The 44,398-nt window shown below is 36.9% G+C and carries 39 protein-coding genes and 3 pseudogenes; 22 read left to right on the top strand and 20 right to left on the bottom strand.

Annotated features, from left to right (window positions below; genetic code table 11):
- Positions 1 to 154 precede the first annotated feature (154 nt).
- Together ACFINZ_RS07280 and ACFINZ_RS07285 are read left to right on the top strand one after the other, a co-directional pair.
- Positions 155 to 436, top strand: a complete 282-nt coding sequence (locus ACFINZ_RS07280; RefSeq protein ID WP_375701280.1) for a type II toxin-antitoxin system RelE/ParE family toxin — start codon at positions 155 to 157, stop codon at positions 434 to 436.
- 16 nt (positions 437 to 452) lie between these two features.
- The gene (locus ACFINZ_RS07285) at positions 453 to 746 is read left to right on the top strand and encodes a HigA family addiction module antitoxin (protein ID WP_375640137.1); all 294 of its coding nucleotides are present in this window, start codon (positions 453 to 455) and stop codon (positions 744 to 746) included.
- Positions 747 to 896: 150 nt separating this feature from the next.
- Here the strand turns inward: ACFINZ_RS07285 and ACFINZ_RS07290 are convergent, their stop codons facing one another.
- The 4 genes and pseudogenes from ACFINZ_RS07290 to ACFINZ_RS07305 form a co-directional block, all read right to left on the bottom strand.
- A complete protein-coding gene (locus ACFINZ_RS07290; protein WP_375701281.1) occupies positions 897 to 1,460 on the bottom strand; it encodes a hypothetical protein in 564 nt (187 codons plus the stop codon).
- Between the two features lie 208 nt (positions 1,461 to 1,668).
- On the bottom strand, positions 1,669 to 2,298 hold the full coding sequence (locus ACFINZ_RS07295) for a hypothetical protein (RefSeq protein WP_375635026.1): 630 nt from the start codon (positions 2,296 to 2,298) through the stop codon (positions 1,669 to 1,671).
- Positions 2,299 to 2,786: 488 nt separating this feature from the next.
- Positions 2,787 to 2,966, bottom strand: a complete 180-nt coding sequence (locus ACFINZ_RS07300; protein ID WP_375634962.1) for a hypothetical protein — start codon at positions 2,964 to 2,966, stop codon at positions 2,787 to 2,789.
- Positions 2,967 to 3,154: 188 nt separating this feature from the next.
- Positions 3,155 to 3,615 (bottom strand): annotated as a pseudogene (locus ACFINZ_RS07305) (crossover junction endodeoxyribonuclease RuvC); the annotation flags it as partial.
- Between the two features lie 454 nt (positions 3,616 to 4,069).
- Here ACFINZ_RS07305 and ACFINZ_RS07310 point away from each other — a divergent pair.
- From ACFINZ_RS07310 to ACFINZ_RS07355, 10 genes and pseudogenes are all read left to right on the top strand, one after another.
- Positions 4,070 to 4,720, top strand: a complete 651-nt coding sequence (locus tag ACFINZ_RS07310; protein WP_375701282.1) for a helix-turn-helix transcriptional regulator — start codon at positions 4,070 to 4,072, stop codon at positions 4,718 to 4,720.
- Between the two features lie 131 nt (positions 4,721 to 4,851).
- Complete coding sequence (locus tag ACFINZ_RS07315) at positions 4,852 to 5,013, top strand: hypothetical protein (protein WP_375633260.1); 162 nt, start codon at positions 4,852 to 4,854, stop codon at positions 5,011 to 5,013.
- Between the two features lie 85 nt (positions 5,014 to 5,098).
- Positions 5,099 to 5,224: a hypothetical protein gene (locus ACFINZ_RS07320; protein WP_375618719.1), complete on the top strand. Its 126-nt coding sequence runs from the start codon at positions 5,099 to 5,101 to the stop codon at positions 5,222 to 5,224.
- 180 nt (positions 5,225 to 5,404) lie between these two features.
- Positions 5,405 to 6,112, top strand: a complete 708-nt coding sequence (locus tag ACFINZ_RS07325; RefSeq protein WP_404978070.1) for a phage antirepressor KilAC domain-containing protein — start codon at positions 5,405 to 5,407, stop codon at positions 6,110 to 6,112.
- An 841-nt stretch (positions 6,113 to 6,953) separates the two neighbouring features.
- Positions 6,954 to 7,735: pseudogene (locus tag ACFINZ_RS07330) on the top strand (ERF family protein).
- Between the two features lies 1 nt (position 7,736).
- Entirely contained in the window at positions 7,737 to 8,360 is a 624-nt protein-coding gene (locus ACFINZ_RS07335) for a lambda exonuclease family protein (protein ID WP_375701283.1), read from the top strand.
- A 119-nt stretch (positions 8,361 to 8,479) separates the two neighbouring features.
- The gene (locus tag ACFINZ_RS07340; RefSeq protein ID WP_375618906.1) at positions 8,480 to 8,698 is read left to right on the top strand and encodes a hypothetical protein; all 219 of its coding nucleotides are present in this window, start codon (positions 8,480 to 8,482) and stop codon (positions 8,696 to 8,698) included.
- A gap of 6 nt (positions 8,699 to 8,704) precedes the next feature.
- Positions 8,705 to 9,742 (top strand): tyrosine-type recombinase/integrase, encoded by a 1,038-nt coding sequence (locus ACFINZ_RS07345; protein ID WP_375635011.1) that lies wholly within the window; start codon positions 8,705 to 8,707, stop codon positions 9,740 to 9,742.
- An 889-nt stretch (positions 9,743 to 10,631) separates the two neighbouring features.
- Entirely contained in the window at positions 10,632 to 11,846 is a 1,215-nt protein-coding gene (locus ACFINZ_RS07350; protein WP_375634463.1) for an NADP-dependent isocitrate dehydrogenase, read from the top strand.
- A 123-nt stretch (positions 11,847 to 11,969) separates the two neighbouring features.
- Positions 11,970 to 13,397 (top strand): MFS transporter, encoded by a 1,428-nt coding sequence (locus ACFINZ_RS07355; protein WP_375697285.1) that lies wholly within the window; start codon positions 11,970 to 11,972, stop codon positions 13,395 to 13,397.
- Between the two features lie 41 nt (positions 13,398 to 13,438).
- Here the strand turns inward: ACFINZ_RS07355 and ACFINZ_RS07360 are convergent, their stop codons facing one another.
- Positions 13,439 to 14,638 carry an MFS transporter gene (locus ACFINZ_RS07360; RefSeq protein WP_375634461.1) on the bottom strand — a complete coding sequence of 400 codons (1,200 nt, stop codon included), beginning with the start codon at positions 14,636 to 14,638 and terminating at the stop codon, positions 13,439 to 13,441.
- A 1,211-nt stretch (positions 14,639 to 15,849) separates the two neighbouring features.
- Positions 15,850 to 16,968: a tRNA guanosine(34) transglycosylase Tgt gene (tgt, locus tag ACFINZ_RS07365; protein ID WP_375634460.1), complete on the bottom strand. Its 1,119-nt coding sequence runs from the start codon at positions 16,966 to 16,968 to the stop codon at positions 15,850 to 15,852.
- Positions 16,969 to 17,975: 1,007 nt separating this feature from the next.
- Between tgt and ACFINZ_RS07370 the strand changes: the two genes are divergently transcribed.
- Positions 17,976 to 18,098: a hypothetical protein gene (locus tag ACFINZ_RS07370; RefSeq protein WP_375633837.1), complete on the top strand. Its 123-nt coding sequence runs from the start codon at positions 17,976 to 17,978 to the stop codon at positions 18,096 to 18,098.
- 305 nt (positions 18,099 to 18,403) lie between these two features.
- Here ACFINZ_RS07370 and ACFINZ_RS07375 read toward each other — a convergent pair whose 3' ends face one another.
- The 5 genes from ACFINZ_RS07375 to ssb form a co-directional block, all read right to left on the bottom strand.
- Entirely contained in the window at positions 18,404 to 18,916 is a 513-nt protein-coding gene (locus tag ACFINZ_RS07375) for a peptidylprolyl isomerase (RefSeq protein WP_375654999.1), read from the bottom strand.
- A gap of 18 nt (positions 18,917 to 18,934) precedes the next feature.
- Positions 18,935 to 19,528 (bottom strand): peptidylprolyl isomerase, encoded by a 594-nt coding sequence (locus tag ACFINZ_RS07380; protein WP_375701284.1) that lies wholly within the window; start codon positions 19,526 to 19,528, stop codon positions 18,935 to 18,937.
- A gap of 2 nt (positions 19,529 to 19,530) precedes the next feature.
- Positions 19,531 to 20,037 carry a pantetheine-phosphate adenylyltransferase gene (coaD, locus tag ACFINZ_RS07385; protein ID WP_375701285.1) on the bottom strand — a complete coding sequence of 169 codons (507 nt, stop codon included), beginning with the start codon at positions 20,035 to 20,037 and terminating at the stop codon, positions 19,531 to 19,533.
- Positions 20,038 to 20,061: 24 nt separating this feature from the next.
- The gene (gyrA, locus tag ACFINZ_RS07390; protein WP_375701286.1) at positions 20,062 to 22,845 is read right to left on the bottom strand and encodes a DNA gyrase subunit A; all 2,784 of its coding nucleotides are present in this window, start codon (positions 22,843 to 22,845) and stop codon (positions 20,062 to 20,064) included.
- A gap of 227 nt (positions 22,846 to 23,072) precedes the next feature.
- Positions 23,073 to 23,579, bottom strand: coding sequence for a single-stranded DNA-binding protein (gene ssb, locus ACFINZ_RS07395; RefSeq protein WP_375633841.1), 507 nt, complete (start codon positions 23,577 to 23,579; stop codon positions 23,073 to 23,075).
- Positions 23,580 to 23,912: 333 nt separating this feature from the next.
- Here ssb and uvrA point away from each other — a divergent pair, with 333 nt between their 5' ends.
- From uvrA to ACFINZ_RS07415, 4 genes are all read left to right on the top strand, one after another.
- A complete protein-coding gene (uvrA, locus tag ACFINZ_RS07400) occupies positions 23,913 to 26,828 on the top strand; it encodes an excinuclease ABC subunit UvrA (RefSeq protein WP_375636822.1) in 2,916 nt (971 codons plus the stop codon).
- 1,077 nt (positions 26,829 to 27,905) lie between these two features.
- Positions 27,906 to 28,244, top strand: coding sequence for a P-II family nitrogen regulator (locus ACFINZ_RS07405; RefSeq protein ID WP_015856528.1), 339 nt, complete (start codon positions 27,906 to 27,908; stop codon positions 28,242 to 28,244).
- Between the two features lie 59 nt (positions 28,245 to 28,303).
- Positions 28,304 to 29,713, top strand: coding sequence for a type I glutamate--ammonia ligase (gene glnA / locus ACFINZ_RS07410; protein WP_375611514.1), 1,410 nt, complete (start codon positions 28,304 to 28,306; stop codon positions 29,711 to 29,713).
- 156 nt (positions 29,714 to 29,869) lie between these two features.
- Positions 29,870 to 30,415, top strand: a complete 546-nt coding sequence (locus ACFINZ_RS07415; RefSeq protein WP_375621407.1) for a hypothetical protein — start codon at positions 29,870 to 29,872, stop codon at positions 30,413 to 30,415.
- Between the two features lie 34 nt (positions 30,416 to 30,449).
- On the opposite strand, the gene ACFINZ_RS07420 is transcribed toward ACFINZ_RS07415, so the two are convergent.
- Positions 30,450 to 31,232: an ATP12 family chaperone protein gene (locus ACFINZ_RS07420; protein WP_375633843.1), complete on the bottom strand. Its 783-nt coding sequence runs from the start codon at positions 31,230 to 31,232 to the stop codon at positions 30,450 to 30,452.
- Positions 31,233 to 31,879: 647 nt separating this feature from the next.
- Here ACFINZ_RS07420 and ACFINZ_RS07425 point away from each other — a divergent pair.
- The 5 genes from ACFINZ_RS07425 to ACFINZ_RS07445 are packed head-to-tail and all read left to right on the top strand — an operon-like array spanning position 31,880 to position 35,831.
- Entirely contained in the window at positions 31,880 to 32,440 is a 561-nt protein-coding gene (locus ACFINZ_RS07425) for a prephenate dehydratase domain-containing protein (RefSeq protein ID WP_375636821.1), read from the top strand.
- Positions 32,427 to 33,182, top strand: a complete 756-nt coding sequence (locus tag ACFINZ_RS07430) for a DUF6421 family protein (RefSeq protein ID WP_375633845.1) — start codon at positions 32,427 to 32,429, stop codon at positions 33,180 to 33,182. Before ACFINZ_RS07425 ends, ACFINZ_RS07430 begins: the two co-directional genes overlap by 14 nt.
- On the top strand, positions 33,161 to 33,631 hold the full coding sequence (locus tag ACFINZ_RS07435) for a hypothetical protein (protein ID WP_375633846.1): 471 nt from the start codon (positions 33,161 to 33,163) through the stop codon (positions 33,629 to 33,631). The genes ACFINZ_RS07430 and ACFINZ_RS07435 overlap by 22 nt, the downstream gene beginning before the upstream one ends.
- On the top strand, positions 33,628 to 34,572 hold the full coding sequence (locus tag ACFINZ_RS07440; protein WP_375634450.1) for a DMT family transporter: 945 nt from the start codon (positions 33,628 to 33,630) through the stop codon (positions 34,570 to 34,572). Before ACFINZ_RS07435 ends, ACFINZ_RS07440 begins: the two co-directional genes overlap by 4 nt.
- Positions 34,569 to 35,831, top strand: a complete 1,263-nt coding sequence (locus ACFINZ_RS07445; RefSeq protein ID WP_375636820.1) for an acetyl-CoA carboxylase biotin carboxylase subunit family protein — start codon at positions 34,569 to 34,571, stop codon at positions 35,829 to 35,831. Before ACFINZ_RS07440 ends, ACFINZ_RS07445 begins: the two co-directional genes overlap by 4 nt.
- A 271-nt stretch (positions 35,832 to 36,102) precedes the next feature.
- On the opposite strand, the gene ACFINZ_RS07450 is transcribed toward ACFINZ_RS07445, so the two are convergent.
- The 8 genes and pseudogenes from ACFINZ_RS07450 to ACFINZ_RS07485 form a co-directional block, all read right to left on the bottom strand.
- Positions 36,103 to 38,856 carry an autotransporter outer membrane beta-barrel domain-containing protein gene (locus ACFINZ_RS07450; protein WP_375633848.1) on the bottom strand — a complete coding sequence of 918 codons (2,754 nt, stop codon included), beginning with the start codon at positions 38,854 to 38,856 and terminating at the stop codon, positions 36,103 to 36,105.
- Between the two features lie 949 nt (positions 38,857 to 39,805).
- Complete coding sequence (locus tag ACFINZ_RS07455) at positions 39,806 to 40,255, bottom strand: hypothetical protein (protein ID WP_375633849.1); 450 nt, start codon at positions 40,253 to 40,255, stop codon at positions 39,806 to 39,808.
- A 162-nt stretch (positions 40,256 to 40,417) separates the two neighbouring features.
- Positions 40,418 to 40,819, bottom strand: coding sequence for a hypothetical protein (locus ACFINZ_RS07460; protein ID WP_375633850.1), 402 nt, complete (start codon positions 40,817 to 40,819; stop codon positions 40,418 to 40,420).
- Positions 40,820 to 41,181: 362 nt separating this feature from the next.
- Positions 41,182 to 41,579, bottom strand: a pseudogene (locus ACFINZ_RS07465) (hypothetical protein).
- A gap of 19 nt (positions 41,580 to 41,598) precedes the next feature.
- On the bottom strand, positions 41,599 to 42,303 hold the full coding sequence (locus ACFINZ_RS07470; protein WP_375633851.1) for a filamentous hemagglutinin: 705 nt from the start codon (positions 42,301 to 42,303) through the stop codon (positions 41,599 to 41,601).
- Positions 42,304 to 42,355: 52 nt separating this feature from the next.
- A complete protein-coding gene (locus ACFINZ_RS07475; protein ID WP_375633852.1) occupies positions 42,356 to 42,769 on the bottom strand; it encodes a hypothetical protein in 414 nt (137 codons plus the stop codon).
- Between the two features lie 113 nt (positions 42,770 to 42,882).
- A complete protein-coding gene (locus ACFINZ_RS07480; RefSeq protein WP_375633853.1) occupies positions 42,883 to 43,044 on the bottom strand; it encodes a hypothetical protein in 162 nt (53 codons plus the stop codon).
- 1,076 nt (positions 43,045 to 44,120) lie between these two features.
- Positions 44,121 to 44,398: XRE family transcriptional regulator (locus ACFINZ_RS07485; RefSeq protein ID WP_375636818.1), on the bottom strand; the 278-nt coding region annotated here is incomplete at its 5' end.

Below are 44,398 nucleotides of genomic sequence, written 5' to 3' on the forward strand. Positions count from 1 at the left end.
AAAAAATCTTAGCATAATTTGCATATTTATGCAATTATTTCAAAAGGATATTGTTGTTTTTTAACATATAAAATTATGCTTTAAGGCGCCCTTTGATAAATAATCAATTGACATAAATGCATGGTGTATAGTATCAAGTATCAAGAAGGTATATATGGCAATCGTTAGTTTTAAGCATAAAGGATTGAAATTATTCTTTGAACGAGGAGTCTGCAAAGGCATACAACCCGCGCATACTAAAAAATTAGCAAACATTTTAGTAATTTTAGATACAATATCCGCGCCTGAACAAGTTACTCTTAAATCGTATCGTCTACATGCGCTTACGGGCGATTTAAAAGGTTACTGGTCAATGCGTGTCAATGCAAATTGGCGTGTTACCTTTCGTTTCATTGGGACAGACGTTGAACTGGTTGATTATCAAGATTACCATTGAGTTTTGAGGTGTTATTATGATGTACAATCCTCCACACCCTGGCGGCATTTTGAAAGAAGAATTGCTTGATGAATTAGGGTTAACAGTAACAGAAGCTGCAAATCGTCTTGGTGTTGCACGTTTAACTTTATCCCGCGTCTTAAACTGTCATGCAGCGATTAGCATTAATTTAGCTTTACGGTTAGAAAAAGCGGGTTTAAATGATGCGGAATTCTGGCTTAAATTGCAACAAAAGTATGATTTGTGGCAAGCTCGGCATAACAGCCCAATCCCACATATTTCACCTCTAGAGCAAGTAGGGCATCTTTAAAAATACTTAGTCCATCTTTCTTCACACCTAGAGGTCATGTTCTTTAAAATCAAGCAACCCACGATAGTTTTTTATGCTCTTGTTGATTGCATCTATGAACGTTGAGAAGAGACAACGTAATCTGAACAGTTTTATAAAATCGGAATTTTACTATGGCTTTTTAACTGAGCACTGTAGTGTGTAAATAGATATGTTTATTAAATTGCGTGTACGTAACATAAGAAACAATACACAAACTAAAAAAGAATACCAAAGAGCAATATCTGAGTACCAAAGTACAGTATCCAATGGAAAAGAAAGCTTATACTCCACGTACTTAGAAATGAAAGATAAAGAAACCGTTTCTTTATAACTACTTGGGAAAATTAAAACGACAAGTGCTAAACTTATTAGCTTTAAAAGTCTGTGCATATACTGTTGTAAATCACGTGTTAGTTTCACCCAACCTGTTGTATTGCCGCGTTTGTATTTTGGATTGTTCTGCAACTCAAAAGGAATATGAGAATTGCATAAAATTGCAAAAACCGCTGTGACTATTACCAAAGAAACAGATGCAAATGTCAAAATACTTTGAATAAAGTAGGGATTTTTTTTAATTCCTAAAAAACCTCTGCTCCGGTCCCCCCAAGGAACATAACCAACAGCTGTTGCAACAAACTCTTTTTGCATTGGTTGTTTACGCTTTTTTAAGAACAGGTCTTTTAATATTCTCATGTTTTTAGTCCATAATTTTACCAATTGGTCTATTTACCTCAAATCAGACCGTACAGAGCGTTTTGTGTTTTTAATTGTAGTAAAAAAACTTCAAATCTCTTTGTACGGTGCCTTTTTGTCGGTTTAAACACATATCTAATCCCAAAATGATCAGCGCTTTTCACTAGTTTACTAACCTGCAATGTATTTCACTGTTCCCCAAGACCATTTAAATTCCTTCAAGCTTTTGCTTTTCAACCAACGTGAGTGGTTTTGAATTCTCTCTCATTGCCTTTTCTTTCAGCCTTTTTTCACGGGTGTTCAAAACAGCCTTGCGTACACTTTCGGCTTTTGAAAGAAGGGTGTTTTCTACTGTCTGGTAATAAGTTAAAAGCTCTCCACAAGTTGGCATAAATGTTTTTGATATCCCAATTGCTTGACCCGTTACGATATTTTCGACGCCCTTTTTCATAGCATATGACGAAATGCGGTCCAGCATCATGCCATAGGATAAAACGACGGCTTTGGCGTCTGTATTCGCAGGAACTCTCATGCTTGAGAGTAGGAAAGAAGTTTGCTCAATTTGATTAACTGAAGCTTTCACAGAAAGCAACGCTTGTAGATGATTCAAGCATCTAAGGTTTGCGCCTCCTCCTGTTTCGTCAATGTATTCCCAGCTTTCAGCGTCAATGGATGCCCCGGACTGATCATTTCCATAATCTTCTCCAGATGAGAGATGATCTCTGAGTTCGTTGAAGCCCTCTGCAAACTGTTCTGTAAAAGTTTTATGAGTGAATTTTCCATAATGACCACCTAACCGTTTTTCCTGTTCTAATCTTGCTTTTTTCTTTTCTAGCATTCCGATAGGACTTGTGACCCAATTGTACCAAGTCCTTTACCAATCCCGTTTGTTTGCATTTTTATTTGGATTTGCTATCCAGTAATTTGTGAACCGTTCGAACTCTAACAGCGCCTCATCATGGGTTAAGCCTTTATCGATTGCGTATTGCAAATTAGGTTCAAAATCCTCAGGTAAGCGAAAATCATCTTTTGATTTAGTCCGCTTCGCTTTTTGGGGAACGTTCTTTTGCTTGTGATTGGGAGGTTGGTTTTCTACATCCGTTGTGATTTGCTCTGGTTGGCTTCCGCAAGCATAAATCTCTATTGACTCATGAACCTGTTCGTTTGTTTCTAAATTTTCAGAACAAATTTCTTTTTTGCTAATACGATAGTATTAGTTTTTTATTATAACTGTTATTGTTTATGTTATATATGGGCATCATTAAGCATTGCTTTAGCATCGTTAAGCATACCACAAGCATCATTTGTATGTTTATCCCATCTTGCCTACGCTGCTTTCTTTGCTCTCTCTGATAACGTCTTTGACCGTGACGTCTTCGATACCTTCTCTAAACTCTCATTAGAGTTATTGAGTTCTTCTTCAACTTTTAAACTCCATAAACACCCATCATCTAAACGTTTGATATGACCTGTGCTTATTAAAACTTCTAACGCTTTCATAAACATTTTTACTGAACAGCCAGTGTAATCAGCCCGGACCTTCATATTATTAAAAGTGGTTTTCCAGTATAAAGCATTTGCAAGCGTAACTTTATGTAAACTTTGCACTCAAAGGGAGATAAACAAGCAAGATCAAGAATCCATTTATCTGCAAATAGCCTCCGTCCACGGTAATTTATTGGACATGTATACCCCCCTTCTTTCATTAAATATAAAATTGCTAAAGCATCTGCTTCGTTGTCGTCTTTAGGCGTATGTCCTTTTGCACACACCGCCTTAATCATTTTTTCTTTTGAGGCGTTACCTTTTCCTGTTGTTGCCTTCTTAATTGTGCCAACAGGAATGCCTTCATATGGTATCTGATGATGTTCACACCACGCTGTTAAGGTTGCTAGAAAGCCCCCGTAAATATGAGAAGCGTCTGTACCTACATGCCGGCGTACCTCTTCAAAATACACTGCGTCAATTTCATCAACGGACCTTTTTAGTTCAGTAAGCCACCGTTTAAAGCGTAAATAACGCATACCACCGCCTTCAAAACGGCGTGATTGAAAATCTTCTGTATCGCTTGTTATGTGACCATCAGCACCACGATCGCCCAGCCTGTCTTGGTCCCTAGATCAAGACATAAAATAGTTGGTGCGTTAGTGATCATAATCCCCCCTTAAGGCACTACGTATTTATGCGTGCGCATGGTGACGCGTAATCTATTAATTTTGTCTCTTTATTTAATGCCTGTTTAAGAATGTGAATGATGCTGTTGATGTTCATTACTATCTGTAGAAGCAGCAATAAAAGCAGATTGTAAGATAATTTAGAATCACATGATTGCGTCCTATAAAAAAACGAGAAAAAGTCTTCTGCCTTAATCGGTGCTCCAATTCTTTTAGCTTCATTCAAAAGAATTTGGATATGTTTTGTTGGAATTCTTCCACCAGTTCCACCTTTTGATATAGGACGGAACCAGGCATACACGCGTGTTCTATGAACCCCAAGCAGCTGAGATACTACCCTACGAACCCCACCTAACAGATTTATTATTTCCGAAGATTGTTTCATAGTACATTATGTAGCGATTATAAAAACAATGTTAAGAAAGAAAATTAATAATGAAACCACATGTTGCTAAATTAGAAAATGACGATTGTATACAACGTACCTACAATAAAGATATGACAATAAGTATCTCACAATGGTTGCAAAATGCCTTATCTGAAGCTGGATTAAGCCAATCAGAGCTTTCAAGACAGCTAACCGCTTCTTTAGGTCGCTCGATAGATCGTGCTGCCGTCAATAAAATGCTAAAAGAAACAAGAGATATTTCTGCTCGAGAATTATTAGAAATATCAAAGCTTACCGGTGCTTCTATTCCTCCTAATCACTTAGTTCCTTTGATTGGATCTGTAGGAGTCGGAGGAGAAATAATCGCAATAGATTCTGGTTGTCTAGAAGAAGTAGAAGCCCCGCCATCTGCTCCTAAAGGAACTGTTGCTGTTCGCGTGGTAGGTGATTCTATGTTTCCAGCCATTGAAGAAGGAAGCCTTCTTTTTTATTCCTATCATTTGCCACCAGAGGATCTTATTAACAACCGCGCTATCATAAAAACTAAATGTGGAAAAGTTTACATCAAAGTATTACGTCTCAGGAAAGAAAAAGGGAAATGGGTTTTATCCAGTATAAATGGAAAATATGCTGATATCGTAGATGTAGAATTAGAATGGTGTGCACCTATCGACTGGATTAAACCAGCCAGAATATGAATTAATATTTTTATACTTCTCTTCAAGAAAGCCTTTAGTTTATTACTTTTAAAAAAATTTTTAAAATCGCTACATTGGTATCCATAAACCACGCACAAACAATCGCCAAGAGGTGTTAGGGAGGGGAAATTATGGATAAGCAAATTCTTATAAATTCTGATAAAATTTTATTAGTTGTCTATAATGATGATCAAAACATTGGTCGGTCAGGACCACTTGATGAAAGCCAAGTTCTAAAAATTATTGACGAGGCAAATAATGAAATCCAAATCTTTCGCATCAATCCTTCTTAAAAGAGCTGCGAAGATATATCTGAAGATATCGCAGAATTTTATCTTAGAGAACGTGAAGAACAGTGTTTTAACGGAAACATACCTCATGACGTTATTTTACACATCACAGCATACGTTTTTTTTAGACGATATAAAACAGCATGAATATGACGATGCAATGTATGATTCTTACGAACAACAACACCGTTTGCATCCTTGTGATGTGCTTTAAATTCTGAAGGGCGCATTTAAAAGCGCCCCCCTTTCATTCATCAATCCCATCAACATGAGGTTCGTAATGGAAAAGCCTATTGCTATCCAGCACAATACAATCAAACACGAAACCGTTCAAACGGTCAACGCACGTGAGTTACATGAATTTTTGGAAATAGGGAAAGATTTCTCTACTTGAATTAAGGATCGTATTCATCAATATGAATTTGAAGAGGAAAGTGATTTTATAAAAACACAAGATTTGCGGTCCACAAAATTGGGGAGCGCAAAATCTAGAGCTGTTACAGCCATAGACTATCACCTCACATTAGACATGGCAAAAGAGCTTGCCATGGTAGAGCGTAATAAAAAAGGTAAACAAGCCCGTCAATATTTTATTGAATGTGAACGGCGTGCAAAGAAACCTTTAGACCTTGCAAACGCTTTAGAAGACCCTCTCTTTGTGAAAAAAACTGCTTTTAGAAAGTGTCACACAATTAGAGATTTTAAAAGTGAAGTGAGTATCCTTAAACCCAAAGCAGCTGCTCTTGAAAGTTTGCAACGTCACAACGGACTCTTCGGTCTTACAGAAGCCGCTAAAATACTCGAGATACAACCAAAACAATTCATTTTCTTCTTACAGCAAAAAGGGTGGTTTTACAGACGAGCAGCAGGTGGAAATTTGCTACCGTATCAAGACAAAATCCAAAAGCAACTTATGGATTGTCCGACCATCACACTTCAAACCGCAAATGGAATAGAAAAAGTTGTACCAGCAGCAGAAGGCATTGGTTTGCTGTTTCAAGAGCTTATAAAGACAAAGCATGCATTAAGAGCAAAAATCATGGAAAAGAAATACGAAATGACTGATGAAACAATAGAGTTTGCTGGAAAAACTCTTCACTGAATTAAAGCCTTAAGAGATTTTGATGCTGTTAAAGCAGGAGACCTAGGCGGCTTTATACAAAAAGAAGACAACCTCAGTCATGATGGTAATTGCTGGGTAGGTGATGATGCAAAAGTTTATGGTTATGCCAAGGTTTTTGGTGATGCTTATATTGATAACATTTCTGGTATTTATGAAAATGCATGTGTTTTTGGTAGTGAATCTGTTACCAGAGAAACTAATATTTTTGGCAATGCGCAGATTTTTGGACATATTCGTGTTTTTGTCAATGCACAAATCTACGAAAATGCACAGGTTTCTAGTGTTGCATTTATTAGTAGAAAAGCTAAAATTTATGACAGTCCATTGATTTCCATCAGAGCAAAAGTTGGAGGAAATGCCAAAATCTATGGTTATGCATTTATTCAGGGAACGCAGAGATCATCAATGATGAAATCATCACAAAGGGCGAGAGGCAATAAACCATGGAAAAAAATACGAATTTACTGATGAAATAGACATTCTCTATCGTCGCCCAGTTCGTTGCATGCGTGCACTGAGAGACTTTGGAAACGCTTGTGTTGAATCCAATGCACATATTTTCGATAATACGCAAGTTTACGGAATAGCCGAAATTCACGGCAATGCAATATTTGTGAAAAAGCTCATATTGGTGGTGATGCTGTTGTATGTGGTAACACATGTATTTCAAGCAACACATATATTAGTTATAATAGAAAAGCCGAGAACATATCCCTAGGAAAAGACAGAGCGTATAAGCCCTTTCTAACAGCCAAACCAGCCTTTTAAAACATGCGTGATTCACGCCACACGTGAATTGCGCGTAATGGAGGAAATCAAAATGAGTGAACAAAACACTAACCTAATAGAAATTGAAGAAACACATCATTTAGCCGTCGAACAAACTGCTATGGAATGTATTTTAAATAAAGCCTTAGAAAGTGACGTCAGTATTGACCGCTTAAAGCGTCTTCTTGATTTAAGAGAAAAAGAAATAGAACGACAAGAGCGCCAAAACTTTGTCCGTGATCTTTCGGCTATGCAAACAAAATATCAAAATATTGAAAAAACTCTACAATCACCCATACAAACAGCAAATACGCTATGCTTGATCAGTACATTGATGCTGTAAAGGACGGGTTTGCAAAATACAACTATATTAAACATTAAACAGAAAAAAACGTTACCATAGAAATAATTCTGTCTCATCCTTCAGGAAATCAAATCTCAACAGAAGGAACATTTCCAATTGACAGTACAGGCTCTAAAAATAACATACAATCAGTTAGTTCTACACTTACCTACGCACGGAGATACCTGTTAGGCATGCTTCTTAATGTAGCAAGTAAAGAAGACGATACAGATGGTCAACCGCAAATCAAAGAAGGCGATACAAATAATCAAAAAGTTTCCTCTAAACAGATAAAGCAAATCGAAGAATTAATTAAAGAAACAGGGACAAATGAAAGTAGTCTTCTTTATTTTGCAGAAGCAGAAAAACTAACAGATATGTCTTGTAAAAAAGCAGAATTGGTTTTGGGGCATTTGGAAAGAAGAAAAAATATTCAAAAAGAAAAAGCTCTACAATCGCTCCCATCACAAGAGCAACAAACAGCGGTGTGAGATGGAACAAAGAACAGCAGAATGGTTCCAAGCGCGCTTGGGTAAAGTCACCGCATCAAATATTTACAGCGTACTCAGTAAGACAGCAAAAGGATTGCCTACGAGCAAATATGAAGACTACAAAATTAAACTCATAACAGAGCGCTTAACAGGCGAAACAAGCCCTTATTATGAAACTGAAGATATGAGATGGGGTATTGAACATGAAGAAGATGCCTTGAGAGAATATGGCTTCATTTATGATGCCAATATAACAAAGTGCGGCTTTATCCAACACCCCACAATAGAAATGGCGGGGGCTAGCCCCGATGGTCTCATTGGAGAAGACGGTTTAATCGAAGTCAAATGCCCGAGATCAGTAACACATATGCGCTTTTGTATAGGTGACGAAATCAAACCAGAATATCACGCACAAATGCAATTCCAAATGGCTTGTACAGGACGAAAATGGTGTGATTTCGTAAGCTATGACCCACGTTTTACGGGGGAATTCTTTCACTTACGCATGAAAGTCAAGCGTGTTCTCCGTGATGATCAACAAATTGAACAGATCAATCAAGCTGTTGAAACCTTTTTAGCAGAGATAGAACGAGAGATACAACAACTCTCAACAAAAGCTGCTTAACCTTATGGGGGTGTTTTGTTCCCCGCATATCTACGAGCACCCCCACCCTTCCTAACACTTTCAAGTAATGCGTGATTCACGCCACACGTGAATTGCATCTCAATGTAAGGAGAAAAGATATGGCACCTCGTAAAGCTATCATAACGCAAGCAGACATTGCACGAGCTTTAAGAGAAGCAAAAAAGCAAAAATGCGAACTCATAGAAATCAAACCTACCGGTGAACTGCTTATCTATCTTAAAGCAGATATTCCAATACCAAATTCAGTTAGCCACCCAGACAAACTTTTAGATTTGTCAAAGAATGAATATTACGAAACCGCACTCTCTAAGATGTAAAATACCATGCCTAAACCACGTCCTCCTCATCTTGTCAAAGAAGTCACACGTCATGGTAAAATTATATGGTATGTACGTATTGGTCATGGACCACGTATTAGAATACGCGGCACCTATGGAACGCAAGAGTTTGTTGATAACTACAAAAGCGCACTTGCCGAGTTACAAGGGCTTATACTTCCTAAATCAAAAACTGGTAAGCTAGTCGAAGGTTCATTCGCATGGCTCCTTAAACAGTATTTTAACAGCTCCAATTGGCATAGCCTTTCTAAAGTCACCCAAAAACAAAAAGAACTCATTCTTATGAAGGTATGTGATACCATAGGAAACATTCCATACCAAGCAATTGAAAAGAAACATATCATAGCCGGTGTTGAACGGCGTAAAGAAACACCAGCAATGGCTAGAAATTTTCTGAAAGCCCTTAATGGACTTTTTAATTGGGCGATTGATCAAGGTCTTTTGGAAAATAATCCAGCTTTAGGAATAAAAAGACCCCCCCTCAAAAACAAAGAGGGATTTCCTGTTTGGACAGAAGAAGATGTCGAAAAATATTATCAAATATGGCATCATGGTACCCATGAACGTGTCTGGATTGATGTTCTTTTATATACGGGCTTGCGTCGTGGTGATGCGGTACGCATTGGCTGGAAAGATGTCAAAGACAATATTATTCATCTCAAAACAGAGAAAAGTAAATTCCAAACAGATGTTTTTCTTCCCATTTTACCGGAATTAGCTAAAACGCTTGAAACTGGTCCTATTGGAGAAGAAACATTTATCTGTAGTAAAGTGAATCAAAAATTCACCAAAGAAAGCTTTGGGAATGGATTTAGAGACGCTTGTAATGCGGCTGGAATTAAAAAATCGGCGCATGGATTAAGAAAATTAGCCGCAACACGTGCAGCTAATTCTGGAGCAACAGTATCACAATTGAAAGCAATTTTTGGCTGGACAGAAGATCAGATGGCATCCCTTTATACAAAGAGTGCAGATCGTAAAAGACTAGCTCTTGAAGCTATAAAAAAGCTCCAAAAAAGTTAGGGGCAGAGACAAAAAAACGTAATAGAATCAAAATTCATTAATTCCCTTATATTCTATATAATTCTTTGATTTTATTTACTCTATACCCGCCCCTTGGGCGTACCATAATTCTTTTTTCTATGTGTAATACATTCATTTTATTCGTATTCTTAAAAATGAGGAATGCATAAATAAAAACGAGGGAATAAGATTTTTAAAGGGATCTCTTCGTAAAAAAGATACAAGAATCATTAGATAATTGATTTCTTTGTTGCATTTCGAAGATAGTGTTTTACTGCGCAAAGTTAATAACAATAAAAATCGATAAAATATAAAAATTAGAAGGTTCTAGCTCGTGATCCGGTGAGTTTATAAGCCATATTCTTGCGTATACCGTTAATTTTTAAATTAAAACCAGCCACATCATTTATACGTTTCTTCCAACCTTCAAAACTAAAATTCACTCCAAAACACATCTTATATGAAGCATTTTTAATTACGGTGCCTTTTCACATTAAACTTTTCTATAAACAAACAGACCGTAATCTTAGAATTGAAATGCGATATAAAAATAGATTCTTATTCACCTAACACAACAAATCAAGAAACTATAATTTAGAATACAATCAACTTATTAAATGGAAACTCTGATAATAAAAATGCATAATCCTTGACCCCCAGTGATCTAACTACCTTATCTATTAAACAGATTCTTCATCAATCATAGAATAATTATAGATTTGCAAACACATCACTTCTTTTCAAAAATTAAACCCTCCAACAAAATTTACACTCTATTGATCATAGATTCTAAAAGATCATATTTGAGTGCTTTTTTCCCTTATTTTTACTTTTCATTATAAACTTGAAAGTGCTATAAAGTAGTATCGCTTAAAAAAAAGGACTTCTAATGGCAAAGATCAAAGTAGAAAACCCCGTTGTTGAACTTGATGGGGATGAGATGACCCGTATCATCTGGAAATATATCAAAGATAAATTAATCCATCCCTATCTCAACATTGATCTCAAATATTATGATCTTTCCGTCGAAAATCGTGATGCAACCAATGATCAGGTCACTATCGATTCTGCCAATGCTATCAAAAAATATGGGGTTGGTATAAAATGTGCAACCATCACACCTGATGAGGCACGCGTTAAAGAATTTAACCTAAAAAAAATGTGGAAATCACCTAATGGCACAATCCGCAATATTTTAGGAGGAGTCATTTTTCGCGAACCCATTATCTGTAAAAATGTCCCTCGCCTTGTTCCTAACTGGACAAAGCCAATTATTATTGGACGTCACGCTTTTGGTGATCAGTACAAGGCAACAGATTTTAAATTTCCAGGAAAAGGGAAATTAAGTATTAAATTTGTAGGTGATGACAATCAAGTTATTGAACATGATGTTTTTGATGCCCCAAGCGCAGGGGTTGCTATGGCTATGTATAACCTTGATGAGTCAATTCGTGATTTTGCTCAAGCATCCTTTAATTATGGACTACAAAGGAATGTTCCAGTTTATCTTTCAACAAAAAATACCATTCTAAAAACTTACGATGGTCGTTTTAAAGATATCTTTCAAGAAATATTTGATACGGAATTTAAAACTGAATTTGAAAATCGTAAATTATATTACGAACACCGCCTCATTGATGATATGGTTGCTTCTGCAATTAAATGGTCAGGAGGCTATGTATGGGCATGTAAAAACTATGATGGTGATGTTCAATCTGATATTGTTGCCCAAGGCTTTGGTTCTCTCGGTCTCATGACTTCTGTTCTTATGACACCAGATGGTAAAATTGTTGAAGCAGAGGCAGCACACGGCACCGTAACACGCCATTACCGTCAGCATCAAAGAGGCGAAGAAACATCAACAAATTCTATTGCATCTATTTTCGCATGGACGCGTGGACTGGCACACCGTGCTAAACTAGATAACAATGAGAAATTAAAAAGCTTTTCCGCGACATTGGAAGAAGTTTGTATTAAAACCGTCGAAGAGGGTTTTATGACTAAAGATCTCGCACTTTTGATTGGGCCTAAACAGAAATGGCTTTCTACAACAGGTTTCCTCGAAAAAATTGATGAGAATCTCAAAAAAGCAATGGGCAATTAAGTTATTACTTAAATTAAAATTCAAAGCTCTAAACAGAGCTTTGAATTTCTCTTGGCAAATTCAAAGAAGTACCTTATAAGTAAAAATAGGGTAAATTTTTATTAAATTAAATAGCAAAAAACAGTGAAAAAACAAAGCTGGTCTGCGCTTTTATTAGGTAAAAATGGTCTTTGCTTTTTAACGTTTACAGGTGGTGTTGTATTACACGCCACCAACGTTTATATTGTTATTACTATTTTACCCTCCCTTATGAATCATATTGGCAGTGAGATATATTATTCTTGGGTAGCGACTGTCTTTATTACAGCTTCACTCCTTGGTACTTCACTTGCAACAAAAATATTAGGAAAATTAGGTCCTCGCAACGCTTATGTTATCTCTGGACTTATCTTTACCCTAGGCACTTTCCTCTGCAGCATTTCTTCGTCTATGTCATTATTTTTAATAGGACGCTTTATTCAAGGATTGGGAAGTGGTTCTTTGTTATCTCTATCCTATTCCATAGTACGTATTATTTTCAGCCCCTCTTTATGGTCACACGCATTAAGTGTTATCTCTGGAATGTGGGGAATATCAACCTTGTTAGGACCAGCTATCGGTGGCATTTCTGTACATTATGGCGTATGGAGAGCATCATTTTGGGTTATCGGCATATTAGCGATAATCTTCTTGCTCATAGCTCTTAGAGTTTTACCTAAAAAGAATGAAAACTATGTTCCAACATCCCCCCTCCCTCTTCTCCAACTTTTCATACTCACCTTATTGATTTTTATCATTTCTGTTGGAGGAGCTATGGACACAACAATGGCAAAAATTTGCGGATTAGTTATCGGACTTAGTCTTCTCTTTGTTCTAGCAAAAATCGAATCATATAGCTTTCATCCTATGTTGCCGCGCAAATCCTTTTCTTTCTCTTCTGAAATTTTTCCCGTTTACGCATTAATACTCGTGATGACAACAGTCGTGTACAGTATAGAACTTTATTTACCACTTTTTCTTCAAGAGCTTCATGGACAAGCTCCCCTTATAGCCGGTTATATAGCAGCACTTATGAGCCTAGGGTGGACATGTGGAGCCCTCTCAAGTGCTGCTGTCTCCACAAAAAAAATTCGCAACATCATTATATACTCGCCCCTATTTAAACTGTTAGGCATAGCGATTCTTTTATGGCTCATCCCAACAGAAGTTTCCACACTCGAATATATTTTTATTATTTGCTTAGCACTATTTTCTATTGGAATCAGTGCGGGCATAGCATGGCCACATTTGCTCACACGGATCTTGCAATGTACAAATGATGAAGATGCTCTACGTGCCAGTGAATCCCTTACCTCCGTACAACTATTTTCAGCTGCATTGAGTGCAACTCTAGCCGGAGTGATAACCAATCTTGCCGGTCTCTTTAATCCTGGAGGAACAATAGGAATGATCTTAGCAGCAAAAACTCTTCTTATAGTGCTCATTGGTTTTTTATTGTGTTTTGCTATTCCATTAGCGCTGCGCATTTCTTACTGCATATTAAAAAATCCAACAGGACATTCCAATAATTAAATAAACATAAAAATACCTTCTTCATTAAAAAAATGAAAGTATTAAGCATGCTTTTCCATATACCATGAGACGCAAAAAATCACTAATCCACACAAAGTTAGAACACTTCCTAAAATAGCTGTATATTCATAACTATAGCCCAATTTTAAAACTAATGCTCCAGATTCTGCACCAAGAGCATTAGCAATATTAAAAGCAGACTGCATTAATGCTCCTGCCAAAATCTGTCCCTGTAGTGCAACATCCATAATTTTTGTTTGTATAGAAGGCATAGCAGCAAAAGAAGTTCCAACAAAAAAGCATCCTATTGCCGCTGTTAACGGAGCATAAGATAAAAAGAAAAAAAGAAAAAAAACAAATACGCTCCAAAGCATAGAAAAAAATATCATCGGCGAAATACCAATTTTAACGGCCAATTTAGGCCCCAAGAGATTTCCTACCACCATACCCAATCCAACTAACGGCATGATAAATGGTACCAACTCAAGTGAAACACCAGAAATATGCATTAACGTTGGCTTGATATAAGTGAAAACAGAAAATAATCCTGACGCTCCCACCGAAACCATCAACAAAAGAAGCCACACCTGCTTTTGCTTTAATGCACCCATTTCGTGCAAAGGATTCGTTTTTGGAAAACTTAAATCACAAGGTAAAAAATTCCAAATAAGCAAACAACATAATAAAGCAATCATACCCACAAGGACAAAAGCAATCTGCCAACCAATAAGTTGACCAATCCAAGTAGCACTGGGTGCTCCCAAAACGGTTGCAATTGTTAAGCCAAGCATAACATATCCAACAGCTTTAGAACGTTCTTTCATTTCTACCATTGAAGAGGCAACCATAGCCGCAAGTCCAAAATAGATTCCATGGGGAAGTCCACTGAGAAAGCGTAATACTACTAATATGCTAAAATCAGAAACAAAGGCACTAGCAATATTTGCTAAAGCATAAAAAAGCATCAATCCTATCAAAACAGTTTTGCGTGATACCTGAGCTGTTGCCACAGCTAAAAGAGGTGCTCCAATCACAACTCCTAATGCATAAGCAGAAATATATTGACCAGCGGTAGGAATATCAACATATGAACTTCGTGCTATCTCTGGCAGTAGCCCCATTGCAACAAACTCTGCAGTACCAATAGCAAAACTCCCCACGGCAAGAGCTAAAATTATTAAACGCCGTATTCTCGAATCAATTTCCAATGCAAGAACCTTTTGTTTATAAGAATCCCTCATATCATCACTTCTGGATAGGAGTTTTAACTGTAGATATCTGTAATACACACAAACAAAAATTCAAAACATTGTTATACGCATGCCCAATAGTCCCCAATGAAGTTTTAGAAATATTTTGATATATAAAGCATTTTATGAAGCTTTAGGTAAGATTCTTTAATGGAAAATCTTTGAAACCCTCAAGGTTATAAACGTATTCACCTATTTTTATCAGATCTGCCAAATAATAAACTTTGTCTCCTATTTTCAGCAGTTCCAATTTTACAGTGAAACCTTTTTTTGCAACTATATACTATACCCTATAAATAATTCTAAAATTTGTCGAATAATGCACTTCAAACAAGTGAACCACATCTCATTATTATCTTGATATAAGGATTAAACTTCTCCAAAACTTATTGTTTCTTTGTTTTTGCTACCTGAATGCAGATCCTCCAAATCGATAAGCTATAATTTCAACTTTACGCCATTCTTATAAATTATTATAGATTCTTTTAAAAATTCTCATGATAATAGTACTTGGTTTCTAGATTTATTAAATATCCTCTTTTAGGCATCTTTACCCCTCCCTCCTCTAACAGAGGAATCGCATCAGATATCTAACTCATTATCTTTAAATTAAAATATTCACGTAAATATATTGTACTTATTTTCAGATAAATTCTATAAACAGAGCATAAAACAAATATAATAATTTTTATCTCAATATATTCATCGATATTTTATAAATGTGCTAATTATCGTGATTAATATTTAATTTTTTATGACATAAAATATATAATTATAATATTTAAAATGTTGTAATCTTATTTTAGTTTTCTTTTAATTTTCTAAAAATTTATCTATTCGATTGTATATAACCTATTCTTTACCTTTAGTAATAAAAAACACAAATTATCTCATAAAAATAAAATTTTCATACTTCTTTAAGAGTTCGCTAACGCCTCATTAACATTGTTGCTTTAAACAGTCATCAGAAACAGAAATAAACTGTTTTTCTCCGGATCAGGTAGCGCGTACCGGAGTAACAGTTTCTGTTTTATATAGTAATTAGAAAAAGAATATATGCCCTATAAAACCGCACTTCTATATCTTAGGATAGTGGAATTTATAATTTTGGAAGGTGTTTCTAATTTCATATTTTTAGCTAAATTTGTAAATGCAAGAATAAATTCAATAAAAAAATGAAACGCTATATTACGATTAATATTTTAGCGTCCTTGTGCCCATAGAGCGCGCGTTTCAGCGCAAAAATCAGCATAACAGCCTTCTTCAATGGCATCACGAATTCCCTGCATCAGTTGTTGATAATAAAAAAGATTATTCCAAGTCAACAACATCCCCCCAAGAGATTCACCAGATTTAATCAAATGATGCAAATAAGCACAACTATAATCATGTGCTGCTGGACAAAGTGACTGCGGATCAAGAGGATGTGGATCTTCTGCATAACGCGCATTACGCAAATTAATTCTACCAAAGCGGGTAAAAGCTAAACCATGACGTCCTGCACGCGTCGGCATAACACAATCAAACATATCAACACCACGAGCAACACTTTGTAAAATATCATCAGGTGTCCCTACCCCCATAAGATAGCGTGGTTTATCCTCTGGTAAAATCGGACAAGTAGTATCCAATACTGCTGTCATAACACTCTGCGGCTCACCAACAGCAAGCCCTCCAATAGCGTAACCTTTTAAATCCATTTCTTTTAATGCTTGAGCAGAACGTTCACGTAGTTTCATATTATCACCACCTTGAACAATACCAAACAATGCTTTATTGGGCTGATCTCCAAAAGCTGTTTTACAACGCTGCGCCCACCGCAATGAAAGTTCCATAGCTTTTTCCATTTCTTTTTCAGTTGCAGGTAACGCAATACATTGATCCAACTGCATCTGGATATCTGCACCAAGAAGTTCTTGAATTTCGATAGAACGCTCTGGACTCATTTCATAGTAAGCTCCATTAATGTAAGAGCGAAAAATCACACCTTGTTCAGTAATTTTACGGATTCCCGCCAATGACATAACCTGAAAGCCACCAGAATCGGTTAAAATAGGTCCGCTCCAGCGTGAAAATTCATGTAATCCTCCCAAACGCGCAACACGTTCAGCTCCTGGACGTAACATTAAATGATAAGTATTCCCTAAAATGATATCTGCACCAAGATCACGTATCTGATCCATATACATAGCCTTAACGGTTCCTGCCGTTCCAACAGGCATAAATGCAGGTGTACGAACACATCCTCGCCCCGTTATAATTTCGCCTCGACGTGCATACCCATCTTGAGCAATTTTTCTATAATGAAATGTCTTTATCATAACTCTCGTCTTTTTGATTCCATCACTGCATATCTCTATAGAAAGAAAAAAGATATCCCCTTACGAGCATTGTCATAAGCTTTATGAATTAATTTTTGATTCGCTCAATATTGTAACCAGCATAAAAAATTAAACGAGATAAAAGAACATTTCTTGTTAAGAAATCACCATAATAAAAGTAATAATCTAGCTCCAGAAAAATAGTAAAATCCTTATAATATCATACCTCAAAATACCTACGCTTAACGCACTAAAGCCTTAATAGAACTACAAAATTATTATCACAATAATCTCATCTTAACATACTTCCATAAGCAATAACTTTGTACGCATAGAAGAAAATTCTGAACGCATTGTACAGCCTACAATATTGTTTACTTTTACAGATAAAAATTTTTCATCTGCTGAGCACGGCGATCCCCACGCTTAATAAAAGCGCAAATGAGCATAATCATTTATCCCCTTACAATATTGAGATAGCTCTTGGCACTTGAGATAATTCACAAAAGGAATTAACGTGTAAAAACACTTAAAAAAACTAAAAATGCTTTTTGTAAAGATTCTCAAATATCAAAAGCTCTATCGTAACATTAGAGGCTGAAAAAGCGTATGATGTCCCCCTCTTGCTCCTTCACAAGCTTTAAAGATGGTGGTGCATAATAGATTTATAGCTTTAAAACTATACACGCCACGAACGTCATTATGGAAGTGAATGTTGATATGTACTGAGAAATGCTTCTTAAAAAACACGTAAATGTGCAACATTAAGTATATTCCATTTGGAGCGTTCCTCTATTAAAAAACGAGAAAAATAAAAGCGTAAGTCCATGCATAATCTTCATTATTTAAAAGATATTGCATTAGATACTTAAAAAAAGTAAAGTTGAATTAAAAAGGAGATGGCAAGACTAGCCATTTGTTTCACTTCTGCGCCTTTATTATATTCTTCTAAGATTAATTCTTATTTTAAAGATTACACCAATATACATAAACGCTGATTTTCCACCTTGCTAGGCAAAACTGGAGCAGCTAGTAAGGCTCTTATCCGTATTAATATGTGTGCGGCTGCATTAGGATTGGATGTTGATTTACAAGCAGCAACAAAAGCACACGCTCTCTCAGGAAAATAACATCATAAAACCATTAATAGACCAACAATAAATTGAAGAGAAATGCCGAATTTTTTATAAAACACTTTTCCAAACAAAAACCATAACATAACAGACTTTGCGTTTTCTTATTCTGACAGGTGTTTGTACAAATCCTTTACATTATACTCTTCAGGAAGATCCGATTGAAGTAAATATATGGACAATTCTTAGCTCGAAATTATAAAAGGTAAGCGTGATACTACAAAATAGTTTTGTGTGCCTTTATTGATCAGAAAAGAGTATTTTTTCTTAGAAACTTACAATTGAAGTCAGTATAATTTATACTATTTTGCATCCGCAGCAATAACGGCTTTGGTAATTGAATCTGGATCTGCAACAGGTTCACCACGTTTAATTTTGTCAACATTTTCCATACCTTCAACAACCTGTCCCCATATGGAATATTGACGATCAAGCCACGGAGCATCTGCAAAACAAATAAAAAACTGAGAATTAGCAGAATTTGGATTCTGACTACGTGCCATAGAAACTGTACCACGCTTATGAGAAAGATTTGAAAACTCTGCTGTTAAATTTATTTTTTCTGCCCCCCCCATACCAGCACGTGATAAATCGAATTTATCACTATCCTTCTTTCCAAATTGCACATCCCCTGTTTGCGCCATAAAACCATCAATAACGCGATGGAAAATAACATTATCATAAGCACCTTCACGTACCAGTTCTTTAATACGTGCAACATGACAAGGTGCTAAATCAGCAAAAAGCTCAATAACAACTCTGCCCTTTGTTGTTTCAAGAATTAAAGTATTCTCTAGATTTTTATTCTCAGCCATATGGAAAGCTCCCTTGATTCATTTCTCAACTTGTAAAGTAGCAGCATTAATAACATCAGGATTTTTTACAGATCCATTATTACTTGTCGTACCTTTTTTTATTTTATCAACAACATCCATCCCCTTTATAACCTCTCCAACAACCGTATACTGACCGTTTAAAAAAGCAGTATCATCAAAACAAATGAAGAATTGAGAATTCGCGGAATCCGGATCTTGTGATCGTGCCATCCCAACTGTACCACGCTTAAACGGCTGTTTTGAAAACTCTGCCGGTATATTAGGATAATTTGAGCCACCCATACCAACGCGTTTCAGATCAAAATCTCTACTGCCCTTTTTTCCAAATTCTACATCACCAGTTTGTACCATAAAGCCAGGAATTACACGATGAAAAACAACATTATTATAGGCCCCTTCCTCTGTTAATCTTTTGATTTGCGCAACATGTTTTGGCGCCAAATCAGGACGCAGACGAATAACAACATCACCATTGTTGAGAGATAAAACAAGAAGGCTTGCATCACTTGCTGGGCTAGGATTACCAGCGACAGGGGACAATGAAAAAAAACAAAATAAACATATCAAAACAGCAAAAATTCTACGAGACACACTTATTCTCCCTTAAAAGATTGGTATTTCAAGCTTAAAGCTTGTGCAACATTGGGCGGTACAAATGGTGTCACATCACCTCCCATAGAGGCAATTTGGCGTACCAATGTAGAAGTTATCGCACGCCCAGAAACACTTGCCGGCAAAAAAACAGTTTGCAATTCAGGAGCCAGAATGCCATTCATCCCTGCCATTTGCATTTCATAATCAAGATCAGTACCATCACGCAATCCACGAACGAGAAATGAAGCACCAACTTCACGCGCCTTCTCAATGAGAAGGTTACTAAATGAAAGAACCTGCAATCGATTAGAATCTGCACCAAACAAGTCTTTCCCTACCTGCATAATGAAATCAACACGCTCTTCAAAGCTAAAGAGTGTTTTTTTGTCAGCCTGTATACCTATAGCGACGACCACCTTATCAGTTAACACAAAACACCCTTTTAAAACATCAAGATGACCGTTTGTAAGAGGATCAAATGAACCTGCGTAAAGAGCAATTTTCATGATTTTACTCCTTCCTCTTCAAAATTATTTTTCTTCGCTCATATCAATCGTATCAGAATGCTTCACACTTTCATCATCTAATGAACTCGTATCATCTTCAGGTTCAGAAATACGTTCAACCGATACGACTCTTTCACCTTCAGCTGTATTAAAAATCGTAACGCCCTTAGTTGAGCGCCCAGCAGTACGAATTCCCTCAATAGGGACACGAATAAGCTGCCCCCCATCTGATACCAACATAATTTGATCTTGCGCCTTCACCGGAAAAGCCGCTACTAATTTACCAATTTCAGCTGTTTTAGATGGATCTGTTGCGCGAATCCCTTTTCCGCCACGTCCCGAAATCCGGAACTCATAGGAAGAAGAGCGTTTACCATAACCAAACTCACTCACCGTCAAAAGCATTTGTTCACGTGCATGAAGTTCTGCATAACGTTCATCTGTTAACTCTGTTTCAGCACCCCCATCTTCCTCATCAAGAGTTATAATATCTTCAATATCAGCATCTGCACCAGAAGCACGCCGTTCACTCATTACACGTTTAATATAAGCAGAACGCTCAATGGACGTCGCCTCGACATGCTCTAAAATTGTCATCGAAATGACTTTATCGCCTTTAGCTAAATTGATACCACGAACTCCCACAGAATTACGCCCAGCAAAGACCCGAACATCAACAACTGGAAAACGGATACATTGTCCATTGGCTGTTGTTAGAACAACATCATCATGTTCTGTACAGGTTTCAACAGAAAGAATTTCATCTTCTTCATCAAGTTTCATCGCAATTTTACCATTACGATTAACCTGAACGAAATCTGATAATTTATTACGACGCACAGTTCCACGTGTTGTCGCGAACATAATATCTAATGCACTCCAGCTCGCTTCATCTTCAGGCAAAGGCATAATCGTTGTAATACGCTCACCTTGTTGTAAGGGAAGCATATTGATCAAAGCCCGCCCACGCGATTGGGGTGTCCCCAGCGGCAGTCGCCAAACTTTTTCCTTATAAACAATCCCACGTGATGAAAAGAAAAGAACCGGAGTATGCGTATTGGCAACAAACAACCGCGTTACAAAATCCTCATCCTTCGTGGACATACCAGAACGCCCCTTACCACCACGTCGCTGTGCACGATAGGTATTAAGAGGCACACGCTTAATATAGCCACTATGGCTTACCGTTACCACCATATCCTCTGATGCGATCAGATCTTCACTCTCCATCTCAGCGCTACCAAAACCAAATACGGTACGTCGCGGCGTTGCAAATTCCTCACGAAGAGCACTCAACTCATCCTTAACAATACACATAATGCGTACACGTGATGCCAAGATCTCAAGATAGTCAGCAATATCCACACCAATTTTATTCAATTCATCAGCGATTTCATCACGCCCAAGGGCTGTCAATCGTTGCAAACGCAATTCTAAAATAGCACGCGCCTGTTCTTCAGAGAGATTATAAGTACCATCCTCATGAATAATATGACGAGGATCATCAATAAGTTTAATCAAAGGCGCGACATCCATCGCTGGCCAGCGTCGCTCCATTAACTGTGCACGTGCTGTCTGCGGATCAGGAGCTTTGCGAATAAGCGCTATAATTTCATCAATATTGGCAACAGCAAGGGCAAGGCCAACCAAAACATGTGCTCGCTCACGCGCTTTACGCAAAAGATATTTTGTTCGCCGACTGACAACTTCTTCCCGAAAAGAAACAAATGCACGAAGCATATCAAGCAACGTCATCTGTTCGGGTTTTCCCCCATTCAAAGCAACCATATTACAACCAAAGGAAGTTTGTAGCGACGTATACCGATATAATTGGTTTAAAACAACTTCCGCAACAACATCTTTCTTCAGCTCAATAACAACGCGATATCCATCACGATCAGATTCGTCACGCAAATCAGAGATTCCCTCAATGCGTTTATCGCGCACCAATTCAGCCATTTTCTCAATCATTGTTGCCTTATTAACTTGATAAGGGATCTCACTCACAATAATTGCTTGTCGACCACTGCGAATTTCTTCGATCTCAACTTTAGCACGCATAATGATTGAGCCACGCCCTGTTTCATAAGCTGCACGAACACCAGAGTGGCCAAGGATAATACCCCCTGTAGGAAAATCCGGACCAGGAATAATTTCAATTATTTTATCGAGTGTGATATCGGGATTATCAATCAAAGCGATACAACCATCAACGACTTCACCAAGATTATGGGGAGGAATATTGGTTGCCATTCCCACAGCAATCCCCCCTGACCCATTAACCAAAAGATTGGGAAAACGCGCTGGCAAGACAACCGGTTCACGCTCACGCCCATCGTAATTATCCTGAAAATCAACAGTATCTTTATCAATATCAGCTAAAAGTTCTTCTGAAACTTTTTCTAAACGACACTCAGTATAGCGCATAGCCGCGGGTGGATCACCATCAACGGAACCAAAATTTCCCTGACCATCAATCAATGGATTTCTTAAAGAAAAGTCCTGCGCCATACGTACTAAAGCATCATAAATTGAAGCATCACCATGGGGATGGAATTTCCCCATAACCTCACCAACAACACCAGCAGATTTACGATATGACTTATTAAAAGAAAGCCCCATCTCATTCATAGCATAAAGGATACGTCGATGAACAGGCTTAAGACCATCACGAACATCAGGGAGTGCACGTGAAACAATCACGCTCATCGCATAATCGAGATAGGAGCGTTGCATTTCATCAATAATACTGATTGGTTCAATACCTGTTAGCACATCACGTTCTGGGTGTGGAGTAAGATCGGTCACAATTTTAAAACTTTCAAAAAAGAATCATTTCACTTTATTTATATCGAAAAATACACCAAAATGCTAATTTCTCCCCCATGACAAAAAGTCATTTAACAATATTTTTCAATATGTTATTAATTTATGTTAAAATTACCAATAATAATCAACAATTTTCACTTCGCTAAACTTCAAAAATCTGAAACAAACAAATCATAAAGTAATCGTAATACGACAAATAAAGACTCTTAAAAAGGTACGTCATCATCTAATTTGTGTGAAAAATTTTCTCCCAATTGATTATTATTTTGACCAAACGTATTTCTCTGATTTGAGTTACTATCGGCAAAGCCACCACTATAACTCCCCCCTTGACTTGCTCCTTGCTCCCCGCCCGCGGCTCCCCGCCCATCAAGCATTTGTAATTCGCCACGGTACTTTTGCAAAACAACCTCTGTTGTATAACGGTCATTTCCATTTTGATCTTGCCATTTTCTTGTCTGTAACTGCCCCTCAATGTAAATTTTGCTGCCTTTTTTTAAATATTGCTCTGCAACTTTGACAAGGTTTTCATTAAAAATAACAATATTATGCCACTCAGTGCGTTCTTTTCGCTCATTTGTATTCCTATCACGCCAACTTTCTGAAGTAGCAATACGTAAATTTGCCACTTGGTCACCAGAATTCAAACGGCGGATTTCAGGATCCGCACCAAGATTACCAATCAGAATAACTTTATTAAGGCTACCAGCCATCGCATAAACTCCAAAATTTTAATTCGTAAAATACTCTGTTTTATAACAGTTATAACCATCTCGACCTTCAATTTACATGTCTGCAATTGACCTTCAATATGGATATTGCTATCCTTTCCCAATATTGTATCCGTGTAATTATAACAAAAGATGATAAAGACGCATAGTTTATTCCACCACAAGAGAATAAAAAGCTGCTCATTTGTATTTTTCTTTTCACAAAACTTATACCTTCCTTTAGCATTAAAGCAGTTAAACACATTGTAATTCTAAAAAAACAGTTTTATTCCATTTTAGGTGCTCAATTTTTGCCACATATGCCAAGGATAAAGTATGACTCATCAAAAATATATCTCCATTCGCGGTGCACGTGAGCATAACCTTAAAAATATTGATCTCGATCTTCCTCGTGATAAACTCATTGTTATAACAGGACTTTCTGGATCAGGGAAATCATCCTTAGCGTTTGATACAATTTACGCTGAAGGACAGCGTCGCTATGTCGAAAGCCTTTCAGCCTATGCACGCCAATTTTTGGAAGTCATGCAAAAACCTGATGTCGACCGTATAGACGGTCTCTCTCCAGCTATCTCCATTGAACAAAAAACAACCAGTCGCAATCCTCGTTCAACGGTAGGTACCGTTACTGAAATCCACGATTACATGCGTCTTCTCTTTGCACGTATTGGTATTCCTCATTCTCCTGTGACAGGACTTCCTATTGAAAGCCAGACAGTAAGCCAAATGGTGGATCAAATTATGTCCTTACCAGAAGGAACGCGAATTTTTATTATGGCCCCTTTGGTGCGAGGACGAAAGGGAGAATATAAAAAAGAGCTAACAGAACTTTTAAAAAGAGGATTTCAACGCGCTAAAGTTGATGGAAAATTCTATGAAATCGCTGATATTCCACCTCTTGATAAAAAATATAAACACGACATCGATGTCGTGGTAGACCGCATTGTTGTACAGAAGGATATCACCTCTCGCTTGGCTGATAGTATAGAAACCTGTTTACAACTAGCAAATGGGCTTGCCATTGCTGAAATGGCAGACCAACCCTTAGCACAAACAGAAACGACAAAGGAATCTGCTCATAAGTCGAAAAATAATACACACAAACGGCTCATTTTTTCAGAAAAGTTTTCCTGCCCTGTATCGGGTTTTTCTATTCCTGAAATTGAACCACGCCTTTTTTCGTTTAATAATCCTTTTGGCGCCTGTCCTCTCTGCGATGGACTGGGCATCAAAAAAGCAATGGATCCACTGAAAATTGTGCCCAATAAAAATCTTACCCTCAAAAATGGCGCCATTGCTCCTTGGGCTAAATCGGATTCACTTTATTATAGCCAAACCCTAGAAGCATTAGGAAAAGCTTACGGTTTCAAACTCACAGATCAATGGTGTGAACTCTCTAATGAAGCACAACAGGCTATTCTCTACGGTACAAAAAGAAATGAAATTTCTTTTATCTATAAAAATAATTCTGGTTCGCATAAAACGACCCAACCTTTTGAAGGAATCATCCCTTATATGGAGAGACGCTGGAAAGAAACCGATTCTGCTTGGTCTCGAGAAGAAATCGAACATTATATGTCTTCTTCGCCCTGCCCAGCTTGTCACGGTTATCGTTTAAAACCAGAGGCACTTGCTGTAAAAATCAACGGAATGCATATTGGGCAAATATCAGATCTTTCTATTCTAAAAGCAGATGATTGGTTTGCCAATGTTCATCAATATCTCACAGAAAAACAACGTAATATCGCCGTACGTATTTTAAAAGAAATTCGTGAACGTTTGGCTTTTTTAAATCATGTAGGATTGGAATATCTTACCTTGTCTCGAAATTCAGGAACGCTTTCAGGTGGAGAAAGCCAACGCATTCGGTTGGCATCCCAAATTGGTTCTGGTCTTACAGGCGTTCTTTATATTTTAGATGAACCATCTATCGGTTTACACCAACGCGATAACGAACGCCTGTTGGAAATGCTGCGCCATTTGCGCAATCTTGGCAATACAGTTATTGTTGTTGAACATGATGAAGATGCTATTCTCACAGCGGATCATGTTGTCGATATGGGGCCTGCCGCGGGCGTTCATGGTGGAGAAATCATAGCGCAAGGGACACCGCAGGAAATTATAGAAAATTCAGCCTCTCTCACAGGCCAATACCTTTCAGGAAAAATGGCTGTTAAAATGCCGACAGAGCGACGCAAAATATCAAAAACGAAAATACTTAAAATCATCGGCGCCAAAGGCAATAACCTCAAAAATATCAATGCGAATATTCCTCTTGGAACCTTCACATGCATAACTGGTGTTTCTGGAGGAGGAAAATCAACATTTCTTATTGAAACGCTTTTCAAAGCAGCATCACATCATATCATGGGCTCTCATCACAGCCCTGCCAGCTATGACAAAATTGAAGGATTAGAATTTCTTGATAAAGTCATCGATATCAACCAGTCCCCTATTGGACGCACCCCACGCTCTAATCCCGCAACCTATACAGGCGCTTTTACACCGATTCGTGAGTGGTTTGCCGATCTTCCAGAATCAAAAGCCCGCGGTTACAAAGCTGGGCGTTTTTCATTTAATGTTAAAGGAGGACGTTGCGAAGCGTGTCAAGGTGATGGAGTCATCAAAATTGAAATGCACTTTTTACCTGATGTCTATGTTACTTGCGATGTCTGTAAAGGAAAACGCTATAACCGAGAAACACTAGAAATAAAATTCAAAGGACAGTCTATAGCCGATATTTTGGATATGACAATTGAAAAGGCAGAGGAATTTTTCCAAGCTATTCCCGCTATTCATAATAAAATGGAAACTCTCATTAAAGTAGGATTGGGTTACATAAAAGTAGGACAGCAAGCAACCACACTTTCTGGTGGGGAAGCACAACGTGTAAAACTTGCGAAAGAACTTTCTCGTAAAACAACGGGACGTACACTCTATATTTTGGATGAACCGACAACAGGTTTACATTTTCATGATATTTCCAAACTTCTTGAAGTGCTTCACGAACTAGTCGAGCAAGGCAACACAGTTATAGTCATTGAACATAACCTTGATGTTATAAAGACAGCCGACTGGATTATTGATTTAGGGCCAGAAGGTGGAGATCGCGGTGGTGAAATTGTTGCAATTGGACGCCCTGAAGACATCATTAAGGTTCCCGCTTCCTATACGGGAAAATTTCTAAAAGATGTTTTACTGCGCCCATCTCTCTATAATTCCAATTCTTAGAAACGCTTTCCATTGTAAAATACAGCATACTAACAAAGCCTGTACTTTTATTATTACCTGTAAACCAACACCTAATTCCAGTGGTGCAACATGTTTGAAGCAAAGACTAAAAACAATTTAGCGCTTTATAAGCTGTTTCAGTTGTCGTATTATCAAATAAGAATGGGCGCATAATTGCGTATTTATTCTCTGTTTTGTTTATACCTGAAACGACCAGACAGCCTAAACTGGGAAGAATACGAAGTTTTAAGGGTATAAATAAGTTCCTATCTTTCCATTTCCTTTTAATTTATCTTTATGATTTTCAAAGACATCCACAGCAATATCTTATAATGAAGATTGCCATTGCTTCACGCTTTTATTTATCGCGTTCCTTAATGAAGATCACATTCCTCACGAAGGGACAAAACGCCCCAAACGGAATATATTTGCGTTGCCAATTCCCACATCTGTTTTAAAGAAACATTTCTCAATGCTCTCAAGCCCATTTCACGACGGCTCCTATGAATGATGCTATAATGATAAACTCATTATTGTACACCACCATCTTTACGTTTACGAAGAAGCATAATCGGCATCATCACACTTTTTTCCAATATTTGTCTTCCCTACTCCCTAATATTGTAAAGCCTTTAGTTATCGAAAGCTTTCATAAAAAGCATTTTATTTATTTTTTCAAATGTTGTTATCCACACACTCATAACTATTTATGATATATAAAAGTATCGTTTTGATTGATTGACGATAAAAAGATCTAAAATGAGAAAATCTTACGCTATTAGAATTTCTCATTTAATGTGGAGAGAGTCTAATTATCCTTATAAGTCAAGATATTATCTAACAAAAAAGAAACAAAACTCTTTTATTATATTATTTGAATTCTTGTATAAGAATTGTAAGTTTTTTTCCCAAAAAACAGTATTTGGCTGTATTCTACAAAAGAAACTCTCCTAAAAGAGCTTAGAGTATCATTATTTTCGACTTTTTGTGCACAAAGTATCTGTTGGACATCTTACAGTTGTCAATATAATGTGATGCAGTCTAAAAAGACAAAATAACGTTGGAGATAATTTCAGCATGAAAAAAATTGAAGCCATTATAAAACCTTTCAAACTTGATGAAGTGAAAGAAGCGCTTCAAAAAATTGGGTTACATGGTATTACAGTAACAGAAGCGAAAGGTTTTGGTCGTCAAAGGGAACATACAGAACTTTATCGTGGTACGAAATATGTTGTTGACTTTCTACCTAAAGTAAAGATTGAAATTGTTGTGTCCGATGAAAAACTGGAACAAACTGTTGATGCAATACGTAAAGCAGCTCAAACCAAACATATAGGGGATGGAAAGATATTTGTCTTTTCCATTGATGATGCAATTCGTATAGGCACGGACGAAACCGGTATCGATGCCCTTTAATAAATAACGAGAAAATTCACTTTTTTATCCACCTCAACGCCATATTAAGGAAATTGAATATGACAACCGCATCAGATATTATCAAACAGATTACAGACAACGAAATCCGTTTTGTTGATTTACGTTTTACTGATCCACGAGGAAAATTGCATCATATTACAATGGATATCGCAGAGATCAGCGAGGATACTTTTAGTGATGGTGTCATGTTTGATGGTTCTTCAATTGCTGGTTGGAAAACAATTAATGAATCTGACATGGTTTTAATGCCAGATCCAGCAACAGCACATATTGATCCTTTTTTTGCTCAATCTACTTTGGTCATATTTTGTGATGTACTTGATCCTGTCTCTGGTGAGTTTTATCGTAGAGATCCTCGTTCTATCGCCAAAAGGGCTGAGGTTTATATGAAATCTTTAAACATTGGAGATACAATCAATGTGGGTCCAGAAGCTGAGTTTTTTATCTTTGATGATGTACGCTATAAAACGGACCCTTACAACACAGGGTTTAAACTCGATTCAAGTGAACTTCCCTCTAATGATGATACGGAATATGAAACAGGAAATCTAGGGCATCGCCCACGAATAAAGGGAGGCTACCTTCCTGTTCCGCCGATTGACTCCTGCCAAGATATGCGTTCTGAAATGCTCACAGCACTCAAGGATATGGGCGTACAGGTCGAAAAACACCATCACGAAGTAGCAGCAGGACAACATGAATTGGGTATTCGTTTTGATACACTTGTTCGCGAGGCTGACAAGATGCAAATTTTTAAATATGTTGTACATCAAATAGCAAACAGCTATGGGAAAACAGCAACCTTCATGCCAAAACCAGTTTTTGGTGATAACGGCTCTGGAATGCATGTCCACATTTCCATTTGGAAAGATGGTAAACCCATTTTTGCAGGAAATGAATATGCCGGACTATCAGAAACCTGTCTGTTTTTTATCGGTGGTGTTATTAAGCACGCAAAAGCAATAAATGCTTTTACCAACCCATCCACAAACTCCTATAAACGTTTGGTTCCTGGTTATGAAGCTCCTGTTCTTCTTGCCTATTCAGCACGTAATCGTTCTGCATCTTGCCGTATTCCTATGAGCTCCTCACCAAATTCAAAACGCGTAGAAGTTCGTTTTCCAGACCCAACAGCAAATCCCTATTTGGCATTTGCAGCCCTTTTAATGGCTGGTCTTGACGGTATCAAAAACAAAATTCATCCCGGACATGCTATGGATAAAGATCTTTATGATCTTCCCTTAAAGGAACTTAAAGAAATCCCTACTGTTTCAGGAAGCCTGCGTGAAGCGCTTGAAGCACTTGACAAAGATCGTGGCTTTCTTAAAGCTGGCGACGTTTTTGATGATGATCAGATTAATTCCTTCATTCAAGTAAAGATGCAAGAAGTCTTGCGTTACGAAACAACACCCCATCCTGTTGAATTTGATATGTACTATTCTGTTTAAACAATCAATACGCATTCTTTTGATTTTAAAAATGGAGGCAAAAGCCTCCATTTTTGTGGATATTCTTCTCATGCAAAAGCGCAAGAGGCTTTTTGCTCGTCCGCTTTTCCTTTATAATGTGTTGAATCTCTTCAAATGAATTAACAAAGGTTTCTAATGCCGCGAATTTGTTTTCTCGTTCCCGTTCTTTTATGCATTGTCTTTATCACATCAACAACTAAAGCACATACAATAACCAACCAAAAACTTACAACTCTTGAGAAAGCAACATCTGCTTATAGTAAAGCACTTAAAAATGCCGATGCAAATGCCATCTTAAATGCTATTCCTCCCCAAGTCATCAACCGCTTAACCGCCAAAAAAAATCTTAATCAATCACAATTTCTACAAATCATGAAAAGCCAAATAGAACGGTTGGCAGAAAGTTACAAGATTGAAACGATCAACATTGATCAAAAACAAAAACGTGAAGGTACCCTTGATAATGGTACCCCTTATTTTGTTATACCCGTGGAGCTTGTAACCACAACAAATGCTGGAAAAAAATGCTCTATTCAAACTGAAATTATTGCCCTACTTCACGATAACCAATGGTATTTTATCCGTGGCAATGACGAAGCGCTCTTAACCATAACCAATGAACTATTTCCTGGACTTGATAAAGTAAAAACCAATCCTCAAAAAGTCACAAAAATACTCTGAGCGAAAAGAATGCACGTAAATAAAAGATTTTCCCCTATAAACAAGTTGTAACAATTGTAGCAGCAGCATTAAATTCAACTTTTTTATGAGCACGGCGTGCTATTGTGTCTTTATCCGTTCCCCATTGCTCCATCATCCAATCTTCATCTAAATGGGCAATAGACCAAGCATGATCAGCATCAATGTTTCCCGCAGCAACAGCAAGAGCAATGAGAGCAGATCCCGTTAATGTTGTCATCATATGAAGTGCCGCAAGCATATAAGCAGACTCAACTCTACGTAAATAATGACTCACAGCTTGAAGTGCTTCTGGTGATTGTTCCACATGCATCAGCCCTTCTGTCAAATAAAACCGCGCACCCAGTTTTTTTTCTGCCCAATCTAATAAAGGATCCCATTGTTCAGATTGTTTTTGCACCAACTCTTTAGGTGTCTGTGCACGATAAAAGATCATATCACATGCAACGAAACGCAATAAATCTTCAAAAACCGCCTGCATATCATCAGCGATACCATCAATAACAGTATTAACCAAACGCGTCATCGGCATTTTTGCAGGATCAACAACGTGCTTTTGGTTCTCAAATTCCTGAGCAACGTATTCAGCAAACACTTCTGTTGGCACATGAAAATGACGCCTTGCGGGCGTTTTTACAGGACGTTCATCCAACAAAATCGTAAAGCCGCCCTCCTCACAAGCGATCTTCACTTGCTTATAAAACCGTTTTGGGTGTGATTGGAATGAAAGATTTTGAATCTTTTGAACAGAACTCTTTTTATTCAATGGCATATCAAAATGATCCAAAATCTCACGCATATTTGTTTACCTCTGATTTTTTCAAGAAAGCGACTGTTTCTTTAGGTTCTGTAGCTTCAATAAGGTTTAATCTGACCTTCTTAACGATTCCAAAGAAGAAAAAAAATCTTGCCAATCTCAATCTAACTTAAGAGTTATATTTCATGTTTCTTTTACAAACAAGACAATGATGATTGCCTTTTATATATTTAATACAATCATAATAGTAAAACAATTTTTAAAAGTATTATCTTAATTAAGAAGTTAAATATATTGAGTTTTATGGCAAAGATGTTCACGCCTTACCAATTTGCTTATTATTCACCTATAATAGTATTATCAATATGAACAGATTCAAAAACGCTGCTCATCCAAAAAATGATAGAGCAGTACGGTTTATGTGTCATTCACCTTCGCTTAACCATTCCAATAATTCTCTAACATATCCAATAAATACCCTGCATAGAATTTTTCTGCTCAATTACTCCCCTAAAAGACGCTGTTTTACGGCATGATAGAATAATGAACAGACAAAATTATAATTGTAAATTTTCTTTCATATATACATTATTTTATAAAGCACTAAATTACTTAACGCATTGTGCTTGATATACTCTACATATTACACTAGTTTAAATTTAGGCATATAGTTATAAAGAATAGAGATCATGCAATCTGAAAATAATACTTTTATCTATACACTTGGCCCTGCAGATACTAACTGTGCAGCAGCAGCACAGTGGTGGCTTGACAATCACAATAGAAGTGTTTTGTTCACTGACTCGAGATCCCGTATTATCTTATACGCAACTCTTGAAGAAGCATTTAATGAACTTGCTCAGAAAAAGGATGGATATCTCTTAAGCTGTGCTGCTTACCCTGATTTGCATACACTCATATTTACCCGTTTAGGTGATATGCAATTATTTGACAGCTTTATCATGCCTACTCACTCTATGGTTTTAGCTAAACGCAATAACATTGATGAAATTAAAACCGTAGCGACTCATCCTGCCCCGCAATCTCTGGTAGCTCATCAATATGACAAAGTATTTGCCAACAGCAATGCTGATGCAGCCGTTCTTTGTAAGGCTGAAAAAGCCGATGCTTGTATCACAACATCGGTTGCGGCAAATCGCTATAAGCTGAGTATTGTCGAAAATTTTGGACAAGTGCCAATGTCCTTTTTGCTCCACTCACTAAAGTCAACTAATCATGAAAAAATCTGAAGCGCTTCTTTCCATTGTTAACTTAGTTGACAAATTCCGTATGCGCCAAGAACGAGATGGGAGCATTAAAGAACCAACTTCAGCAGATAATAATATGATCAATGAATTGATCACTCTGCTGAACCACCATGCTAATATTCTTGACGGATTATCTCCAAAACTTTTAGCGACCATTTCTGATGATCTTCATCAGTGGATGATCAGCGGTTTAACGACCCCTCCTCAATTTGATAACACTTTGGCTGCTTTCAAAGCCCCATTACCAGATGCTCCCTTGTTTTTCTTGGCTCCAATGCGTGCAACAAATGGACCTGATCCAGAAGGATTCCGGCTGGAATTAGTTACAGGATATCGTCATGAAACGGCCTATCTTGCTGACGCCTCAAAATATACAAATAATTATCTGTCACCTTTTCAATGTATAAAAATGGGAATAGCATCAAGAGGTTTTTTAGAAGGCAATTGCATTGTTCTATTCCCAGAATCTGTAGCAACTGCTCAAAAAATTGTTAAGCAAGCATTTGCTTTGTTTTTTTCAGTAAATTCTTTGATATTTACAATAAGCAAACAATTGTGGAAGCTGAACGTTTACTCGGCCGTGATAGTAAATTCCTGTTCGGTCAATTGCATAGTCGAAACTTATCTAAAGAAGACATTTACGATGCTCGCTGTTTGTGGGGCTATTATCATGACTATGCACATCATACTGGACCGCGGCCATTGGATAAAAATCTATATATAAAATTAAATTGGTTCACTGGTCTTCTAGAAGAAACTAAAGTTGATTTAATTACAGTGCGTATTATGCTACAAAATCATCCAAAATTTTGGAAAGAAATAACTGAATTTGTCCTATTAGAACGCATATTCCGTTATCCAAAAGATTCTGATCAGCATATGACATTCGATGCTGGTACAGGGATCTTGCTTTTTGAAATATTGATGCGGAACAAAGCATTGATTGAAACAAATCAAGGTTATCTTCAATTTGATTTGGAGTGTCTTGAAAAAGTAATAATATTGATGATAGCAGATATAGAAGCACTTGAAGCATTAGATGATGACGCTTATTTGGCAGGAGCTAAAGATTATATCCAAAATAATCTTGGAAAACCACAGACCTCAAAGTCACGATTTAATTTTTCAACATCATCTTATGCACAGCGAGTGATTAGAGGATTAAATCATTGAGTTTTATAAAAGGACGATTACTATTATTTACTTTTGCCATTCTAGCATTGTTTTCCATAAGTTGGTTATTATCTAAGAATTTGGTTAGCAATATACCCGTCATGCATGCGGTTGGACTTAGGTTGTTTGCCACCGCTGCCACCTTATGGCTGATTGCAGTATTTCGTGAGAAAGCTGTTTTCAGATCCCTACCATTGCTTTCCATGATACCTTCTTTTTTAATTCTATCAGTATTAGGATTCTCGCTGTATTTTGTATGCAGCTTTGGTGCATTAAAATCACTCAAAGCCAGTGATTTAACCATGGTGCTCGCTACTATTCCAGGAATTACTTATATATTAGGTGCATTGACAAATGTCCTTAAATTCTCATGGCTGAAGCTTAGTGGAGTGATAATTGTCAGTGTAGCAGCTGTGGCATTCAATATAAACAATGGAGAAGGTGGATACAGCCTAATAGGAATAGCTCTTGCTTTAACAGCAGCCCTTTCTTACTCTGCTTATGGCTTATTGTCTAAACGTTATCTTAAAAATTTACCTTTGCTCACCTCACTGGCTTGGATCACGACAATTTCTGCAGCATCATTTATGCCATTATTTATTTTTGATCCTGCCCCACTCTTATATCTTAAGTTAGAAGATATATTTAAAATATTGATTTTAGGAACTGTTTGCTCGGCACCAGTTTACGTATTATACCAAAAAGTTTTAGCCGAAGGAGGCGTATTATACGCCAACACTATCGGCGTATTATCCCCTTTTGCAGTGGTTGCATGTGAATGGATAATCGACTCGAGCCCTTCTCTCAACATTATCAAAATAATTGCTATGATTGTAGTTGTTATAGGGATGACACTCTTATTTATAGATGCATCAAAGGTATCTACATGGCAACATAAACGCCATTCTCAAAACTCCAAATTTAATAAGGAAACAAAATGAAAAAACTCGCGTTAGTTTGCCAGCGCAATGCAAAATTACCATTTATATTTGAAGCAGCACAAGCAGCTAATATCGAATTAGTAATGATCTATGATACCGCTGAAAGCGCTCCCACTCAACACCCCGCAGCAGTCACTTCAACTTGGCAACTTCCTGTTTTTGATAACCCAGAGCTAGCTCTAGACACTTTTGCAACAGGAGCAAAAGAACGCAATATTGCTGGGGTTATGACCCTTCGCGAAGAAGCCATTCTATGGACAGCTTTGGCTGCAAAAAAAATCAATACTCCAAGTATTGAACCAGAAGTAGCAGCATTAACCAGAAATAAATATCTCATGCGTCAAGCTTTTGCTAAAGCAGGCTTAAGAACACCAGGATTCTTTTATATAGATAATCCAGAAGACCTATCACAAGTACATGCCTTAGACTGTCCACTCGTTATTAAACCCGTCTCTGGATGGGCAAGTGCAGGCGTCATGTTAGCTAAAAATTCCACCGAACTTCCTGATCTCATTAAAGCCGTATGGAATGTTCAGCATAAAGACATGGCACGTTTTAATGATAAAAATAAACCTGTAGGTTTAGTCGTAGAACAGTATTTGTCAGGAAAAGAGTTTGTCGTAGAATGCTTTGTTGATACAGCAGGTGTACACGTTCTATCCGTTGGAGACAAGGGACAGCCTGAGGGACCATGGTTTGAAGAAACAATTTATCGTCAACGCTGTGATATAGATGATCCTTTAATTATTGCTTTATGTGAGGCTGCATGCTCTGGAGTTAAAGCTCTTGGTATAAATATGGGAGCTGCCCATGTAGAGCTACGCCTAGATACTAATAATTTACCTTATATCATTGAGATAGGCGCTCGTATAGGTGGATCAGGTGTTTCCCATTTTATTGTTGAGCAAGGTACAGGAATTTCATTTGCAAAACTATGTATGAATGCCGCTTTAGCTGAACAAACCCCAGACCTTCCCGATATACTCCCAACTGAAAAAGTGGCGGCAAATTATATTATTCCTCTTCATGGGTATGGACGGTTTTCTGGATTTTCAGGTCTAGATAAGGTTGCACAGCATCCTCAAACCGCCAGAACTATCATTTTTTTTGAAACCAATCACATTTCACCACCTCCACCAGCATTTGGTGGATATCCTGGTTTTATTTTCTCTGTTCATAACTCAAACGAAGAAGCACGCAATTACCATAAATGGCTCGATGATACCTTAAGCATCATATGGCAAAATACTGATTTATAATGATAATTTATCGTTATTCATATTGAATGAGAACGCCGATATCGTAGGATTTTCTCATTTTAAATCTGTTTATCAGATGAACAAATTTTTTAAAGCATTTGAAAAATGCTATAGTAGATAAAAATAAATCAACACGATATTTTCATATTTATTAAAACACATGATATCATTATTAAAAGAAGCAACTAAAATTCTGCACAAACAATGGTTTTAATTCCGATAGTAGAACAAGACTTTGAAAATAACATTTATTATTTTTTTAAAAGATTTATTAAAAATGATAGCGCAAACCACCAGAAAAATGAACTCCAGAAAAACCAGCCTTGGTTAACCTATGCTGATAGCTAAGATCACTGTAAAGTGTAACTTTAGAAGAAAACTGCGCATTGATACCCAAACCTGTTTCTAAGGAAGAACCGAAAGCACTCAACTGAAAAACATCTTTAAAATGAACAAATTGTTCTTTACCAAAACAATGAGCAAGATGAATATTGCCATAAAAAGAAGTGATACGATCCTTATCAGAGGCTGTAAATGTTTTACTTAAACGCCCACCAACACGCACAAACCATTGACTCATTTTTTTCATATCAACATCAAATCCATCAATATCACGAAACTTATCAAATTGAAGATGTTGATAAATAAGCTGAAGTTGCGGATCAAAAATAAGATCTTTATATCCTGTCATAAACGTTTTACCAGCAGAAAACGAAACGTTCAAAGGATTTGCTTTTAATGTCGCCGTCTTACCCCAAACATGGCTACGCACATCCCCTTTAAACAAACCATAAGATAAAAGACCATCTATATAAAAACCAGTTTTGTGTTCCACACTACCGTATGACGTAAATGACCATTTATTAAACGTACTCTTTTGGCTTCGTTCCACGTTACGAGGTTGTAAAGAAAGCTTTCCATAGGTTCCCATAATCCCAAAAGATGTCGTACTATATGCGCTCTCTATTGTTTTGAGCAAAATATCTGTTTTTATAGCGTTATAATCAACATGACCATCGTACCCATATTTAAGTATAGAAAGATCTGAGACATAACGATAACTCCCACCATAACCGTGAACAGATAAAGCAAAGTTCCCTTCAACTTTTAATAATTTACGAGGAATAGACCGCGTAGCTTGCAACTGCTTTTGTTGATGACCAATATCCATGAGCCCAACATGAAATAAAGCATTTGGTAACAAAAGATAAGTTGGAACTTGTGGAACAACCTCTCTGACCTTTAACTCGGAAGGGGGAATAGCAGACACCTCTAAAGCAGGCTGAATATATTTACTTTCAAGGCGAAAATCCCAAAAATCTCCATCTCCTTCAACCAATCTTTGAGAAGTTTGTGCATTTCCAAGAGCAGAAGCTGGACCATAAGCATGAAGATAATATTGGTAAGGCAAACCCTCTAATGCGATATAAGCACGATTTAACTGAAAAGAATCCTCTGCCGCTTTTCCAGAAACCTGAATAAGTGAAATACTATGAGCATTTTCACCGGTTGCTATCTCACCCTGATTTCCTGCAACAAATTGCACATAAACTGTTGTTTTTCCAGAAACATCACCATGTATTAAAAGCCGATCAGTTTTTTTATTATCGAGCAAACCATCACTACTGAGATGCGTATTGAGATAAATATCTGCCCTATCTTGCGCACTATAAACTTCTTTTTCTCCCTTCCCAATATGAAGTGTCTGATACTCCTGAAACATTGGAGTCTCAAAAGCAATAAAACTATCAGAAACTTTCACAAATGAAATAGACGAACTTGTACGGTTTGCAACTTGCAAATCGATCTCTCTTCTTTTTGTCAAAAACCATTTTGATCCCCCTGTTAAATAAAGCTCAGCAATAGAATCATCGGCAACACGAGTCCCTCCTATCAATGAAGAAGAATTAGCCAAAATCGCTACACTCCCCCCCTTTTCAACTGTTAATAATAAGTCACCAAAAATTTTTGTACCTTCTGTTACTCCAATATAACTACGACTGTTATTACTATGAACAGCTGTCCCATCTGGAACCTCAAAAATCGTCCTTTTCAAAAAGACAAGCCCCTGTTCATACGCATCATTTTCCCCATCCCTCTCAAAATACATACCATGTTTGTTACCTATTGCTTTAATTGTTGAATCTTCAATATTAACCCGCGAAATTAAAATATTTCCTTCCCTGCCGTTATTGGATGGCGTGTTAGAATCTTGTCCAACTGTTAAAACATGAACATCCGTAGAAATAATATTCGTATTTTTTACATAAACAGAACCCTGATGTTTTACATTGAAAACTGTATGTGTACTTTTTTCATTTGTATTTTCTTTGTCTTCTGTTTTTTGATATTTTGAAGCAATGGTAACACCATCTAAAGTCGCACTCCCCCCTCTCCCCACATAAAGCGCAGCAGCATCATTCACATCAATAAATCCACTTTTCATCTGAATACCCGCATCAGCACTAACGAAAAGAGCACTCTCTTGACCGATACCCAAACCTTCCACTTTAATTTTTGTATTCGTTAACGTAACAGATGCTCCTCGCTTCTCTGCATAAGCAGCAATCTGAGAAGCCTCAATTGTTCCACGATTAACCTCAATCATTCCACTATCAGCTTTAAGACCTATTGATACATTTTTAAAAGCTGAATCGCTCAAAACAATTTTTCCCCCTCGTGATACAAAAACACCATAAATATCTTCTATACCCGCAGTAGCTTCAACCTCTACACGCGTTGCCTGAATAACTGTATTTGGCTCCTGCACTACTATAGCAGCAGGTAACATGAGAGAACGACCCTCCCCATTCTTTTCTTTAACAGGCGCCGTGAATTTATATACTTTATCACTAATTGTATGCTTTGAACCATCACTGCATCCGTAAGGTAATTTGTTTTCATCACATGACAGTGATGTATATGAATGAGAATGTGCCTCAATATTTATATTTAACAAAAAAGAAAAAATAGCTGCTGTAAAAAAGCACGAATACAAGTGATTGTTAGATACCTTGACTATCATTGTTTCTCAAAACTTTCTTTTTTCAACAAAAACAAAAAATGCTGGAAAAAAAATAAACCACAAATTAAACACAATAAGAACAAAACAAACAAAATTATTTTATTTTTTTATGATAAAATCATAGCATTCAATAATATGTTTTGTGTTTTATGTAAAGAAAGAACAAAAAGTTTAAAAATACCATTTAGGAGGACAATCCCTTTAAAGAAGGCATCTCAAAAACCGCTGAAAACTGTAATTACAAAAGGCCCAAAAACCAATCTTAAAAAAACGTGAAAAAATGCGAATTTTGAAGAGATATAATATTCAATTTATCTCACCACAAAAAAATAAAAATACAACAACATGAGAATAACTTTTAAGATTAAACGATTAAAACGTTTTAATAAAACACAGCACAAAAAGATACAATATACGAAATCTATAACCGCATCATCTCTTCAACCACAACAAAAAAACAAGAAATTGCACACTAATGTATAAGCTAATGTACACAATTTCTATATTAAAAATGTTAAATATCTAACAAAGAAATTTGAATAAATAAAAAACTTCTCCTAATACCCTATCATCAATGATTTGAATTAATAAATGTAATATTTTAGATCTTTTGATAAAATCTAAAATACAGTAAAACACTCACCATTCTGAACTTAAAAAACACCAAAATAAAATTTCATCAAAATTAGCTCTATGAAAGCTATCTGTTTATTATCGTTAAAGCAGATATTTTAGCAAAGCTATTATTTGCCATTCTTTATATTGAATAAATTTCTCTAAACAACAACCCACTATCCTCCGCTAGCATCATCTGACCACAACACTATTGCCAATCTCGTAGCTGATGAATATAACTACATTGGAGACAAAAGAGCTATATTTCTCTCTTCTCCCGTTTAATATTTTTATTTAATTATTGCTTTAAAAATCAACGTTCTACTGTTGATGATCACTTGTACAAAGCTTTTTTTATTTTCTGGCGCTTTTTATCATTTTCAAAACGTAACATCAAATCTCGCTCTTGTTTTGTCGAATTGGTTACACCAAAAGTATCATTGTCCATAACCTGCTGATACCCTGCTACCATTAAATTGACTAAAAATGAATCACTTCGCGGCGTTGATGAAAAATAGATTCCCTTTGAATCTTGTAATTTGTACCGATAACCTGCTTTAGTCATGCACTCATAAACTGCTGCAAAATCACTTGCACGCGAATCCATATTTTTAGAAGAAGCGTAGATTGGTTTCCAACCACATTTTGACAGTGCTTGTTGGACCATAGACTTACTGACACCAGACTTTTCCCATAATTCTAACGTCGATGGGGGAGGTTTGCTAATACACCCAGCAGAGCTTAATAAAATTATAGCACTCAATAATTTCAATGTTTTTTTCATTTCCCCCTCCGTCAATATTTACGATAGAAAGACTGATAAGTCTTCTAATATTTACTCACACGCAAGATGACTTTTGTTAGCATATAGATATTGAAGAAACAATCCCACCCCCCCATGGAAAAACAAGAATGTAAGGATTTTTGATTACAGCAGCCTCAATACTTAAGGTTGACATTCAGGTTGTTCTTTATGCTCTTGACAATGAGGACTATTCAAACGCCTCTCTACACTTCGCTGAGGAATAACTGCATCAGGCTGACAAATTGGAAGATTTTTATATTTCTCACACCACTTCATTCTTCCCAATTTATCTTGGAAACCTGCTTGGATCATACATGCATTCACAGACTCCTCAGCATTGAATTTCTCATCCGTACTTGTTTCTGTATCAAGACGACCATCAAGATGCTGTATTCCACATTCTAACAAAGCTTTTTTGATCTCAAGCTGATCAGTACCGGATTTTTCCCATGCATCTACAGCTGTTCGAGAAGGCTGCTCAGGGTAGCATCCAGCCATAACAAATAAGGTTATCCCGCTTAATAATTTTAAAATCTGCTTCATTTTCCTATCCTTGAGTAATTTTGATATTACGAAACAATCTATAAATTATTTTACATGCTGTTTTTTATTTCCAAAACAATGATGAACATTATCAACCTATATTATTTTATCTTTCCGAAGATTATGCCATAATTATTATATCAAAAATACGGTAAAATTATTACTAAAATCATATATCTATCAACGATATGCTTATAATTATTATCAATATTTTGATTACAACCAAAATAGATATTTTATATTATTGCGCCAACAGTTGTGGTACCCATAAATAAATAGCATTGACATGCTGAATTAAGCCCCCCGCGTACGGGTATGAGAAACATGAAGGTAGGGATTGTGATCGTCACAAACAGCAAGACTTAAGGTTTGCATTCAGGTGCATTTTTATATTTTTTACAAAAAGGGCTGTTCACGCGCTTCTTGACACTGTGCCTCGGGATGACAGCACCCGGACGACAAATGGGCAAGTTTTCGGCTCTATGATTCTCGCACCAAGTCCCCCCACTTTATCACGGAAACCTGATTGGAGCATACAAGCTTCTATGGTTGCTATTGCATTGTAGCTGAGCTTTCTGCTTTCTGGATCAACATCATAAGGCGTTGGCATACCACATTCTAATAATGCTTTTGCTACCTCAGTAAAATCTGCTCCAGGTTTCTCCCGCGTAGCTATCTCTCCTGGAGGAGTTTTATTAAACTGGCACCCAGCTATACTCAATAGAGTTATCGCGCTTAATAATTTTAGAGTTTGTTTCATTTTTACTCCATGATTTAATTCAAGGCTTTTGTTCTAAATGAGATGTGTCATAAAACTTTTGGCATTTATAACCCACATCTCCAAGACAAGTATGGAAGCTTATGGGATTCATGATCACTCTCCACCATTCTTTCCAAACGTTACTACCAGCAGGTATCGTCTCGTAGGTATAGCCATTACCGCCAATAATTCTGCTTACAAAGTCAAATCTATTCCCATCAAAACCAATAATGGTTTGTTTGCCATCACTCACATAACCTAACAGACCGTATGCAACTAAAACATTAGAGGCTGGTCCATAGAAATTGATATTCGTGTTATCGGCTATCCCGCGAACACCTTCTTGTTTGAAAGAATTCAGCATATTCCCCAATGTCATTGTCCCGCGGCTATGTCCATAAAGTTCCAACCCTGTAATACCATGGCTATACACCAAATCTTTTGCTTCTTGTGTGGAATTGGTCAAACCCCAAAAGTTATTTTCCATAAACTTCTGATAACCCGCGACCAAAAGTTCTGAGATAGCAGAATCAGCTTCTGGGAACACAACAAAATAAAGCGGATTATTTTTATCCTTCGCATGTTGCTCTGTATAAACAGCGGCTTCCTCTGGTGGAGTAAAGATGCCATTAAAGGATACATGCACCTTGCCATCAGAACCTTCTTGCAAATGCTGCTTTTCTTCATCCGTTAAATAATGAAAGAGAGGGAACAATCCCGCCATTCCAAGCAAATGCAAAAATAGTGGGATTGTTGATCGTCACTAACAGCAAGACTTAAGGTTTGCATTCAGGTGCGTTTTTATATTTTTTACAAAAAGGGCTGTTTAAGCGCTTCTTGACACTGCGCCTCGGGATGACAGCGCCCGGACGACAAATGGGCAAGTTTTCGGCTCTAAAAGTATAACATGGCCCACCCGCTCTTGCTACCTCTTCATCTTTATAGCGGAAACCTGATTGAAGCATGCAAGCATAAGTTGTTGCTTTTGCATTGACGCTCTGCTTTCTGTTTTCTGGATCGACATCATAAGGAGTTGGCATACCACATTCTAATAATGCTTTTCCTATTTCAGTAAAATCTGCTCCTGGCTTTTCCCAAGCACTCAAATACCCTCCAGGAGTTTTATTAAACTGACATCCAGCGATACTTAACAGAACTATTATACTCAATAATTTTAAGCTTTGTTTCATTTTTTCCTCCTTAAAGGGACTTGTACTCGATTGAATGAGCCATGAACATACCGACATGCTTGGCTCGCATCTCCAAGGCAAGTATGGGGATTTATGGGATTTGTAGCCACTCTCTACCATTCTATCCAAACGTTACTGCCAGCAGGTATCGTCTCGTAGGTATAGCCATTACCGCTAATAATTCTGCTTACAAAGTCAAATCTATTCCCATCAAAACCTGTTTCACGCGTCTGTGAATGGCTGCTATGATAGTCTGTCATGCCAACAATCGTCATACTTTCTCCCATTACATTGATATCTTGACCGGAAATCAGATGAGAAGCAATAATCGTAGCATCTCATTGTACATCCATATCAACATTGCCTGTTGCCTCAAGGATAGAGAGAATTGTTGTTGTGTGTGTTTCAGAGCTATTGGAAGATTTCTCGTGTAAAAAGCCATTTTCCGATGATTGTTTTTGCTAGTCGTAGTGTTCTTGAGCGCCTTTTATGGTAATATTGAATAATTTTGCACCGAAATACAGTTGCGGAGTGCATTTTGTCCGCCTCCACTTGTAATAAAAATTACTCTTGTATCAATATTAAAAAAATAAGTTTGATCCTTCCTCTTGTGAGAACAATAACAATAAGAATCGTAAAACTGTCACACGTTCATTGTTCTCTTTAATTTACTCTTCTATGAGATTTTATTGTAATACCTTGCTGCTGTTTATTAAAGTTTTTGTAAAAACAATGATACAATGCCTCATGTAACTTTGTTATCCACTATTTCTACCAACGCCAATCCTCTTTGAGAAAAAATACATAAAGAACTTTATCTTCGCTTCTAAAAGCAATAGTAATTTTCTAAACAACAAAATTTAAACAACCAATTTTTTAAAGAGCTTAAAAAACAATTCTTACAATAACTTCTCTTGTGAAACAGAACTTCATTAATACGTTTAGAAAAAGATATCTGCCTATAATCATGTATCTGGTAAAATCTATTTGCACTGTTAGGCATTTTAACCTGAAAGACTTATATTGATGGCACAGCTCACCATCAAAAAAACGCCTAATATTTATATGATTTTGTCGTTACCGTAAGCAATGGCTCACAAAAACTTCCAAAGCAAAATAATAACGAGCAGATTTTTTCAATCTAGATTGTTCTAACCTTTAGAGAAAACAATCAAACACCTGTTCTCCTGATGACATCAGCTATTTGTTTTGAGTTTTTTCTCTATTCACATTTTATTGCTGTTTCTTTTGCTAGAAATAACAAGACCTCTTTTTATCTATATAGATAATTGATTTTATATATCTTTTTAAAAGTACGGGATACGTGGATAAAAGTTAGGGAATAGGATTTTTAACATTTCTCTATAAAGCACGCTTCGCACAATGTTTCTAATGTTTCTTTGAAGTCTGCTAACGCTTCTTGATGTAAGCCATCTAAAAGTCTCATAAACGCAACAACAGTTTCACGTTGCAACGGAGTAGAAGGCTTTATGATGATGCTTTTTCGATAAGAATAGGCTTCTTTTTTTAAGAGAGAAGCCATAGCTTTATCTAAACCATAAAGCTCTATGATCTTTTCCTCCAGTCCTACAGGAACAGATTTTTTGCCAATCTCGACAGAAGATAAAA

This window comes from Bartonella sp. AA81SXKL (assembly GCF_042196945.1).
GTDB lineage: Bacteria > Pseudomonadota > Alphaproteobacteria > Rhizobiales > Rhizobiaceae > Bartonella.

Excerpts from the sequence above, each read along its gene's own strand:
- coaD (WP_375701285.1), bottom strand. The coding sequence starts at position 20,037 with ATGAAAATTGCTCTTTACGCAGGTTCATTTGATCCTCTTACAAACGGT.
- ACFINZ_RS07335 (WP_375701283.1), top strand. The coding sequence starts at position 7,737 with ATGGAACAAAGAACAGCAGAATGGTTCCAAGCGCGCTTGGGTAAAGTC.
- ACFINZ_RS07320 (WP_375618719.1), top strand. The coding sequence starts at position 5,099 with ATGACGTTATTTTACACATCACAGCATACGTTTTTTTTAGACGATATA.
- ACFINZ_RS07315 (WP_375633260.1), top strand. The coding sequence starts at position 4,852 with ATGGATAAGCAAATTCTTATAAATTCTGATAAAATTTTATTAGTTGTC.
- ACFINZ_RS07475 (WP_375633852.1), bottom strand. The coding sequence starts at position 42,769 with ATGAAACAAAGCTTAAAATTATTGAGTATAATAGTTCTGTTAAGTATC.
- ACFINZ_RS07310 (WP_375701282.1), top strand. The coding sequence starts at position 4,070 with ATGAAACCACATGTTGCTAAATTAGAAAATGACGATTGTATACAACGT.
- tgt (WP_375634460.1), bottom strand. The coding sequence starts at position 16,968 with ATGATAAAGACATTTCATTATAGAAAAATTGCTCAAGATGGGTATGCA.
- glnA (WP_375611514.1), top strand. The coding sequence starts at position 28,304 with ATGACAACCGCATCAGATATTATCAAACAGATTACAGACAACGAAATC.
- ssb (WP_375633841.1), bottom strand. The coding sequence starts at position 23,579 with ATGGCTGGTAGCCTTAATAAAGTTATTCTGATTGGTAATCTTGGTGCG.
- ACFINZ_RS07445 (WP_375636820.1), top strand. The coding sequence starts at position 34,569 with ATGAAAAAACTCGCGTTAGTTTGCCAGCGCAATGCAAAATTACCATTT.
- ACFINZ_RS07300 (WP_375634962.1), bottom strand. The coding sequence starts at position 2,966 with ATGTTTATGAAAGCGTTAGAAGTTTTAATAAGCACAGGTCATATCAAA.
- ACFINZ_RS07375 (WP_375654999.1), bottom strand. The coding sequence starts at position 18,916 with ATGGCTGAGAATAAAAATCTAGAGAATACTTTAATTCTTGAAACAACA.
- ACFINZ_RS07405 (WP_015856528.1), top strand. The coding sequence starts at position 27,906 with ATGAAAAAAATTGAAGCCATTATAAAACCTTTCAAACTTGATGAAGTG.
- ACFINZ_RS07290 (WP_375701281.1), bottom strand. The coding sequence starts at position 1,460 with ATGAGAATATTAAAAGACCTGTTCTTAAAAAAGCGTAAACAACCAATG.
- ACFINZ_RS07345 (WP_375635011.1), top strand. The coding sequence starts at position 8,705 with ATGCCTAAACCACGTCCTCCTCATCTTGTCAAAGAAGTCACACGTCAT.
- ACFINZ_RS07470 (WP_375633851.1), bottom strand. The coding sequence starts at position 42,303 with ATGGCGGGATTGTTCCCTCTCTTTCATTATTTAACGGATGAAGAAAAG.
- ACFINZ_RS07360 (WP_375634461.1), bottom strand. The coding sequence starts at position 14,638 with ATGAGGGATTCTTATAAACAAAAGGTTCTTGCATTGGAAATTGATTCG.
- ACFINZ_RS07450 (WP_375633848.1), bottom strand. The coding sequence starts at position 38,856 with ATGATAGTCAAGGTATCTAACAATCACTTGTATTCGTGCTTTTTTACA.
- ACFINZ_RS07280 (WP_375701280.1), top strand. The coding sequence starts at position 155 with ATGGCAATCGTTAGTTTTAAGCATAAAGGATTGAAATTATTCTTTGAA.
- ACFINZ_RS07455 (WP_375633849.1), bottom strand. The coding sequence starts at position 40,255 with ATGAAAAAAACATTGAAATTATTGAGTGCTATAATTTTATTAAGCTCT.
- ACFINZ_RS07460 (WP_375633850.1), bottom strand. The coding sequence starts at position 40,819 with ATGAAGCAGATTTTAAAATTATTAAGCGGGATAACCTTATTTGTTATG.
- ACFINZ_RS07295 (WP_375635026.1), bottom strand. The coding sequence starts at position 2,298 with ATGCTAGAAAAGAAAAAAGCAAGATTAGAACAGGAAAAACGGTTAGGT.
- ACFINZ_RS07425 (WP_375636821.1), top strand. The coding sequence starts at position 31,880 with ATGCAATCTGAAAATAATACTTTTATCTATACACTTGGCCCTGCAGAT.
- ACFINZ_RS07340 (WP_375618906.1), top strand. The coding sequence starts at position 8,480 with ATGGCACCTCGTAAAGCTATCATAACGCAAGCAGACATTGCACGAGCT.
- ACFINZ_RS07430 (WP_375633845.1), top strand. The coding sequence starts at position 32,427 with ATGAAAAAATCTGAAGCGCTTCTTTCCATTGTTAACTTAGTTGACAAA.
- ACFINZ_RS07480 (WP_375633853.1), bottom strand. The coding sequence starts at position 43,044 with ATGACGATTGTTGGCATGACAGACTATCATAGCAGCCATTCACAGACG.
- ACFINZ_RS07350 (WP_375634463.1), top strand. The coding sequence starts at position 10,632 with ATGGCAAAGATCAAAGTAGAAAACCCCGTTGTTGAACTTGATGGGGAT.
- uvrA (WP_375636822.1), top strand. The coding sequence starts at position 23,913 with ATGACTCATCAAAAATATATCTCCATTCGCGGTGCACGTGAGCATAAC.
- ACFINZ_RS07415 (WP_375621407.1), top strand. The coding sequence starts at position 29,870 with ATGCCGCGAATTTGTTTTCTCGTTCCCGTTCTTTTATGCATTGTCTTT.
- ACFINZ_RS07285 (WP_375640137.1), top strand. The coding sequence starts at position 453 with ATGATGTACAATCCTCCACACCCTGGCGGCATTTTGAAAGAAGAATTG.
- ACFINZ_RS07420 (WP_375633843.1), bottom strand. The coding sequence starts at position 31,232 with ATGCGTGAGATTTTGGATCATTTTGATATGCCATTGAATAAAAAGAGT.